Below are 57,453 nucleotides of genomic sequence, written 5' to 3' on the forward strand. Positions count from 1 at the left end.
GCCCGGTGTCCAGGTGCTGGAGTACCGCTATCTCTTCAGCGCCGAGGACGGAGCGTTGCTCTACCAGGACTCCACCCTGATGGACGAGGAGGACCCGGAGACCCCGATCGAGGACTACGGGCTCGAATATCCCGTTCTGTCCCAGCAGGCCAGCTACGTCTGGACCGGGTGGGTCGAAGAGATCGGTCAGCGCCCTTGACCCCGTGGGCCGTACCCGCCCGGGTACGGCCCCACGGACCGCGATACTTTGCGGATCCGGGCAGAGATGGCCACAACCGCTGTGCAGAAAGCAGAATCGTCGTATGCGACGAACACGGGTGTGGACGCACACAGTCTCTCTTCGGCGGGTTTGTCGACGGTGCTGGGTGCGCCCTTGGCGCGGCCTGGCCACGTCGTACCTCCCCGACTCCGGGGTCGGGGATCACGATGGTCGATAATCGCGTGGGCGATAACCACGGGACCTCCATTCAGGCCGGCGTCATCCACGGGTCGGTCAACGTGTACTCCTCGACGGCCGGGCCGGTGCCGGGCTGGGTGGACACGGCCCTGCAGGTCCACCAGTGCGATGAGGGCGAACTGGGTGTTCACAACTCCCCGCCGGGAGCTGGGGGCGAGGGGCTGCCTCCCTACGTGACCAGGGACGTGGACAACGAACTCGACCAGCGTCTGGCCGCGGTCGCGGCGGCACCGCGCGGCGGGATGGTGCTCGTGGCCGGGGCTTCGACCGCGGGCAAGACCCGATCACTGGCCGCCGCGCTGGGCCGGACCCTGCCCGACCGGATGCTGGTGGCCCCTCCCGAGGACGCCGATCTGCGACCCCTACCCGGCTGGCTCAAGGAACGAGCCGGACGGGCACCACAGGGGTGGGTCCTCTGGTTGGACGATCTGGATCGCCACCTGGGCGCCTCGGGGCTGAGCTCCGCCCTGGTCGCCGAACTGGGGCAGGCCGGTGCCGTGGTGGCCGTCACCATCCGCCGGGAACGGCTGGAGGCCCTGAGCCCGAGTACCACCGACCACTCCTCTGCTTCGGAAGGGGCGGGGTACACGGTACTCAAGGCTCCACCGGTCGTCCTCGAACGTCGTTGGAACCCCGAAGAGCGTGAACGGGCACTTGCCAGTGGAGACGAGCGTCTGGTCCAGGCCGCAGGCGATGAGCGGTTCGGGGTGGCCGAACAGTTGGCCGCAGGTCCCCTCCTCGCACGGACCTGGCGCAATGGTCTCGAAGGCGATCACCCACGTGGCTACGCGCTGGTGGCCGCTGCCGTGGGCTTGGCCGCAGCCGGAGTTTCGAGTCCGCTGACCCGAGAACAGATCCATACCGCCCACGGTGCCTACCTGCCGGCCCCGCCGCCCCTGCCGGAGGAAGCCGATCAGGCTTGGGCCTGGGCCACCCGCCCGCGCAGTGGCCTGGCCGGGCTGCTGGTGCCCGCCGACCATGAGGGTCTCCGGTGGCGGGCCTTCGATTACCTCACGATCGAGGGCCCCCTGCCCGAGTCCGTGAGGTACGCAGCCTTGGAAACGGCCACAGTCCAAGATCGTTTCGCTGTCGGTCTAGCGGCCTACAAGGCCGATCTGGCCAAGGTAGCCGAAGCCGCCTATCTTCCATTGACTGATCAGGGCCATACCGGCGCAATGTTCGGTCTCGGGGTCCTGCTGACGAAGGAGGGCCGGGTGGAAGAGGCCGAGACCTGGTACCGGAAGGCCGCTGAACTGGGCCATTACAACGCGGTATTCAACCTCGGGTGTCTGCTGGCGAATGCGGGTCGGGTAGGGGAGGCCGAGAGTTGGTTCCAGCGGTCCGCTGATCTGGGCAACATCGAAGCGGTGTCCAACCTCGGGCTGCTGCGAGCGAGGGCGGGTCAGTTGGGGGAGGCCGAGACCTGGTACCGGCAAGCTGCCGACCAGCGCGACATAGGCGCGATGCGCGGCCTCGCGGTCCTGTTGGCAAAGGCGGGTCAGTTGGGGGAAGCCGAGACCTGGTACCGGGAGGCCGCTGAGCTGGGCCACCACCACACGGTGTTCAAAGTCGGGATGCTGCTGAAGCGGGAGGGCCGGGTGGACCAGACCGAGACCTGGTACCGGAAAGTCGCTGAGCTGGGCCGCCACAACACGGTGTTCAACGTCGGGGCCCTGCTGACGGAGGTGGCTCGGGTGGGGGAGGCCGAGAGCTGGCACCGGCAAGCTGCCGACCAGGACCACATCGGCACGATGTTCAACCTTGGCATCCTACTGGCGCATGTGGGTCGGGTGGGGGAGGCCGAGAGTTGGTTCCAGTGGTCCGCTGATCTGGGCCACATCAGCGCGATGGCCAACCTCGGGGTCCTGCTGACGAAGGAGGGCCGGGTGGAAGAGGCCAGGGACTGGTACCGGAAGGCCGCCGATCAGGGCCACATCGGCGCGATGACCAACCTCGGGCTGCTGCTGGAGGAAGCGGGGCGGGTGGAAGAGGCCAGAGCCTGGTTCCGACAGGCTCGGATGGAGTGACCCGTGCCGGTAAGGCAAACCCTGGCACAGGTAGCTCCCTCGCCGGACGACATCACCTTGGCCAGCGGGTCGCCGGTCGAGGACTGCACCAGGCGACGCGCCTCTCTCGCGTCTACCCCGGCTGCCTGGCTCAGGAGACCAGCGAGAGCTCCGAGATCTAGCGGCCGTAGCGTTTGAGACCGTCGGTGTTCAGGGTGACTCCGACTCCGGGGATCTCGATGGTGTGGCCGTTGCCGAGAGTGACGATGCTGCGGTAGCGGTCACCGGTGGGCTCGCTGTGCACGGTGACGCTGTCATCGTCGCGGTCGATGAGGAGGTAGACGCCGATGCCGCAGGCGGCGTAGGCGTGCGTCTTCTCGACACGGTCACGGGCGTTGGTGTCGAAGTCCCACGAAGTGACCTCGACGACGGCGAGGACACCCTGAGGGTCGGCCCATTCGCCCTGGCCGGCGAAGTGGTCGATGGGGGCGAGGATGCCATCAGGACGTGCCCGGCCCTTGCGGTAGGAGTCCACTTTCAGGCCCTGCCCGGTGACGTTCAGGTCCAGGTCCGCCCGCTGAGTCATGAACTGACGCATCAGCCACATGAGGATCGCGTTGTGGTCGCTGTCGGGCACGGGACGGATCTCCATCTGGCCGTTGAGGTATTCGAGGGTAACGTCCTCACGGGCGGCAGCCTGGGCAATCGACTCGAACTGGTCGATGCTCAGCTTCTCGATGGGAGATCTCGGTGAAGAGTGTTCGACCACGGTCATGGAGTTCGACCCCTTCTGCTGTGGATGAGTGCCCCGTACTCATATAGGACTCTGAGTCCCAGGTTACTCGGGGATCCTTCCCAGGACCTGAGGTTTCTCACGCGTCGGGACCGCGCCCGGGTGGGCGCGGCCCCCTTCAACAGCGGGGTCAGGCCTTGGTGGGGGTCACCACCAGGCGGTCGCGTTCGGGGTCGACGTCCACGGTCACGGTGTCGCCCTCGGTGAGCTCGCCGGACAGCATCACCTTGGCCAGCGGGTCACCGATCGACGACTGCACCAGGCGACGCAGCGGCCGGGCGCCGTAGTTCGGGTCGAACCCGGTCAACGCCAACCACTCACGTGCGCCCTGGGACACGTCCAGCGTGAACCTGCGCTCGGCCAGTCGCCGGGCCAGCTTGTCCACCTGTAGGTCCACGATCCGGGTCAGCTCCTCGGTGGACAACGCGTCGAACATGATCACGTCGTCCAGGCGGTTGAGGAACTCCGGCTTGAAAGTCGCGCGCACGACGTCCATCACACGTTCCCGGCGGGTGGCCTCCTCCAGGGACTGGTCCACCAGGAACTGTGACCCCAGGTTCGAGGTGAGGATCAGGATGGTGTTGCGGAAGTCCACCTGACGGCCCTGGCCGTCGGTCAGTCGACCGTCGTCCAGCACCTGCAACAGGGTGTCGAACACCTCCAGGTGGGCCTTCTCCACCTCGTCCAGCAACACCACGGTGTAGGGGCGGCGGCGCACCGCCTCGGTCAGCTGACCGCCCTCCTCATAACCCACGTATCCGGGGGGCGCACCCACCAGGCGCGACACCGAGTGCTTCTCGGAGTACTCGCTCATGTCCACGCGCACGATCGCGCGCTCGTCGTCGAACAGGAACTCGGCGAGGGCCTTGGCCAGCTCGGTCTTGCCGACACCGGTCGGGCCCAGGAACAGGAACGAACCGGTGGGCCGGTCGGGGTCGGAGATGCCCGCCCGGGCCCTGCGCACCGCGTCCGACACGGCGGCCACGGCGTCCTTCTGCCCGATCAGCCGCCGACCCAGCTCGTCCTCCATACGCAGCAGCTTGGAGGTCTCGCCCTCCATCAGCCGACCCACGGGGATCCCGGTCCAGGCCGACACGACGTCGGCGACCTCGTCGGCGCCCACCTCGTCCTTGACCATCGGGTCATCACCATCGGAACCGGCCGAGTCCGCGGCCTTCTCCTCGGCCTTGGAAGCCTCCTCGACCTGCTTCTCCAGCTGCGGGATCTCCCCGTACATCAGCCGGGACGCCTCCTCGAAGCGGCCCTCGCGTTCGGCCAGTTCGGCCTTGGTGCGCATCTCGTCCAGCCGGCCCTTGAGCTCACCGACCCGGTTCAGTCCGGCCTTCTCCTGCTCCCAACGGGCCACCAGCCCGTTGAGCCGCTCCTGGTTGTCGGCCAGGTCCGCGCGCAACCGCTCCAGCCGTTGCCGACTCGCGGGGTCCGACTCCTTGTCGAGCGCCATCTCCTCCATCTTGAGGCGGTCGACGGTGCGGCGCAGCTCGTCGATCACCACCGGGCTGGAGTCGATCTCCATGCGCAGCCGGGACGAGGCCTCGTCGATGAGGTCGATGGCCTTGTCCGGTAGGAACCGCGCGGTGATGTAGCGGTCCGACAGGGTGGCCGCGGCGACCAGCGCGGAGTCGGAGATCTGCACCTTGTGGTGCGCCTCGTACCGACCCTTGAGACCGCGCAGGATCGCGATGGTGTCGGTGGCCGAGGGCTCACCGACGAACACCTGCTGGAAACGGCGCTCCAGCGCGGGGTCCTTCTCGATCTTCTCCCGGTACTCGTCCAGGGTGGTGGCGCCGACCATGCGCAGCTCACCGCGGGCCAACATCGGCTTGAGCATGTTGCCGGCGTCCATGGCGCCCTCGGCGGCGCCCGCGCCCACCATGGTGTGCAGCTCGTCGATGAACGTGATGACCTGGCCCTCGGACTCCTTGATCTCCGTGAGCACCGCCTTCAGCCGTTCCTCGAACTCGCCCCGGTACTTGGCGCCCGCCACCATCGCGGACAGGTCCAGGCTGATCAGGCGCTTGCCGAGCAGGGACTGCGGAACGTCGCCCGCCACGATGCGCTGGGCCAGTCCCTCGACGACGGCCGTCTTGCCCACGCCCGGCTCGCCGATGAGCACCGGGTTGTTCTTGGTGCGGCGGCTGAGCACCTGGATGACCCGACGGATCTCGCCGTCGCGACCGATGACCGGGTCGACCTTGCCCTCGCGGGCCCGCTCGGTCAGGTCGACACCGAACTTCTCCAGGGACTGGTAGGTGTCCTCGGGGTTCTCCGAGGTGACCCGACCGGTGCCGCGGACCCGCTCGAAGGCCTCCAAGAGGCCCTCCGGGGTCGCCCCTGCGTCCTTGAGCAGCCGGGACGCCTCGCCACCGTCGGCGGCCAACCCCACCAACAGGTGTTCGGTGGAGACGAACTCGTCCTCCATCTGCTGGGCCCGCTGCGCGGCCGTGTTGATGGAGACGATGAGCTGCCGCGAGGAACTGGGGGAACTGACCGTCGAACCCGCCACCTTGGGCAGGGCTCCGATCGCCGACCCGACCTTGTCCTTGAGCCGGTCGGGATCGACCCCGACCTCCTTGAGCAGCGGCCGGGTGATGCCCTCCGCCTGGTCCAGCAGGGCGTTCAACAGGTGCAGGGGCTCGGTCTGAGGGCTGCCGTTGGTGGTGGCCTGACGAATGGCGGCGGCCAGAGCCTCCTGGCTCTTCTGGGTGAGCTTGTAGTTCACGATCCGTGACTCCATTCACATGAAGTTTCACTCAGGGTAATGTCCAATGGCCGACCCCACCGCGCAATAGGGGTGGAGTCCGCGAGGCCCGACCCCGAGGGTCCGGCCCCTACTTCTGGTCGGGATCGCCCGTGTCGCGGGCGTTCCCGTCGTCCCCGAGCCCGCCGCCCCGCTCGGGACGCTCTTCGGGGTCGGCCGTGTTGAAGATCGTCACGCGGGTGCGGCGCACCAGTTCCCCACGTGCGGGTCCGCCCTCGGGACGGGCCGGGCGGCCGCGCCGGGACACCGCCCGGCGCGCCGCCTCAAGTTCGTTGGCCAGGTGGAACACCTGCTCGCGCAGCTGCTCGACCTCGTCCTCCAGTTCCAGGATCCGCTTGATCCCGGCGAGGTTGATGCCCTCCTCCTGCGACAGCCGCTGCACCACGCGCAACGTCTGCACGTCACGCATGGAGTAACGACGGCCCCGCCCGGAAGTACGTCCGGGCGACACGAGCCCCAGCCGGTCGTACTGCCGCAGCGTCTGCGGATGCATACCCGCCAACTCCGCGGCCACGGAGATGACGTAGACCGGGGCGTCGACTCCGAACGAAGGATCGTTCACGACATTCACGCGCCCTTCGCCCGCGCTTCGAGTCCGTCACGCGGGTCGTAGTCCGACGTCGCCGCGCGGAACTTCTCCAACGCCTCGCGAGCGTCGTCGTTGAGTGTCTGTGGCACCTTGACCTCGAAGGTGACCAGCATGTCGCCGATGGTGCCGTCCTTGCGGGTGGCGCCCTTGCCGCGAACCCGCAGCGTGCGCCCGTTCTGGGTGCCCGGCGGCACCTTCACCGTCACCGGGAAACCGCCCAGGGTCGGAACCCGGACGTCGGCGCCCAACGCGGCCTCGGGGAAGGACACCGGGACCGTGATGGTGACGTTGTCGCCGCTCTTACCGAACACCGGGTGATCCTTCACATGGACGACGACGTACAGGTCACCGGCGGGGCCACCGTTCTCGCCGGGTGCACCCTTGCCCTTGAGCCGGATCCGCTGCCCGTCGGACACACCGCCGGGGATGCGGGTCTGGATGCTGCGCGTGCTCTTGCCGCGCCCGCTGCCCGAACAGGTGGGGCAGGGGTCGTCGACCACCAGGCCGCGTCCCTTGCACTCGCTGCACGGCTCCGACAGCGAGAAGCCGCCCAGGTTGGTGTTCTCGTGCCCGGTGCCGGAGCACTTCGGGCACATTCGAGGGGCCGTGCCGGCGCGCGCGCCCGTGCCCCTACAGGTGGGACACGCCGCGTCGCTGGTCAGCTGGAACGAACGGGTCACCCCGTCCGCGGCCTCTCGGAAGTTCAGTGTCGTCTCGGTCTCGATGTCGGAACCACGTCGGCTGCGGGTCGCCTGACCCGACCGTCCGCGGTTGCCGAACAGCCCACCGAACAGGTCGCTCAGCCGTTCGCCACCGGGGGCGCCACCACCGCCACCGCCCTGACCGAAGATGTCGCTCATGTCGAACCCGCCCGGGCCGGTACCGCCACCGGGCCGGTACGAACCACCGAACATCGAACGCGCCTCGTCGTACTCCTTGCGGCGCTTCTCGTCCGACAGGACGTTGTACGCCTCGGAGATCTCCTTGAAGCGGTCCTCCGCCTTCGGGTCGTCACGGTTGGCGTCGGGGTGGTTCTCCCGGGCCAGCTTGCGGTAGGACGAGCGGATCTCGTCCTTGGTGGCTGTCTTTGAGACTCCGAGGACCTTGTAGTAGTCCTTCTCCAGGTAGTCCTTGGTGCTCATCGACTGGTGCCTTCTCCCCGCTGGTGCCGGTTGCGTCCGATGTTTCCACGTGGGTCCCGGCCGTGTGGGGCCGGGGTCGACCTGTGGCCGTGACCGACGATCTCATGCCGGCCACGGCCACAGCTCGTTACTTCTCGTCCTCGTCCTTCTCGGCGGAGGCATCCCCGGTGTCCTCTTCCGAGGCCTGCGGAGTGTCGCCGGTGGGTTCTCCCACGACCACGCGGGCCGGGCGCAGGACCCTCTCCCCGATCCGGTACCCCGGCTGGAACACCTCGATCACCGACTGGACGGAGATGTTCGGAACCGGGACGAGGGTGAGTGCCTCGTGCACGTTCGGGTCGAACTCGTCACCCTGCTCGCCGTACTTCTCCAGGCCCAGCTTGGTCGCCGCCGCCTCCAGGGACTCGGCCACCGCCTTGAACCCGCCGGTGAGCTCATCGTGGTCCCGGGCGCGACCGATGTCGTCCAGGATCGGCAGTAGTTCGCCGATGACCTGGGCGGTGGCGACCTCACGGACGGCCACGCGGTCACGCTCGACACGCTTGCGGTAGTTGGCGTACTCCGCCTGCACCCGCTTGATGTCGTTGGTGAGTTCGACGACCCGCTCATCGGCGTTGATGGCCTCGCTCACCACCGACTCGGGGGTGTCCGGGATCTCGGGGATGTCCTCGACCTCGGCCTCGACGACCTCGGGCTCCTCGGCGTCGTCCGCCTCGGACTCCTTGGTCTCCTCGACCTCGGGTTCGCGGACCTCACCGGTCTCGGGGTCGATCCTGCGGTTGTCGCGGATCACCGGACCCTGGGTCTCGTCACCGTCACCGGAGTCGGGGCTGTTCTTATCCGACAGCGCCATGTCCGACGTTCCCTCCTTCCTCGACTCTTACGGGACCACGTGTCAGGACTGGTCGCCCTTGCCCTTGCCGTTGTCCTCGTCGACGATCTCGGCGTCCACGACGTCGGCGTCGTCGGCGGAGCCGTCCGCGCTCGCGTCGTCGGCCGGGGCGCCCTCACCCTGCTGGCCCTGGCTGTAGATGGCCGAGCCGATCTTCTGGCTGGCCAGGGCGACCTTCTCGCTGGCGGTGCGGATGGCCTCGGTGTCGGTGCCCTCCAGAGCGGTCTTCAGCTCGGAGACGGCGGCCTCGGTCTCGGAACGCACGTCCGCCGGGATCTTGTCCTCGTTGTCCGTGATGACCTTCTCGGTCTGGTAGACGAGGGACTCGGCGTTGTTGCGGACCTCGGCCTCTTCGCGACGCTTGCGGTCGTCCTCGGCGTACTGCTCGGCCTCGCGGACCATCTTGTCGATGTCGTCCTTGGACATGGCCGAACCACCGGAGATGGTGACCGACTGCTCCTTGCCGGTGCCCAGGTCCTTCGCGGTGACGTTCACGATGCCGTTGGCGTCGATGTCGAAGGCGACCTCGATCTGCGGGACGCCGCGCGGCGCCGGGGGCAGACCGGTCAGGTCGAAGACGCCCAGCTTCTTGTTGTACTGGGCGATGTCGCGCTCACCCTGGTACACCTGGATCTGCACGGACGGCTGGTTGTCGTCGGCCGTCGTGAAGATCTCGGAGCGCTTGGTCGGGATGGTGGTGTTGCGCTCGATGAGCTTGGTGAACACCCCGCCCTTGGTCTCGATGCCCAGCGACAGCGGGGTGACGTCCAGCAGCAGGACGTCCTTGACCTCGCCCTTGAGCACACCGGCCTGGAGCGCGGCACCGATGGCCACGACCTCGTCCGGGTTGACGCCCTTGTTCGGGTCCTTGCCGCCGGTCATCTCCTTGACTTGCTCGGCGATGACGGGCATACGGGTGGAGCCACCGACCAGCACGATGTGGTGGATCTGGTCCAGAGCGATCCCGGCGTCCTTGAGGACCTGCTGGAACGGCACCTTGGTGCGCTCGACCAGGTCGGAGGTCAGACGCTGGAACTCGGCGCGGGTGAGCTTCTCGTCCAGGTGCAGCGGGCCCTCGGCCGAGGCCGTGATGTAGGGCAGGTTGATCTGCGTCTCGCTGGAGCTGGAGAGCTCGATCTTGGCCTTCTCGGCGGCCTCGCGCAGACGCTGCAGCGCCATCTTGTCCTTGGCCAGGTCGACGCCGTTGGAGTTCTTGAACTTCTCCACCAGCCAGTCGACGACCTTCTGGTCCCAGTCGTCACCACCGAGGTGGTTGTCGCCGTTGGTCGCCTTGACCTCCACGACGCCGTCACCGACCTCCAGGAGGGAGACGTCGAAGGTACCGCCACCGAGGTCGTAGACGAGGATCGTGGCCTCGTCCTCCTTCTCCAGGTGGTAGGCGAGCGCGGCCGAGGTCGGCTCGTTGATGATGCGCAGGACGTTGAGGCCCGCGATCGTGCCGGCCTCCTTGGTGGCCTGACGCTGGGAGTCGCTGAAGTAGGCCGGGACGGTGATGACCGCGTCGGTCACGTCCTCGCCCAGGTACGCCTCGGCGTCACGCTTGAGCTTTTGCAGGATGAAGGCGCTGATCTGCTGCGGGTTGAAGGTCTTGTCGTCGATCTGCACCGACCAGTCGGTGCCGATGTGACGCTTCACCGAGCGGATCGTCCGGTCGACGTTGGTGACGGCCTGGCGCTTGGCCACCTCACCGACGAGCACCTCACCGTTCTTGGCGAACGCCACGACCGAAGGGGTGGTGCGGGAGCCCTCGGCGTTGGTGATGACCGTCGGCTCGCCACCCTCCAGGACCGCGACACACGAGTTCGTCGTACCGAGGTCGATTCCGACCGCACGTGCCATGGTTGCTTCCTCCGTCAAAGTTGAGTCGTTCAGGCGTAAGTTTGCTTCGTCAGGTCAGGGCTGTCAAGTCAGTTGAGTCAATGAGGCTCAACTTGATTCCTACGACCTGACAACGGGTGGCCCGGCGGAGATGTTCCCGACCTGGGGAATTTTTGGTGGGCCCGTGGCCGAACTCCGGGACGACTCGGGGAGATCCTCGATTCGAGAATCCGGGAGAGTAAGGGGCTACTCAGGGGGACCGGTGGACCCACCGATGCCCGGGTGTGCCCGATCGGTCCGGCCGTCCGCTTACATAGGGGGCGTGGTGTGTACGTGTGCGAAGGGACCGGAAGCGACCGGCGTGATTCCGTTGTGGCCGAGGCCGGCTACGGTGGGCCCGCGCGTGAGGGCGGTTCCGCGATCGAACGGCACGTCGCGAGAGAACGCATCGGCGAGGGCTCGGAAGCGGGTCTCGGGCCAGGATGGCCCGGGGTGGTGGCGACCTTGCTATTACTCGCTAGTAACATAAGTTGGGACCACCGGTGTGTGGCGCACCGGATGACGAACGCAGGATGGGAGGCCACGGACGATGCACCCGCTGTACTTGACACTGGGCATCATCACCTCGGTCTTCGCCGTGGTCGCGATGGCCCTGTTCGGGTTCGGTCTGTACAAGATCGTGCGAACAGTGGGCATCGGCAGAACGGTGGAGCCCGAGCGCAAGGAGTCGCCGGGCAAGCGGCTGACGATGACGCTCATCGAGATCCTCGGACACACCCGGATGCTCAAGCGTCCCTGGGTCGGTGTGGCCCACTGGTTCGTGATGGTGTCCTTCCCCCTGTTGGTCCTCACGGTCATCGAGGCCCAGGGTGAAGTCTTCGACCCGCACTTCAAGCTGCCGATCATCTACGACTGGACCATCTACGGTCTGGCGATCGAGTTCATCGCCGGGACCAGCCTCATCGGCATCCTCGGCCTCACCGCCTACCGCCTGCTGAACGGCCCCCACCGCAAGGGTCGCGACTCCCGGTTCGCCAACTCCAGGACCTGGACCGCGTACTACGTCGAGGCCTACATCATCGGCCTGCTGCTCGCCGTCTTCGTGATCCGCGGCTTCAAGGTCGCCATCGAGGACTTCGCCTTCCCTGTGTGGGCCACCCCGATCTCGCACGCGGTCGGCGCGATCCTGCCCGGTGACGCCGCGATCGCCGAGCCCGGCATCGCACTGGTCGCCGCCTTCAAGCTGATCATCAGCTACGCGTTCTTCGTGGTGCTCTACCTCAACCTCACCATGGGCATCGGCTGGCACCGCTTCATCGCGCCGGTCAACATCTTCTTCAAGCGCAACGCCGACGGCAGCCCGTCCCTGGGCGCCGCCAAGCAGATGATGGACAAGTCCGGCACCAAGCCCCTCGACTTCGAGGAGGCCGACCCGGACGAGGACCCGTTCGGCGCCGGCAAGCTGGAGGACTTCACCTGGAAGGGCCTGCTGGACTTCACCAGCTGCACCGAGTGCGGTCGCTGCCAGTCCCAGTGCCCCGCCTGGAACACCGGCAAGCCGCTGTCGCCCAAGAAGGTCATCCTCGACCTGCAGGCACACGCCTACGAGAAGGCCCCGTACCTGCTCCAGGGCATCACCGAGGAGACCCTCGCCGAGGCCCCGGACAACAGCCACGCGGGCGTCGACGTCCTCGCGCTCCTCAACAAGCCGCTGGTCGGCACCGAGGAGGAGGGTGGCGTCATCCACCCCGACGAGCTGTGGGCCTGCACCAACTGTGGTGCCTGCGTCGAGCAGTGCCCCGTCGACATCGAGCACATCGACCACATCCTGGACATGCGTCGCTACCAGGTCATGGTCGAGTCCAACTTCCCGTCCGAGGCCAACACCCTCCTCAAGAACCTTGAGAACAAGGCCAACCCTTGGGGCATGGCCGAGGACCGGCGCATGGACTGGATCGAGGAGCTGGCCGGCCAGGAGAATCCGGTCGAGGTCCAGGTCGTCGAGGACAAGCTGCCCGAGGGCACCGAGTACCTGTTCTGGGTCGGTTGCGCCGGTGCCCTGGAGGACCGCGCCAAGAAGACCACGAAGGCCATCGCCGAGCTGCTGGACATCGCGGACGTCAAGTTCGCCGTCCTGGGCGGCATGGAGGCCTGCACCGGTGATCCGGCGCGGCGTCTGGGCATGGAGTACGTCTTCCAGATGCTGGCCCAGCAGAACGTCGAGACGCTCAACGACGCCGGTGTCACCAAGATCGTGGCCAGCTGCCCGCACTGCTTCAACACCCTGGCCAAGGAGTACCCGCAGCTCGGTGGCACCTACGAGGTCATCCACCACAGCCAGCTGCTGGCCCAGCTGGTGGACGAGGGTCGCCTGACCCCGGTGAGCTCCATCGACGAGAACATCACCTACCACGACCCGTGTTTCCTGGGCCGCCACAACAAGGTGTACACGCCACCGCGCGACATCATGGCCCAGGTGCCCGGCGTCAAGACGCAGGAGATGCACCGTCACAAGGAGCGGGGCTTCTGCTGTGGCGCCGGTGGCGCCCGCATGTGGATGGAGGAGCGGATCGGCAAGCGCATCAACACCGAGCGGGTGGACGAGGCGCTGACCACCAACCCCGACACCGTCTCCACCGCGTGCCCGTTCTGTCAGGTCATGCTCGGCGACGCCATCAACGAGAAGAAGTCCGCCGGTGAGGCCAAGGAGACGCTGGAGGTCGTCGACGTCTCCCAGCTGCTGCTCCGTTCGGTCAAGGGCGACGATCCCGCGGCCGGCGGGGAGAAGAAGGAGACCGCCGACGCCTAGCGTCCGATCTCGCCGAGAATCCGCGCGCGAATGGGCGGGACACCCACGGGGGTCCCGCCCATTCCGTTTCTTCGAAATGCCAGTAGATCCCATAGGACGTTTTTTCCTGAGAAGAAATTTCTCTTTCGTTGTCTCGTGGGATCGATTCAACGGAGAATGACGAATTCCGACGACAGGCCGAGTGTGGTTCGTGTAGAAAGTTGGTGACCGCAGGTACGGCCCCGCCCGACGTGAGTGTGAGGGGACGGGCGTGGACCGCACAGCGGCCGCGACCGCGCTCGCACGTGAGGTGACGAAGGGGCACGTGCGAGCGCGGCGCACCCCCACGGGCCCGGTGGGAATGACATTTGTCAGTACCGGAGCCGGGTGATCGCCATCGTGCTCCTGTGACAGCCGAGTCTGTCGCCGGCCCGCCCCATGCGAAAAGCTGTGGGACATGACGGCGACAGCGAACACCACCGCGACCACCACCCCCCACGCTTCCAAGGAACCGGCGGTGGTGGTCCGCGATCTACGTCAGAAGTACGGCGATTTCGAAGCGGTCAAGGGTGTCTCCTTCGAGATTCGGCCCGGTGAGCTCTTCGCCCTCCTGGGCACCAACGGCGCCGGTAAGACCACCACCATCGAGACCCTCGAAGGGTTCCGCCGCCCCAGCTCCGGCACCGCCCGCGTCTTCGGGCAGGACCCCTACGGACAGCCCGTCGGGGTGCGCGAGCGCACCAACGCGGTACTCCAGGGCAGCGGTCTGATGGAGGACCTCAGCGTCGACGAGACCCTCGCCCTCGCCAGTGACCTCGCCGCCGACCCGCGCGGAACCGACGAGGTGCTCACGCTGATCGGCCTCACCGACAAGCGCGGGCTGCGGGTCCGACAGCTCTCCGGTGGTCAAAAGCGTCGACTCGACCTCGGCCTGGCCCTGCTCACCCGGCCCGAGGTGCTCTACCTCGACGAACCCAGCACCGGGATGGACCCCGAGGCGCGACACGAGACCTGGCGCATCATCGGCGACCTCAAGCGGGACGGCGTCGCGATCCTGCTCACCACGCACTACCTGGAAGAGGCCGAGAAGCTCGCCGACCGGCTCGCCATCATGCACCGCGGCGAGATCCGGGTGGAGGGCACGCTCGCCGAGGTCCTCGCCGGATGGGGCGACCGGGTGACCTTCCTGCTGCCGAGCGACGTGCGCACCGCCGACCTGCCCCGACTGGAGGGTGCCGAGGTCGAGGTGCAGACCCGCGAACAGCGGCTGTGGGCGACCTACACGATCCGCGGCGGCGACGTCGCCGACCGGGCCCACCACACCGTCGCCGCCCTCATGACCTGGGCGGGCGAGCGCGGCGGAACCCTGCAACACCTGCAGGTGCGAGGCGCCTCCCTGGAGGACGTCTTCCTCCAGGTCGCGGACGGCGCGGCGGACCTGGTCGGCGAGTAGCGACCGGCCACTCGGACCACCCATCCCACAGACTTCTGGAGCACCCGACATGACCACCACAGCCCCCGAGGGCACCGAACGCCGCAAGAAGGGGCCGGGCGTGCCGCGTCAGACCCTGCGCCTGGGCCGCACCGAGTTCACGCTCTTCGTCCGGTACAAGACCGCGTTGATGTACCTGATCATGCCGATGATCCTGCTGCTTCCGGTCCTCAACCAGGAGAGCGTCCCGATCCTGGGGGACTACACCACCACGGAGGCGGCGCTGGTCGGCACCATCGGCGCCATCGCCCTGTTCATCGGCCTGGGTCACCCCTCCAACGTCTTCACCGCCCGACGTGAGGCCCTGGTCCTCAAACGGCTCCGGGTGAGCGGGGTGCCCGCGGTGGCGATCTTCGGGGGCGTGTTCCTCGTGGTCCTGCTGTTCACCCTGCTGATCGCGGCGCTCATCATCGGCGGGTCCGTCGCCCTCGGCGGTCCGCTGCCCTCCGACCCGGTGATGTTGGTGTTCTCCGTGGTGCTGGGATGCCTCGCGATGACCCTGCTGGGTCTGCTGATCACCCGATTCGTGAGCAACGCCGAGTCCGCGCAGATGCTCTCGATGGTGCCGATGATGGCCCTGCTGTTCCTCGGTGGCAGCTTCATCCCGCTGGAGGTCATGCCCGACGGCCTGCGCCAGGTGGCGATGCTGCTGCCGGTCGCCCCGACCGTGGAGATGGCCCAGGCCGCCTACTTCGGCTACGACGTCTTCGGTGGCTTCGAGGGCGCCGAACCGGTGGGTCTCATCGGTCTGTGGGCCGGCGCGCTGCCCAACATCGGCATCATGCTCGCCTGGATCGTGGTCCTGGCGCTGCTGGTCCACCGTTACTTCCTCTGGGACCCCCGCCGTCCCTGAGTGTGACGGACAGACCGAACGTGTCGGGAAGACCCAGGACGGGGGCCTATCCTTTAGGGCCTCCGCTTCGCTTCGGCGTGTTCGGGCGCCCCAAAAAGTCAGGAACCTTCGGCGCCTTTGGTGTGATAGCGAAAAGCGTGCTATCCCACCGCCGGCACCTCCAGAACCCTGACGGCGCCCGAACGGTAACCCCTTGTGGATCAGGAAACAGGGCCCAAGCCTGTGGACAACCGTTCTGAGGGGTCGGCACGTTCTAACGTGAGGTGGACGGATGTCGGTGGGGAAGGCGGGGCGGGTGGCGCTACGGGCCGAAGAGGACACGGAGTCGACCGAGGTCTTGGAATCGTCGGACGGCGGTCTCTACACCCGCAGGCAGCGTCGCCTCCGCTGGGTCGTGCTGATCTTCATGTCCGCACTGGGGCTGCTCTTCCTGGTCTGGCCCTTCTACGAGCTGCTCTTCCAGCTCGATCCCACCGCGTACCGGGCCGTGGCGGGACAGCGGCGGTGGCCCACCCTGGTGGCCCTGGGGCTGGGGGTGGTCGGCTCGGCCTTCGGGTGGCGGATGACGTGGCAACGGGTGAACGGTCGCGCCGTCGCCGACCCCCGTCTGTACTGGGGATCCCTGGCCGTGGTCGCCCTGATGTGCGTCTTCCTCCAGGTCCCCTTCTACATCTTCTCCGCGTGCGCGGGCGCCTGGTGCCTGCTGGTCTTCATGGCCCCGTGGCGACGGTCCCTGTGGATCAGTCCGCTCCTGGTGGTCCTGCCCTGGGTCCGGGTCCTGCTGGACCCGATCGGCCACTCGCCCCTCCTACTGGGGGCGGACTTCGTCCTCGCGGTCCTCTTCATGCTGATCATCTGGTCCGGTTGCGTGGCCACCTTCTGGATGTGGGACGCGACCCGTGAGGCGGTCGAGGGCTCCCAGGCCCGGGCCCGGCTGGCGGTGAGCGAGGAACGTCTCCGTTTCGCCGACGACATCCGGGGCCTTCTCGGCACGGAACTGAGCACACTCGCGGTGAGCGCCGAGCACGCGGGACGGGTCCTGCGCACCGACCCACAGGACGCACGGCTGAGGATCGACCAGGTGCACGAGGCGGCCCGGGGAACGTTGCAGCGAGTGCGATCCGTGGTCCGCGGCTACCGTGACCTCGACCTGGAGACCGAGGTGGGTTCGGTCCGGGCGGTCCTGGAACAGAACCGGACCGTCACTACGGTCACCGGCCTGAGCAGGTTGGACCTGCCACGCGAGACCGCCGGTCTGGCCGCGTGGGTGGTGCGCGAGGGCGGCACGAACGTCCTGCGGCACAGCGAGGCCCGCCGGTGTCGGATCGGGTTCTCCGTGGTGGAGGCGGCCGACGACGTTCCGAGCAGCCTGGTCATCGAGATGGCCAACGACGGCGCCGAGGTCGGTGAGGTCGAGGACACGGGCTCGGCCAGCGGTCTGTCGGGGCTGGCCGAACGCGTCGAGCGTGTCGGTGGCACACTGACGGCGACCGGTACGGCCGACGGCGGTTTCCGGCTGCGCACGGTCGTCCCGCTCTCCAACGCCTCGCTCCAGAGCGCCCCCCGCAACCCGGTGCGACCGGCCACCGTGCGAGCGGACATCGTGCGAGCGGACACCGCTCTGGCCACCGCGCGAGCGGACATCGCGCCGGCCCCACCGCGAGCGGACGCCGTGTCACCCTCTGGAAGCGTCCAGGGCGAGACGAGCAGTGGGAGGGAACGGTGGGCCGACCGTCGTTTCCGGATCACGCGCTTGATCAACTTCGTCATGCTCGGCGGCAGCTGCCTGTCCACGGCCTTCTTCCCCCTCCTCGACCTGGTCTTCAGCGCGTCGGGACAGAGCCCGATGTGGCGGTCCGCGCTCGGGGTGGCGCTCTGCGTCCCCAACATCGTCCTGCTCATCCTGTTGCTGCGCGAGCGCCTGGACGGCGACCGGTCCCCCTCACCGAGGCTCTACTGGACCTCTCTGGCGTTGTTGGCGGCGACGGCCGTCCTGCTCGCCTCACCGGTGGCGAGCCTGTTCACGATCGCCCTCTGGTGGTCGGTCGGCGCCCTCCTGACGCACGGACGCACCACCCTCATCGTTGCTGTGGCCCTGCTGTTCTCCCCGCTGGTGCTGCTGCCGACCTACGCCGTGCCCATCACCGACCTCCCCCTGTACCTCGTGGTCTGGGCCGGGGCGGTCGTGGCCGCCTTGGTGCTGGTCGGCACGACCTTGCTCACCATCTGGCTCTGGGACGCGAGCCGTGAGGCGGTCATCGGCCAGCGGGCCCGAGCCCGGCTCGCGGTGACCGAGGAACGACTCCGCTTCGCCCGGGACATGCACGACCTGCTCGGGCACAGCCTGTCCGCCCTGGCGGTCAAGGCCCAGTTGGCGAGCCGTCTGGTGGACCGCGCTCCGGATCGCGCCGCCGTCGAACTGGCGGAGGTCCAGGACCTGGCCCGCAAGGCGCTGGGCCAGGTGCGATCGGCGGTGAGCGGCCACAGGGAGGCCGACCTGGCCGACGAGGTCGCCTCGGTCTCTTCGATCCTGGAGACCGGAGGGACCCGGACCACGGTCACCGGGTTGGAGGGACTCGAACTCCCGGAGCGGGTCGAGGCGACGGCCGCTTGGGTGGTCCGGGAGGGAGGCACCAACGTGCTGCGACACAGCGACGCCGAGGAATGCCAGATCACCTTCACCCTGGCCCGAGGGGAGGCCGGGGAGAGCGCCACCCTGGTGCTGGAGATGCACAACGACCACGCCCGGGAACGGGTGCGGGACGAGAACGGTGGCAACGGGCTGACCGGGCTCGCCGAACGTGTCTCCGCTAACGGGGGGACGGTCTCCGGCTCCCGCACCAGGGACGGAGGTTTCCTGCTCCGCGCGGTCCTGCCGCTCTGACCCCACGCGTGGGCCTCCCTGCCCCGCGACACCCTGGACCGGGGTGTCGCGGAGCATCCGGGGGGTCGGTTCCGTCAGAGGGTGACCACGGAGTCGAAGGCGGCATCGATACCGTCGGTGACCTCGTCGCCTCCGCCGGTGTTCAAGCCGAGCATGAACGCGCCCTGGTCGCCGCCGAGCTCCATGACCAGGAATCTTCCGTAGGTGTTCGCACCGTCACCCGAGTCGCTGCCCATGGTCACCCCGAACGCGGGAACGCCGTCCACCTCGGTGGCGCCGTCCGGTTCGATCCACAGGTCGCCCTCCTCGGCGACCAGTTGGCCGACCATGTCCGTGGCCATGTCCACGGCGGTGAGCGCGAGGGGTTCGAGGGGGCCGAGTTCCTCGGTGCCGGTCACGATGATCGCCTCCGGATCCTCTGGTGAACCATGGATCGAGTAGGTGTCGTATTCCGATGGCACCTGGTCGTCACCGAGTCGCCGCCAGCCCTCACCGGGGAGTTGGAAGGCCAACCCCGCGTTCGGGTCGGAGACGGTGCCGGTCTCGACCGGAGTCCGGTCCGCTTCGCTCTCCCCGCCCTCGCCTGAGTCCTGCGACGCGGAGGCGTCACCCGAGGCGTCACCGGGGTCGGTCGAGGCGTCGTCGCGCGACAGGAACCATCCGACACCCGCCGCCGTGATCAGGAGGAAGAGGATCGTCACCGCGGCGGCGATGGTGAAGGTGACCTTGCGCGCGTTGTCCGGCTCTTCGGAGTCGTCGGTGTCGTGGAGGTCGAGGCGCCGCCGGGTCTCGGGGGCGGGCCTTTCGGGTTCGCGCATCCATGCTCCTGCGGGGGCGGCCGGTCGTGACCGGGGTGACCGAGGGGTCAGAAGGGTCACTACCCGGTGGCGGGGCCGTTGGAGCGGGCCGGAGGTGGCCGGATCAGGCCGCTTCGATCGGGAACCCGACGATCGAGCGAGGAGGGGCGCCGCCGGCGGTCAGATGTACCAGGGGGCGAGCCTGCGCAGGAGGGGGCCCTGGAGTGCGCGGTGGGTGTGGAAGTCCCCGAGGGCCTGGAGCGGGGCCCAAGGGGTGGATGGTCCCAGCGGGATCGGTCCGTGACCGTTGCCGGTGAGGGTCGCGTTCCGTTTCAGGTCCGTCGGTGGTCGCTCCGAGCGTGGATCGGGAGGGCGGGGCGCCGGAGCGATGCCGGCACCGCGTGGGGACGCTCCTTCGGGAGGCGTCGGCTCCGGGGCACGGGGATCGGGCTCTTCCCGTCCTGGTTCGGGGCACGGTGTCCCACCGGCCGGCGGGGTGTCCCCGTGGTCGCCCTCGGGGTGGTCCACGATCCCCAGGGCACGGTCGATCTCGTCGAGACTCAGGCTCTGATCGGTGTCGGCGACCGCTGTCAGGACCTCGGCGTACAGTTCGATCTCGTCGAGGGCGACATGATCGTGAAGGCGCTCACACAGATAGACGCCGTGGTTCATCGGTGCTCACCTCCGAGGGACGACGGTGTCGCCGGGCAGGACGGAAACGCCCACACCCTTGGCGTTCGGGCGGACGCGACGCGGTCCGCTCCGACAGGGGACGAGCACTCTCCAGACTAGGTCCGAGGGTGCTCCCCGCGCATGACTCGGGTGGGCCACCCACCCGCCCACCCGAGCTAGTCACACGGTGTCCGTTCCCTCCGGGGGAGGCGCGGCGAAGTCCCTGCGCCTCCCACCCCCCTGAGGCATGGGAGAGGTCGTCGACCCCGCCTTTCAGTACCAGGTGACGTCCTGGTGCTGCACGGCGTAGGCCGCGTACGCGGTCGGCGTGTGCTCCAGCACCAGGCGGTCGTCGTCGTTGAGCTCACGGACCACCTTTCCGGGAACGCCCGCCCACAGCGTGTTCGGTGGGACGACCTTGCCGGGGGCCACCAGGGAACCGGCGGCCACGAGAGCGCCCTCGCCGACCCGCGCGCCGCCGAGCACGATCGCGCCGATGCCGATGAGCGCACCCTCTTCGACGATCGCGCCGTGCACCATCGCCTTGTGACCCAGGCTCACGTTGTCGTGGAGGATCGCGGGCTGTCCGGGGTCGGCGTGCAGCCCGCACTGGTCCTGGATGTTGACCTTCTCACCCACCACGATGTCCTCGGTGTCGGCGCGGAGGACGGATCCGTACCAGACACTGCTTTCGGCACCCAGGCGGACGCGGCCGACCACGACCGCTCCCGGGGCGATCCAGGCGGTGGGATCGATCTCCGGTTCGCCGAAGGGGGCGCCCCCGATGAGCGGGCCTCCGCCCCGGCCCACGCCACCGTCGTCCGTCGCGCTGCCCATATGCCACGTCCTTCTTTCCGAGGTCGGTTCCCCTGAGGCCGAATGTGGAGGAAATTGACCGCCCGGCCCCCGTGTGGGGATGATCGCGCATACCTTAGTAAGTAGGTGACCAGGGTCCGCACGGTGAAGTACCCGTCAGGGATCTTGACGCGGCGGCGCGGCCCGTGTCTACCTTGGTCGTTTGGACGGTGTCCACGGCGTTACGCTCCGCTCTCGGCCGATGCCCCTCATCGAGCCGAGCCGGTGCATGAAACAGACACTTGAGGGCAGAACTCGCACAGGGGGACGCCTTGGGTGTTCTTTATACAGATGGCGCAGTTTTACCATCAGCGACGTGCAGTCAACGGTGTTAAGGACATGAAAGGCACATGAGCGATATGTTGCCGGGCGGCGGACTGCAGCAAGACAGGTTCCCGACAGTGCGCAAGGGCGGCTACGACAAGGCGCACGTCGACGACTACTACGTCCGAATGGACAATCAGTTCAAGGACCTCCGCGAACGTCTTCAGCGGATGGACGACGAACTGGAGCAGTACAAGCGTGACCTCGCGATCGCTCGCGAGAAGGCCCAGGTCAAGCCTGAGCACGAGCAGATCAGCGAGCGTATGGCGGAGATCCTGCGGATCGCCGAGGAAGAGGCCAAGGAGCGTCGTTCCCGGGTCGAGTCCGAGGTGAAGGAGGCCCAGAAGAAGGCCGAGGAGGAGGTCTCCAAACACCGTAAGGACGCCGAGGAGCACGCTGAGCGCATCGTCTCCTCCGCTCGCACCGAGGCCACCGAGATGGTCTCCGGCGCCAAGAAAGAGGCCGACCAGCTCCGCGAGCAGGCCAAGCAGGAGGGCGAGCGGCGGCTGAACGAGGCCGAGGCCCGGGCCCAGAAGATCCACGATACGGCCGATCGTCGACTGGCCACGCTCACGGCCACGCACGCCGAGGCGCTGCGTCGTCTGAAGGACATGCACTCGACGCTCGCCGAGCTGGTCACCGCCGAGGACAAGGCCGGCGCGCTCGAAATCGGTCTTTCGCGCGAGGCCGCCGTCGAGGCGGAGAAGCCCAAGGCCGAGGCTCCCAAGACCGGACCCAAGGGACCGCAGGGACGCCCGCCGCAGAACAAGGCGCCCGAGAACAAGGCGCCCGAGAACAAGGCACCCGAGAACAAGGCCCCGCAGGCCAAGGGCCCGGAGGGCGAGGCTCCCAAGGCCAAGACCCCGGAGGCCGAGCCGAAGCAGGACGAGGCCGCCGCCCAGACGCCGCCGCAGGCTCCGGACGAGGCGACGGTGCGCATCCAGCCGCTGCCCGAGAACGAGCAGGGTCGGCCGGACGAGGGCAAGGGTGGAGAGCCCAAGCCTGCGGCGCCCCAGCCGCCGCAGGGGGCCCGCTTCAACGCGCCCGCTCCGGATGGTCCGCCGAACGCGCCGCAGCAGCAGGCACCCGGTGGCCCGCAGCAGCCGCAGAGCGGTCCTCAGCAGCCCCAGAGCGGTCCCCAGCGTCCGCAGGGTGGGCCACAGCAGGCCCCCGGAGGTCCGCAGCAGGCGCCCAGCGGCCCGCAGCAGCCGCAGAGTGGCCAGGAGCAGTCCCCGACCGACACCGGGGACCCGGGTCTCACCGGTGTCTACCGTCGTCCGGAGAGCCGGCAGCAGCCTCCGACCAACGACGAGGGCGTGCGGGTCATCCGCAAACCCTGAGGGTTCGTCGGGAAGCACTCCGCCAGGTGGCGGGACGAGGGCGGGACGGTCGTCCCGCCCTCGGCGTTTTGTGACTGGTTGTAGGGTGTCGTCCGCCTTGTAGCAGGCTGTCGGCTACGATGCCGAAAGCCATGATGATTCGTGCGGCCATTCGGTCCGACCTCGGTGCGATCCTGCGCCTCTTGCGTGAACTCGGGGACACCACCCATACGCGGAGTGCGCACGTTCGTATGTCCTCCGCCGCGGTCCGGGCCTGGACCCGGATGGAGACCGACCCCGATCGCACCGTGCTGGTGGCCGAACGCCGCGGCCAGATCATCGGGACCCTCGACCTGATGGTCGTGGCCAACCTGACCCACGACGCCCAGCCGTGGGCGGTGGTCGACAACCTCGTCGTCGACCCCGAGACCCGCTTCCAGGGCATCGGCAGGGCCCTCATGGAGGACGCCCTGGACCGGGCCACCCGCGCGGGTTGCTACAAGGTCGAACTGCTCTCCCACGAGAGCCGGCAGGGCGCGCACCACTTCTACCGGAACCTGGGCTTCGACGACTCGGCCGAGGGTTTCCGCCGTTACCTCTGAACCCGGGGTGTGTGGACGACCCGGTCATGGGATGACCCGGGTCAGCCTTGGCGCCGCTCGGGACCTCCGCCGCGCAACGGCACCCCCTTCATGAAGGACACCGAGACCAGCCCGATCACGGCGATGGGGATCCCGGCGACGAACACACCCTGCATCGCGTGGTCGAAGGCGCCCACGATCACCTCACGGACGGGTTCGGGCAGCGAGTGCACCAACTCGGGCGACCCTTGGGCGGACTCGGCGGCCTGTTCCAGGCCGATCGACAGCTCCTCCGCGCCCGAGTCGACGTCCTCGACCCGGTCGGCGACCATCGCCTCCCTGGCCGCGGTGGCCGCGGCGGCCAGCTCACCGTTGAGTCGACCGACCATCACCGCCCCGAAGGCGGCCACGCCCATGGCGCCGCCCAGGTTCCGGAAGAAGGTCACCGAGGCGGTCCCGGAGGCCATGTCACGGAGCGGCAGGGCGCTCTGCGTGGCCAACAACAGGATCTGCATGTTGAGTCCGAAGCCCAGGCCCACGCACATCTGCCCGACGACGATCGTGGTCAGCCCGGGGACGATCTGCGCCAGGCTCAGCACGGTGAAACCGATGACGCACAGCACCATGCCCACCACCGGGTAGACCTTCCAGCGGCCGGTACCGCTGATGGCGTACCCGGAGCCGATCGAAGTGGTGAGGAAGGAACCCACGAGTGGCAGCGTCATCAGTCCGGAGACCGTGGGGCTCATGCCGTGCACCATCTGCAGGTACTGCGGCATGTAGATGATGAGCCCGAACATCATCATGCCGACGGTCACCGAGCCCGCGGAGGCCAGTACGAACGTGCGGTCCCGGAACAGGCGGGTCGGGATGATGGGTTCGGCGGCGCGACGTTCGACCAGGACCGCGGTGAGGGTCAGCAGTACCGCGCCCGCTCCCATGACGTAGGCGGTCGGCGAGTTCCACGGGAACTGGGTCCCACCCAGGCTGAGCAGGACGATCACCGTGCTGGCAGCACAGAAGATCAGTGCGGCCCCGAGCCGGTCCACCGGCGCGTCACGGCGCGGGGCGAACGGCATCCGGAACATGAACTGGACGACGGTGAAGGCCACCACGGCGAGTGGAACGGTGATGAGGAAGCACCAACGCCACCCCAGGGGGCTGTCCACGAGGAAGCCGCCGACCAGCGGGCCCAGCACGGTGGACACACCGAAGACCATGCCGATCAGACCGCTGTAGCGGCCACGCTCACGCGGGGAGACGACATCGCCCAGGATGATGTTGGGCAGGGTGGCGAGCCCCCCGACCCCCAGTCCTTGGAGGGCGCGCGCGGCGATGAGCCAGTTGATGTCCTGGGCGAACCCGGCGGCGAGTGAGGCCACGATGAAGACGCCGAGGGCGATCTGGAAGAGGAGTTTGCGTCCCCACAGGTCGGAGAGCTTGCCCCAGACCGGTGTGGAGGCGGTCATGGTGAGCAGCGCCGCCGTGGCCACCCAGGCCAGCCGGTCCTGTCCGCCGAGTTCGCCCATGATGGTGGGCAACGCGGTCCCGATGATCGAGTTGGTGAGCATCGAGGTGAGCATCGCCAGCACGAGACCGACCATGATCCGGCGCACGACGGGCCGTGGCGGGTAGTCGGGGGTCTCGGGAGCGGGGCCGGACGTCGGTGCCGCCGCGGGATCCTCGGGGATTTTCGCCTTCGGGACGGGTTCTCGGGTCTTCGACATTCCGCGCGGCGACTGTTCCATGGGTTCCCCGTTCCGGACGCACGAAAGCCCCACGGCACGACAACCGGGGGGCGGCATCCGGATTCAGGTATAGGTAAACGCTGTTGACCTGTCAAGTCGGCGTCACTCGAACGCCGCCGGTATGCGCTGGGTCCACGGAGGTGGGACCCTGGAATCCTGAAAGTCGGATCGAGGCCCCAAGGGGTGCAGATGGAGCGTCCGGACGCGACCGGAAGCGGTGCCACCGTCCCCACGCGCCGCCGTGAGGTGACCAGGGAACGCATCCTCACCAGCGCCAAGGAGCTCTTCGCACAGGAAGGGTTCGGTTCGGTCTCCTCTCGGATGATCGCCTCGCACGCCGGGGTGAACGTCGCGCTGATCAACCGGTACTTCGGTTCCAAGGCCGGGCTGCTCACCGAGATCCTGCGCGAGGACGGCGTCTTTCCCCGCCTCATCACCGACGGCCCGGTCGAGGAACTACCTCGTCGACTCGCCGAGCACGCGGTGGGGCGGTTGCACGGGGAGGGGAGCACACTACAGCGGGCCTTGGACCACTCGGCCGGGGATCCGGACTTGCAGGCCGTCTACCAGGGGAGACTCAAGAGCGCGTTCATCGAACCACTCGTCGAGTACCTGGGGCGGGAGAACGCCGAGGTGCACGCCTCCCTGATCGCCGCCGTGTGGCTGGGCCTGGGACGGGTCCGACGCATCGAAGGTGGTGAGGCACTGCGTGGGCAGGACCGCACGCGGCTCACCGCGCGGATCCAGGCCATGTTGGAGTTGTGCCTGGAGGACCTCGGAACCCCGGACCCGGACGATCCCTAGAGCTCCCGTGCTCGTGCCGGCCGGGGTGAACGTCCGTTGCCGTACCGGCAAGGGAAGTGGCCACGCGGATCGCGGACGACGAGAGTGTGGTCGGAGGTGGTCGATCAATGACCCAGGAGCACGGAGCCGCGCCCCAAGAGATGGGCGAGGACTTCTGGAACGAGCGTTACCGGTCCAAGGACCGGATCTGGAGCGGTGAGCCCAACCGTCATCTGGTGGCGGAGGTCGCCGGACTCGAACCCGGACGCGCCTTGGACGTGGGCAGTGGGGAGGGGGCCGACGCCCTGTGGCTGGCCGAGCGGGGGTGGCGGGTCACCGCGGTCGACATCTCGTCCGTGGCACTGGACCGCGCTGAGGCCCACGCGCGGGAGCGGGGCGCGGAGATCTCCGAACGAGTCACGTGGCTGAAGGCCGACGTGACCCGCTGGTCTCCGCCGGGACCGCCCTTCGACCTGGTCACGGCCCAGTTCATGCACTTGTTCCCCAACCCCCGGGCGCGCCTGTTCGCCGACCTGACCGCGGTGGTGGCGCCCGGTGGCGAGCTGTTGGTCGTCGCGCATCACCCGAGCGACCTGAAGACCGGGGTGCCTCGGCCGCCCATGCCGGAACTGTTCTACGAGGGCGAGGCGGTGACCACGGCGCTCACCGAGGGGGAGTGGCGGGTGCTCGTCGACGAGTCCCGCCCGGGGCGACAGACGATCGACGACGTCACCTACACCGTCCACGACCTCGTGGTCAGGGCCCGCCGTTCGGGGTAGGTACCGCGAAGGGCGGGTCGGCCGCCCCGGGGCCTTCCGGGGCGGCCCGACCTCAGTCCTTGAGCTTGGCGACGACGTCGATCTCGACGAGGATGTTCGCGAGGTCGGAGCCCACGGTCGTCCGCACGGGGTAGGGGGCGGTGAAGTGTTCCGCGTAGACGGCGTTGAACTCGGGGAAGTCCGCCCTGAGGTTCTCCAGGTGGACGGTGGCCTTGACGACGTCGTCCAAGGTCAGCCCGTGTTCGGCCAGGACGGCGGCGACGTTGGCCAGGACCTGGGCGGTCTGTTCGCCCACGGTCGGCGCGACGCGCCCCGTCCGGGGGTCCTGGGGGCCGAACCCGGCGGTGAACAGGAATCCGCCCGCGACGACGCCCTGGCTGTAGGCACCGGCGGGGACGGGGGCCCGGTCGGTCTGGACCGCCTGCTTGGACATGGGGTCTCCTTCGGTCGGAGGGTCGCGTGCACATGCGCGCGCCGCTGCTCGTGCGGACTCAGGGCGGGCCACGGGCACTTTTATTGGCAACAAAGTTACCAATTATTTGCCCGTAAGCGTATCTTGGGCCACACCGACACCCGCGCTTCGGCGCGCCGGGCGACGGTGACCCGAACGGAGGAACAGTGCAGCCCGAGACCGTACTCAGTGGGGGACGGGTCGTCGACGGCTCGGGCGGCCCCTCCCGCCTGGCCGACCTCGTCCTACGCGACGGCCGCATCAGCCACATAGTCTCGCCCGGATCCGCCCGATCCGCCGGTGAGACCCTCGACGTGAGCGGCCTCGTCGTCGCACCGGGCTTCGTCGACATGCACGCCCACTCCGACCTCGCCCTGCTCGCGGACCCGGCCCACGAGGCCAAGGTCCGCCAAGGCGTCACCCTCGAAGTGCTCGGCCAGGACGGACTCGGCTACGCCCCCGTCACCGACGACACGGTCGAACCGATTCGCGAGCAGATCTCCGCCTGGAACGGAACCCCCGACCTGGACCACACGTGGCGGAGCGTGGGCGAGTACCTGGACCGCGTCGACCGTGGGGCCCCCACCAACGCCGCCTACCTCGTCCCCCACGGCAACGTCCGAATGGCGGTCCTGGGCAACGAGGACCGTCCGCCCACCGACGCCGAACTCGACCGGATGCGCGCCATGGTGGCCCAGGGCATGGCAGACGGAGCGCACGGACTCTCCACCGGACTGACCTACACCCCGGGCATGTACGCGACCGACGACGAGATCGTCGCCCTCCTCGGGCCGGTCCGAGAGGCCGGCGGCTACTACTGCCCCCACCACCGCAACTACGGTTCTCGGGTCGTGGAGTCCTACCAGGAATGCCTGGACGTGGCCCGCCGCGCGCACGTCCCGCTCCACCTGGCCCACTGCCACGTCAACTTCCCCCGCAACCGAGGGCGGGCCCGCGAGGTCCTGGACGCCATCGACGAGGCCACCGTCCGCTTCGGACTCGACGTCACCCTCGACAGCTACCCCTACCGGGCCAGCGCCACCTACCTGGCCGCTCCGTTGCCGAGCTGGGCGCAGGAGGGTGGCACCACCGCCACCCTCGACCGGTTGAGCGATCCGGACACCCGTGGCCGGATCCTGCGGGAGGTGGAGACCAAGGGCACCGACGGCAACCACGGCGTCCCCATGGACTGGGGGACCCTCGTCGTCACCGGCACCGCCGACCCGGGCCTGTCCTGGGCGGTCGGGCACTCCATCGCCGACCTGGCGGCACGTAGGGGCGAGGAACCGGGACGTCTGTACGTCGACCTGTTGGTCGCCGACGAACTCCGCAGCGGCTGTCTGCTCCAGGTCGGCAACGAGGAGAACATCCGCACCATCATGCGGCACAGCGCGCACACCGCCGGCAGTGACGGCATCCTCGTCGGTGACCGGCCGCACCCGCGTGGTTGGGGCACCTTCCCCCACTACCTGGGCCACTACGTTCGCGAACTGGGCCTGCTCAGCCTGGAGGAATGCGTGCGGCACCTGACCTCCCGGCCGGCGCAACGCCTGGGCCTGGCCGACCGCGGCACCATTCAGTTGGGGTCCCACGCCGACCTCGTCGTCTTCGATCCCGACACCGTCGCCGCCCGCGCCACCTACGACGACCCCCGCCGCACCCCGGTGGGTATCGAACACGTGCTGCTCTCCGGCGAGTTCACCGTCCGGGACGGTCGACGCACCGATCGCCTCCCCGGCCGCTCAGTACGTAGGAATCGCCGATGATCGCCATCGCCAACGTCGATGTCAAAGGTCGGTCACCGTCGCGATGTCCACCAGTGACCGGGGGCCGGGGTCAGCCGATGACGATGGCGCCGGCCAGGACCGGGGTGCCGAAGCGGACGCTGCCGTGACCGGAGGCCAGGGTGCGGCTGCCCTGACAGCTGGTTCCGGCGAACAACGCGAAGCGTGAGTCCCCCTCGATCTCCACGACACCGCCCTGGCCGGTCTCCAGCACTCGGCAACCGCCGTTCTCCACGTTCTGTTCGTGTCCCGACTCGAAGGTGACCCGGACCGGGGTGGTCCGATCCTTGTCGGACATGCCCGAGATGGCTCCAGCGATGGTCGCGGACATGGTGGCAAGGTTCGCAGGGCGGATCGGCACGGGGTTCCCCTCTTCGGAAGGCTCGCGCGAGCCCGGAAAGACACGGCGGAGATGGTTACTCTGTGTCATTTAGCTACAGGTTCGCGTGATCGGAGTGGAACGTCGGCGGAGTGTCGGCGGAATTTCTCCCTTGGCCGAGCGGCGACTTTGTCCGTATGATGGTGGCCGGATGTGATCGCGGTCGGTGGCTGCGGTGACCGAGATCGAAGGGGGCCGGGTGCACTACCTGCTTCCCCTGTTCGACTTCCTCCTCCTCGGCGTCCTTCCCACCGAGCTCCTCGGTCTCGGGACCCAGGGACCGGCCCTCGTGCTGGTGGCGGTGGCCGTCGGCACGGCCCTGACCTGGATGGTCCTGCACGGAACGGCCCCGTGGCCGGTCGGCGACAGCGCCACCGGCGCCGGTCGCGCGATGCGGCGGCGTTCCGCCCGACTGCCCGTCCTCACCCTCCGCGATCCCGACGCCGCGGGTCGACCACGCCCCCGAGCGCCAGGACAGGCCCTTCCGGCCGCTCTCTAGATTCGTGCGCCTCGCGGTGACCATGTCCCGCCCCGCGCTCTGACACGCGTCCCCTCCCGTGTCCGGCGCGGCCTCGTGCGCACCCCGATCCACGACGAGCGGCCCACGTCCGAACTCTCCACCTGGACGAAGGGCCTTCCACCTTGTACACCTTCGGGCCGATCGCGGCTCTCATCGACGTGCTCTCGGCGACCCTCGCCGTACTGACCGACCTGCTCGCCCCGTTCTCCGGGGCCTTCGCCGCCGGTCTGGCGGTGATCGCGCTGACCGTGGCCGTGCGCGTGCTGCTCCTGCCCCTGGGGGTGGCGCAGGTGCGCGCGGAGAAGCAGCGTGCCCGCCTCGCCCCGCGTCTGGCGGCGATCACCGAACGCCATGGCAAGAACCCCGAAAGGCTGATCGCCGAACAGCGCAAGGTCTACTCCGAGGCGGGGACCGGGCCGATGGCCGGCTGTCTCCCGGGGCTCGCTCAGGTTCCGATCATGATCGCCCTGTACGGGCTGTTCATCGGGGTCGCACCCGGTACGGAAGAGCTGTTGCGGCGCACCTTCGCGGGGGTCGAACTGGGTGCCACCCTGGCCGGCGGTTCCTTCGCCCCGGTATTCGTCGTGATGCTGGTCGTGCTGGCCGCCGTGGCCTGGGCCAGCCGTCGGTACGTCATGTTGCCGACCATGCAGGCGGGCCCCACTCAGCCGCCGATGCTCGGGGCCCTGTCCTACCTGCAGTTCTTCACCGTGCTCGTCGCGGTGTTCGTGCCGTTGGCCGCGGGACTGTACCTGTGCGCCTCCACCGCGTGGGCGCTGGGCGAGAAGCTCGTCCTGCGTCGGCTCATCCCCGACTAGGGGCTCAGAACTCCACGGTCACGCAGGCCAGGCGGTCGCCCGCCGTGCCTGCGTGGCCCTCGTGGGTCGCGGTGTGCTCGTCGTGCAGGACCAGGGAGTTGGCCTCCCCCTCGCGGAACTCCCAGTCGACCGTGGTGGTGACGTAGGCGTTGCCACTGGAGTCGGTGGTCATGTCCAGCCACACCTCGTTCTCCGGGTTGGCGTAGGCCGGGTCGGCGGAGGGCTCGTCCTCCGTCGCGGCCGGGTCGACCTCGTCCTGGTAGTGCGGTCCGGCGTCGGCGGGGTCCTCGCCACAGGGCTTGGTGTGCACGTGGGCGCCGAAGTCCCGGTCGGCCTCCAGCCCGGTTCCGGTGAACTGTACGTACGTGGCCCCGTCCTGGACACGTACCTGGACGTCGGCGGTGGCGCCTTCGGGCACGGCGGTCTCGTCGTAGGTGACCGCGCCGGTGCTCTCACTCGGGGGAAGGAAGATCGACGCCGTCACGCTGGGCTCGGCGGTGGGTTGGGCCGAGGGGCCCGCGCCGGAAGCGGAACCGTCGTTGGTCGTGGGCGCTCCCTGGGCGCACCCGGCGACGAGGAAGGCGGTCAGTGCCAGGCCCACGGCGGGTGAGGTGGTGCGCATGTCGGGACTCCCGGGTGATAGTCGCTTGATGTCCGCAACGTTACCCAATGTGTGTACCTGATAACAGCGAGTGCGGAAATTCTGATGTGCCCGGAGGAACGAAGCGCTCGCGGAGAATGAACGCGTCGAGTCGGGTCCGTCGCCCTGTGGGGGTTCCAAGCTCGTCCCGGCATACTCCGGCGAAGGGACCGTACCAGTCCGAGGGGCGCGGTCAGGTCCGGGTCGAACGCCGCGAGCGCGGCCATGCGCACGGTGGGGCACCGTTGTCACCGCCCTTCCAACGACGAAGATCTCTGAGCGTCGGGATCGTCCCGAAAGCCGGCAGACTGTGCGTCGAACCCACGACCTCTGCTGAACAGGCGACATGCGAACGATCAGACGCGGCGGCGAACACGAGATCGAGATCAAGAAGTCCCGGTTCATCTGCGCCATGGCCAGGGTGGACGGCGAGGAGGCCGCGCGCGCGTTCATCGCCGAACGTCGCAAGGAGCACTGGAACGCCAACCACAACTGCACCGCCTACGTGCTCGGTGAGGACGGTGGGGTCCAGCGTTCCAGCGACGACGGCGAACCCGCCGGGACCGCCGGGGTGCCCATGCTCGAAGTGCTGCGCCACCGGCGAATCACCGACACCGTCGCGGTCGTCACCCGCTACTTCGGTGGCACCAAGCTCGGTGCCGGCGGCCTGATCAGGGCCTACGGCAACTCCGTGTCGGCGGCGGTGGAGGAGTTCGGTCTGCTGGAGCGCCGGTCGCTGCTGGTGGTGGACGTCCACGCCGACTACGTCCTGGGTGGGCGGTTGGAGAGTGACCTGCGCGACTCTTCGCTCAACGTTCGCGACGTCGCCTACGAGGAGCGGGTCCGTATCGAGGTGGCCCTTCCAGAGGACGAGCTTCCCGCGTTCGAGCTGCGTCTGGCCGAACTGACCGGGGGCCGCGCCGAGTTCGAGGTCCAGGGGACCACCGTGATCGAGGTGGAACCCGACTCGGACGCCTGAACGTTCGGTGCTCACGTACAGGTAACGAGTGGTGGGCTCCGTGTATCCACTTGACCGCTTCGCGGCTTAGGATTTGCCGTAATCATCATCGTTTCATCGGGAGAGACCGTCAATGCGCAGCTCACGCGTGCCCCAGGCCCTGACCTGTGGTCTCGTGGTGCTGATGGTCGCGGGATGTACCGGTGATCCGGAACCCCCGGAGTCACCGGCCGAGCAGGAGACCGCCCCCATCCCCACCGAGTTCGAGGGGGAACCCCCGCCCGGAATCGAGGGTGAGGTCCTGCGCCACCTGCACGGCGAGGACGCGGGTGTCCACGAGATCCTCGACGACCCGATGGGAGTGCGCATCAGCCCCGTGGGCGGAGCCTTCCTCATCAGCTCCGGCGGCGAGGACCGCCACCTGTTGCACGACGCCGCCACCGGTGACCTCCTCTGGGAGGGCGAGGCGCGTTTCCGGGGTTTCGACGTCGACACCGAGGGCGACCCGGTCCTGGCCCTGAGCGACACCGACGATCGACCGTTCGTGCTGGACGCCCGCGGACAGACCCTGTGGGAGCCCGCCGAGGAGGAGGACCGCTACCTGGACGGGCTGGCGGTGCGCCGACCGAGTGAGTGGAGCGCCGAGGAACCCGACGGCGACTACACGGTGCTGGACGTCGACGGCGAAGAGCTGTGGACCTACACCCTCGAACCCGAGCCCGACGAAGAGGACGAGGGGTCCGACGAGGAGTCCGAGGAGCCTGGTGAGTCCGAGGACGAGGAGACCGAAGCGGAACCGGTCGACCCGCTGGGCGTTCCGGTCTCCGCCTGGGATGACACGATCCTGCTAGAGGACGCCGAATCGGGCCTGCACGCCTACTCGGTCGCCCCTGAGGAGGCCGGTGAACACGTCTGGTCGCTGGACACCGAGAACGAGGAACTCGGTCTGTCCAACGCCCCCGTGAGCGTCCCGGAGGTCCTCGGACTGTACGAGGTCCCGGACCCCGAGGCCCGGGAGACCGGGGACGAGGAGACCGACGGGGAGGACGTCGACGAGGAGGCTCCCGAGGAGGAGCCCACCAAGGACGTCATGCTGTTGCGTTGGGCCCAGCCCGAGGCGCCCTCGACGCTGTCCGCGCACGACATCGACGACGGCGATGTCCTGTGGACGCTTCGGGAGCCCGGGGCCAACCCCGTCTCCGCCCTCTTCGAGGAGGCCGGTACCCCCGGAGGGCTCTACGACTCCGACACCGCCACCCTCCTGCTGTCCCAGGCCAGCGGCGGCGCTCCCATGGTCGCCGTCGACCTGGTGGCGGGCGAGATCCGCTGGGGCCTGGAAGACGAGGCGGGCGCGATCTCCCCCGCCTTCGCACACGCCGGGTTCGTCTACGGGGACACCCGCTCCAACGAGGACGGCGACAACCAGTTGGTGCTGGAGGCCGAGACCATGGACGTGGTCGCCGACGACCTGGACGCCTACGTGGAGGCCGTCACGGAGACCGGGCACGCCATCCTCGTCCAGGGCCGACAACGGTTCGTCTACGGCCCGGGCCCCGAGGCCGACTCCGACGTCGACGGTGAGACCGACGCCCCCGCGGAGGACGCGAGTTAGAGGTCCACCCCCTACCCCGCGGACGGCTGTCCGGGTGGACGCGGTACGAGACGGGAGAGTGAGGCCCATGGGAGCTCGCTCCTTGGCCCTGCTCGCCGTCGTGAGCCTCTTCTCCACCGCGTTGCCGTGGGGCTCGAACGCCTGGGCCCGGACGGTGGAAGGGGAGACGACCGAGCTCTCGGAGATCGCCGAGGCCCTGCGCGAGGACCCCGTGTACGTCGACGACCACATGGCCGAGGCCGTGGGCGCCGAAACGATCGATGAGATCCGCTCGTACGTCGAGGGAGGGCCCCAGACCGTCTACGTCGTGCTCGCCGAGGTGGACGAGGAGACCGGAGAGGCGCCGGCGCTCATCGCCGCGCGGGCCGGGGTCGACGGTGTCTACCACATGGGTCATGGATTCGGTGTGGCCGGGACCGAAGACGGTGCCCAGGAGAGCATCCGTCTGGCCGATTGGAAGGCTGAGGAGGGCGGGGTGGAGCCGACGCGCCCCGAGCTGCTGTCGGAGTCGATCCGCCTGTTCCAACGGGACGACTTCGTGAAGGAGTACAACACGATGGTCGCCGAGACGTTCCAGGACCATGAGGAGAAGGAAGAGGAGGGCGACGATTCGTGGACGACCGTCGCGCTCGTGTCCGCGGGCCTCAGAATCGGCCTGATGCTTCTCGTCCTGGTCGGCGTGATCCGGCTGAAATGGGCCAATGACAAGAAGAACGACAAGAAGTAGGTGATGGATCCCGAGGTGCCGCTGTGGCGGCAGGGCCGGCCGATCGCCTCCTCTCGGGCCGGGGCGTCGACCCCGCCACGTTCGTCGGGGGACCGCACCCCGGATCACCGAAACCGAACGGTGTTCTCTACCATCTCGGAGTATGGACGTTCCAGAGAGCGGGTCCGCCGAGGCCCTCGACCTGGCCGAGGGTTTCCCGGCGGCCACACATGAGCGGTGGCGCGAACTCGTCGCCGGGGTGCTGCGCAAGAGCGGTGTCGCCGAGGACCGCCTGGAGCGGACGCCCGAATCGGTGCTCGCCACGCACACCCTCGACGGGTTCGACATCGATCCCCTCTACACCTCCACACCGCCGGCGCCCGATCCCGGTTACCCCGGGCTGGCGCCGTTCACCCGCGGGTACCGCCCCGGTGGTGGCGTGCCCGGCGGATGGGACATCCGCGCGCGCCACGACGACGCGGACCCGGCCGAGCTGCGCAGGCGTATCCACAACGACCTGATGAACGGCGTCGCATCGCTGTGGATCGGCGTGGGCGGTGACGGTCTCCCGGTCTCCCGACTGGGCGAGGCCCTCGCCGACGTCTACCTCGACCTGGCTCCGGTGGTGCTGCGGGCACCCGGCCCCGAGGCCTTCGACGCGGCCCGGGCCCTGCTGGCGGCGCACATCGACGCCGACGTCCCCGACGGTCGGGTCATCTCCCACCTGGGCCTGGACCCGCTCACCACGGCCGCCCTGGCCGGCGAGCGCCCCGAGGTGGCCGACGCCGCACGGTTCGCCGCCGAACGGGCCGCCCACCACCCGCACCTCGGACTGTTCATCGCCGACGGCACCCTGGTGCACAACGCGGGCGGGTCCGACTCCCAGGAGATCGGCGCGGCCATCGCCGCCGGCACCGCCTACCTGCGCGCCCTCGTCGAGGCCGGCCTGGACGTGGCCGACGCCGCCGGGCGGATCGAGTTCCGACTGGCCGCCAACGCCGATCAGTTCTCGGTGATCGCCAAGCTCCGAGCGGTCCGCGCCATGTGGAACCAGGTGCTGGAGGTCTCCGGGCTGCCGGCCGACCGGCGCGCCATGCGTCTGCACGCCACCACCTCGGACGCGATGCTCACCCGTCGCGACCCGCACGTCAACATGCTGCGGACCACGATCGCCTGCTTCGCCGCCGGGGTGGGCGGCGCCGACACCGTCACCGTCGCGCCCTTCGACTCCGCCCTCGGGCTGCCCGACGACTTCGCCCGGCGCATCGCCCGCAACACCCAGTCGCTGCTCATCGAGGAATCGCACCTGGCGCGGGTCATCGACCCCGCCGGCGGCTCCTTCTACGTGGAGTCCCTCACCGGGGACCTGTACCGCGCCGGATGGGGTTTCTTCCAGGAGCTGGAGCGGTCCGGCGGTGTCGCGGAGGCCATCGCCCACGGTGGGCTGCGTGCCGCCGTCGACAAGGTGTGGGAGCGCCGCCGACAGGACCTGGCCACCCGTGCCGCACCGCTGACCGGGCTGAGCGAGTTCCCGAACCTGGACGAGACGCCGCTGGTGCGCGAGGTCGACCCCGGTCGGATCGAACCGTCCGCCGACGGCTTCCCGGTACGCCGCTACGGGCAGGACTACGAGGCACTGCGCGACCGTTGCGACGCCCAGGAGACCGAGACCGGCCACCGCCCCACCGCGTTCCTGGCCACGCTGGGTCCGGTGGCGGTGCACACCGCCCGCGCGTCCTTCGCCACCAACCTGCTCGCCGCCGGTGGGATCACCACCGACTCGCCGGGGCCGCTGGAGGACCCGCGCTCCGCGGCGGAGGCCTTCGCCGCCTCCGGCCACCGGGTCGTGGTCATCTGCTCCTCCGACAAGATGTACGCCGAGCACGCCGAAGCGCTGGCACGTGCCCTGAAGGGAGCCGGTGCCCGTCGGGTCCTGCTCGCCGGGGCACCGCGCGACGCCTACCGTGAGGCGGGGGTGGACGTGTTCGCCCACAAGGGCTGTGACGCGGTCGCCCTGCTCTCCGACCTGGTGGACGTCCTCATCACCGATCCGCCCGTCAGCACCACCGACGCCCAGGGGGCGAGCTCATGATCCCCGACTTCTCCGACATCGCACCGGAGCCACCGGCCTTCACCGGGCAGGGGTCCCAGGGCGGCGCCGACTGGCGACGGACCCTGGAGGAGGCGACCGGTAAGGCCGCCGACGCCCTGGAATGGGAGACCCCCGAGGGAATCGGGGTCAAACCGCTCTACACCCCCGCCGACCGGGCCGGCCTGGACTTCGTCGATGGACTGCCGGGCGTCCCGCCGTACCTGCGCGGTCCCTACCCGACCATGTACGTCAACCAGCCGTGGACCATCCGCCAGTACGCCGGGTTCTCCACCGCCCAGGAGTCCAACGCCTTCTACCGGCGCAACCTCGCCGCCGGACAGAAGGGCCTGTCGGTCGCCTTCGACCTGGCCACCCACCGCGGTTACGACTCCGACCACCCCCGGGTCGCCGGCGACGTCGGCATGGCCGGTGTGGCCATCGACTCCATCTACGACATGCGCCAACTGTTCGACGGCATCCCGTTGGACAAGATGAGCGTCTCCATGACCATGAACGGTGCGGTGCTGCCCATCCTGGCGCTGTACATCGTCGCCGCCGAGGAACAGGGTGTGCCACCCGAGAAGCTGTCGGGGACCATCCAGAACGACATCCTCAAGGAGTTCATGGTCCGCAACACCTACATCTACCCGCCGACGCCGTCGATGCGGATCATCTCCGACATCTTCGCCTACAGCTCCCAGCGCATGCCGCGGTTCAACTCCATCTCGATCTCCGGCTACCACATGCAGGAGGCCGGGGCCACGGCCGACCTGGAGCTGGCCTACACGCTCGCCGACGGGGTGGAGTACATCCGTGCCGGTCAGCGCTCCGGTATGGACGTGGACGCGTTCGCGCCGCGGCTGTCGTTCTTCTGGGCGATCGGCATGAACTTCTTCATGGAGGTGGCCAAGCTGCGCGCCGCCCGCCTGCTGTGGGCGCGTCTGGTCAAGGACCTCGGCGGGACCAAGGACAAGTCGTTGAGCCTGCGCACCCACTCGCAGACCTCGGGCTGGTCGCTCACCGCGCAGGACGTGTTCAACAACGTGGCCCGCACCTGTGTGGAGGCGATGGCCGCGACCCAGGGACACACCCAGTCACTGCACACCAACGCCCTGGACGAGGCGCTGGCCCTGCCCACCGACTTCTCCGCGCGCATCGCCCGCAACACCCAGCTGTTGCTGCAGCAGGAGTCCGGAACCACCCGGGTGGTCGACCCCTGGGGCGGCAGCTACTACGTGGAGAGCCTGACCCACCAGCTCGCGACCAAGGCCTGGGCGCACATCGAAGAGGTCGAGAAGGCCGGTGGAATGGCCGCCGCGATCGACGCCGGCCTGCCCAAGATGCGCATCGAGGAAGCGGCCGCGCGCACCCAGGCGCGTATCGACTCGGGCCGTCAGCCGGTGATCGGCGTCAACAAGTACCGGCCCGACACCGCCGACGAGATCGAGGTGCTCAAGGTCGACAACACCCGCGTGCGCGCCGAACAGCTGGAGAAGCTGCGCCGCCTGCGCGCGGAACGCGACGACGACGAGGTGCGCGCCGCGCTGGACGCGCTGACCGAGGCCGCCGGACGCGAGTCCAAGGCGGACGAGAACCTCACCGACAACCTCTTGGCCGCGGCGGTGAACGCCGCCCGCGCCAAGGCCACCGTGGGGGAGATCTCCGACGCGATGGAGAGGGTCTTCAACCGGCACTCCGGTCAGATCCGTACCATCCAGGGTGTGTACAAGGACGAGGCGGCCGGCAGCACCGACGCGGCCGGGCTGATGGACCGGGTGACGGCGCGCGTCGACGAGTTCGCCGAGGAGGAGGGGCGTCGTCCCCGCATCCTGGTGGCGAAGATGGGCCAGGACGGTCACGACCGTGGTCAGAAGGTCATCGCGACCGCCTTCGCCGACCTCGGCTTCGACGTCGACGTGGGCCCGCTGTTCCAGACCCCGGGTGAGGTCGCCGCCCAGGCCGTGGAGGCCGACGTGCACGTGGTCGGGGTGTCCTCCCTCGCGGCGGGGCACCTGACCCTGGTTCCGGCGCTGCGCGAGGAACTGGCGGCGCTCGACCGCTCGGACATCATGATCGTGGTCGGCGGGGTCATCCCCCCGGGTGACTTCGAGGAGCTGCGCGAGGCGGGAGCGTCGGCGATCTTCCCGCCGGGCACGGTGATCGCCGAAGCCGCCATCGACCTGCTCGACGAACTCGAACAACGTCTGGGAACGGACCTGGAAGGGGAGTGACCGTGACGGCGCGCAGGAGTCGTTCGGTGGACGTGGACGCCCTGGCCGAGGGGGTCCTGGCCGGACACCGGCCGACCCTGGCCCGGGCGATCACCCTGGTGGAATCGCGCCGTCGTGACCACGCGCGCTCCGCCCAGGAGCTGCTGGTGCGGTTGCTGCCGCACACCGGTAAGGCGCATCGGGTGGGAATCACCGGGGTGCCCGGGGTGGGCAAGTCGACCTTCATCGACGCGCTCGGCGGCCGGTTGACCTCGAACGGGCATCGGGTGGCCGTGCTGGCCGTGGACCCCTCGTCCACCCGGACCGGTGGCAGCATCCTCGGCGACAAGACCCGGATGTCCGAGCTGTCGGTCGACCCGAACGCGTTCATCCGTCCCTCGCCCACGGCCGGAACCCTCGGCGGGGTGGCCCGGGCGACCCGGGAGACCATGCTGCTGATGGAGGCGGCCGGGTTCGACGTGGTCCTGGTCGAGACGGTGGGTGTCGGGCAGTCCGAGGTCACCGTCGCGGCGATGGTGGACTGCTTCCTCTTCCTCACCCTGGCGCGCACCGGTGACCAGCTCCAGGGCATCAAGAAGGGCGTCCTGGAACTGGTGGACGTCGTGGCGGTGAACAAGGCCGACGGGCCGCACGCCGACGACGCCCGCAAGGCCGCCCGGGAGCTCTCCAGGGCCCTGCGGCTGCTCCAGCCCGTCCACCCGGAGTGGCGTCCGCCCGTGCTGACCTGTAGCGGCCTGACCGGCGAGGGGCTGGACCGGGTGTGGGAGACCGTGCTCGAACACCGGTCCGTGCTGGAGAGCGACGGTGCCCTGGCCGAGCGTCGCAGCGCCCAGGGCGTCAGTTGGATGTGGGACCAGGTTCGGGATCAGTTGATGGACACCTTCCTGCGCGACCGGGAAGTGTCGGATCTCATCCCGGGCATGGAGGCGGGGGTGCGCTCGGGGGAGACCACGCCCACCCTGGCCGCTCGCACCCTGCTGGATTCCTTCACGCAGCGTGATGGCGTCCGAGAGGCGGGTACGGAACGTGACCGGTCCGAAGAGGACACCGAAGCCCTCCGGGGAGCAGCCGACGGCACCGGTTCCGATGTCGTGAAATAACCCAGTGTCAACGGTCGAAACCCGGACACCGGAACGAGGTTCTCGCCCATGAGGCGAAAATTTCTTGCCCGATGCCATTCCCGTCGCGGCGGTTCGCTTATACCGTGTGTGTCCAACGACCGACCAGATCGCTCGGGCACGAGGGAACCCTCCGCACCGGATCGGCTCTGTGGGAGTGGAGCCGGGCCCGGTGGTCGTACCCGGTCGGGCTGCGTATGGTTAAGCGAGGGACCCCTCACCATCTGAACGTGGGGCCGGGAGGAGTGAACGTGCACAGGCTCGGACTGAGCACGCGGGTCGAAAGCCGCAGCGTGATCGTCGCGATCGAGGGAGAACTCGACATCGCGACCGCCGCAGACCTCCAGGAACACATCGGGGCCACGATCGAGGACCACGGTCCGTGGCTCATCCTGGACCTGTCCGCGCTGGACTTCATGGACTCCAGCGGGCTGAACGTCATCATCAACGCCTACCGGACCGTTCGTGAGCAGAACGGTTCACTGTCGTTGGCCGCTCTGAACGAACGAGTCACCAAGGTCGTCCGCCTGGTCGGCCTGCATCGTCAGGTTCCGGTCCACCAGACCGTCGCCACCGCGATCGCGGCGATGGAGGCCCTGGAGGCCAAACGGCAGGCCGGCTAGCCGCCACTCGAACCCGTCGAGGCCCCGTGGTCGCCACCTCGGGGCCACCACGGCCCTCCAACGGTCGGTCACGCACGCCCGGGGCCGTGACACGGTCATCCGTGTTCGGTCCGGGCGCGCCCATGAGCAGGGACACCCCCCATGTCCACTTCCCGCGCCCTCTCCGACGCCCTGATCCGCTTCCAGATCCGAGCCCAGAACGACCCACGCCGCTACGGCCGCCGGGCCGGCCTCTGGGGAGGCGTCACCTTCCTGCTCGCCATGGTCGCGGGCTTCGTCGTCGGCGGCGGAGGCTTCGGCCTGGTGCCCCTGATCCTGGTGGTCGCCCTGTTCACCGCGCTCGCGGTGGGACTGGTCGTCACCATCGCCGCCACCGCTGCCGCCTCCGTTCGACGTGGCCGGGTCCTGCCGCCCGACACCGAACCCGCGGACGTGCGCGAGGCCCGGTCCCTACAACGTTCGGGCGAGCTCTCGGGGCACCCCGACGTGGACCGGATCGCCAGGATCCAGGCCGATCGGATCCTGGAGAACAGGGTCTCGCCGGGGCTGTTGGTCGGTCTGTTCCTGTTGGTCGGTGGGATCAACGTGGCCAACGGGATCCTGCGGTTCCTCTCGGGTGGTCCGTCTTGGGTGCCGGTCGTCATGCTCGCCGGAGGCCTGTTCGTCATGGTGATCGCCGTGTTCATGGGCCCCGCCCACAAACGCGGCCTGCGTCGGGCACGTGCCTTCGCAAAGGTCTACGACACCACATACGGCGGCACCGACTGACCGGAAGGACCGTGGTCGCGGGAATCCATGGATGAACAGCGGGGCGGTGAGACCAACGGGTGGGCCGAAGAGGAGAGATGGCTCAACCGTCTCGCGGACGACGCGAAACGGGAAGGCTACGAACCCTCCCTTTCCCTGGCCGAGATGGCACGTCGACTTGGTGACGTCGGGGGTGGGTCTTTCGGGCATCGCGAGCCCGCCACCGATCGATCGGTGGCGGGCTCACACGGAGGTACGGAACGGCTCAGCGCACGCCGAGCAGGTGCTCCAGGGCCAGTTGGTCCAGGCGCTCGAAGTGATAGCCGCGCCGGCCCACCTCATCCAGGTCCAGGTCCTCCTTGAGAAGGTCGGCGACGCTCTCACCGGGGGACAGGGTGGACTCGGACAGTTCCGGCACCCGGGCCTCGGCCAGGGCGACGGCCACCGCCGGATCGGCGCGGAACGCCGCGGCCTTGTCCTTGAGGATCAGGTAGTTGCGCATGCACGCGGCGGCGGACTCCCACACCCCGGACATGTCCTCGGTCCTCGGCGGCTTGAAGTCGAAGTGCTTGGGGCCCGCGTAACCGGCCCGCTCCAACAGGTCGACCAGGAAGAACGACTCCTTCAGGTCGCCCGCGCCGAAGCGCAGGTCCTGGTCGTACTTCACGCCCCGCTGACCGTTGAGGTCGATGTGGAACAGCTTGTCCGCCCACAGTGCCTGGGCGACGCCGTGTACGAAGTTGAGTCCGGCCATCTGCTCGTGGCCGACCTCGGGGTTGACCCCCACCATCTCGGAGTGTTCGAGGCTGCTGATGAACGCCAAGGCGTGGCCGACCGTGGGCAGCAGGACGTCGCCACGCGGCTCGTTCGGCTTGGGCTCGATGGCGAAACGCAGGTCGTAGCCCTGATCGCGCACGTACGAGCACAGCAGGTCGAAGGCCTCTCGGAGACGGTCGAGGGCGGCGTGGTCGTCCTTGCCGGCCTCGGACTCGGCGCCGTCCATGCCGCCCCAGCACACGTAGGTCCGCGCACCGAGTGAGGCGGCCAGGTCGATGTTGCGGATGACCTTGCGCAGCGCGTATCGACGTACGTCGCGGCTGTTGGAGGTGAAGCCGCCATCCCGGAACACCGGGTGGGAGAACAGGTTGGTGGTCGCCATCGGCACGGTCATCCCGGTTTCCTCCAGGGCCGCGGTGAACCGGGCGACGATCGCGTCGCGTTCGGCGGTGCTGCTGCCGCGCGGAATGAGGTCGTCGTCGTGGAAGGTGATGCCGTGCGCGCCGAGTTCGGCCAGGCGGCGGACCGCCTCCACGGGGTCGAGCGGGGGGCGGACGGCGTCACCGAAGGTGTTGACGCCCTGCCATCCCACGGTCCACAGACCGAAGGTGAAGTTGTCCTCTGGGGTGGGCTGGTGATCGGACATGGCTGCGCTCCTGGGGGGTGTCGGTCCGAGGCCGGACGCGATCAGTTTGTCTAGAGTCACAACTAATTGTCAACGGGGCAGCGGAAGGTCTCCCGTCTCCAGGGAGTGGATCATCACCGCGGCGCCACCCCGGGCCGCCGCGCTCATCCCCAGATCCGAAGGCTCCACTCGACAACCGCCCGCGTCGGGGGCGAAGGACCGCGCCAACGCGGCCTCTCGACACCGTGGGAGCAACCACGGCGCCAGCGGTACGAAGTAACCGCCCAACACCACCGCGCCCGGGTTGACCACGTTGACCAGCACGGCCACCGCACGGCCCAGCCATTCGCCCGCCCGCTCCAACGCGCCCAGAGTGGTGGGATCACCCGCCTCGGCGCGCTCCACCGTCGACGCGACCAGACCGGCGACGTCGCCCCCCGAAGAGCCGGGCAGCGCTTCGCGCAGGATCGCCCCCACACCGGCGAGAGCCTCCAGACAACCCCGCCGACCACAGGAGCACTCCGGGCCGTTCGGCTCCAGTTCCAGGTGCCCGACCTCCCCGGCCCACCCACCGGAACCGCGCACCAGCTCACCGCCGGTCAGCACACCCGCGCCGATGCCGACCTCACCGGTCAGGTACACCAGGTCCGGGATGCCCGCGCACGGACCGAACCGGAACTCGGCCATCGCGCCGAGGTCGGCGTCGTTGTCCACCAACACCGGAACCCCGTCCAGGGAACCCCGGACCAGGTCCCCCAGTGGTACGTCCCGCCACCCCAGGTTCGGCGCCCGGGTCACCACCCCCGACGGCACGTCGATCAACCCTGGAACGGCGACGCTCACCCCCACCAGGCGGCGTCCCCGTAACGCGGGATCCCCCGCGACCTCCCGCAGCGCCTCGGAGATCCTCCGAGCGCACTCCTCGGCCCCCTCGGCCCGGGCGTCCAAGGGGACGTGGCGTTCCACCAGTCCGCGGTTCAACAGGTCCACCGCCACCACCGAGAGGTAGTCGACGTTGACCTCCAGCCCCACCGCCGCCACCGACCGGTCGTCCAAGGCGAGCAGTACCCCGGGCCGGCCCACCCTGCGCTGAGAGGTCTCCCCGGTCTCCCTGACCAGCCCACGCTCCATCAGGTCGGCGACCAGGCTGGAGACGGTGGTCTTGTTCAGACCGGTGTTCGCCGCGACGGCCGCCCGAGAACACGGAGCCGACTCCCGCACGGTCCCCAACACCGACCGCAGGTTGGTCTCCCGGACGGTCTGGAAGCTGACCCTCTCCAACAGGACCTCCTGGAAAACCCGTTGCCCGTGCCAGGGCCCGCTGCTTGGATTCCCATCATGCTGCCTCCCGACCTCTTCCGCGAACAGCCCACCCTCCACGGACGCGGAGTGCGGCTCGTCCCGCTCGGTGCCGAGAACGCCGACGACTTCGTTCCGGCGATCCTCGACCTCGATCCGCGGGTGCGTCGTCTCACCGGCACCCACCGGATCTTCACCGAGGAAGAACTGCGTGCCTTCGCCGCGAGCCGCCCGGACCACCACGACCGGGCCGACTGGCTCATCTACGCCGACGACACCTGTGTCGGGGACTGCGCCCTGATCGACTTCGACCCGGACAACGCCGGGGTGGGCTACCGGATCGCCCTGCACAGCATGGATTTCACCGGTCGGGGTCATGGCACGGCCGCCACCGACGCCGTCCTGAAGTACGCCTTCGAGACCGTGGGGCTCCACCGGGTGGCGCTGGAGGTGTTCGACTTCAACACCAACGCGCGGCGTTCCTACGAGAAGTCCGGGTTCGTCCGTGAAGGGGTGTGGCGCAAGCAGCTGCGTTGGGACGGCGAATGGCACGACGCGGTATTGATGTCGATCCTCGACGAGGAGTACGCGCTACGGTCGGAGGATGCCGGTCCCTGACTTCCTCAAGCGCCTGCGCGAACACGTCGGCCACGATCTGCTGCCCCTGGTCGGGGTGACCGCGGTGGTGCTCGACCAGGACAAGGTCCTCCTGCACCGACGTTCCGACGACGGTCGCTGGGCCACCCCGGGCGGGATCCTGGAACCGGGCGAACAGCCGGCGCCGGCCGTGGTCCGTGAGGTGTGGGAGGAGACCGGAGTGCGCATCGAGGTGGAGCGCCTGGTCACCGTGATCACCCAGGAACCGCACACCTACCCCAACGGCGACCAGGTGCAGTTCCTCGATCTGGCCTTCCGCTGCCGACCCGTCGGCGGTGAGGCCCGCGCGGACGACGACGAGAGCCTGGAGGTCGGCTGGTTCGCCCAGGAGGAACTACCGCCCATGGCCGACCGCATCCTGGAACGCATCCACAAGGCCCGCCATCCCGAGGGCACGCCCTACTACCTCCGGTGAGCCCCGGCGAGACCGCGAGGCCCGACGCGCGGGGGAGCGGTCGGACCGTCCCGGTCTCACAGGAGAACGCGTCCTCTGCGGCTGCGGTCCCGGAGCGCGGCCATCCGCCGGACGTTGCCCGGCCGCCGCGACAGCAAGTGGTACACGAACAACGAGGGGTCCCGGTCGACCGACGCCCGAGCGGCCATCTCACCCAGGTTCACCCGCGTGTACAGATTCGATCCACCCGCGAACAGCCGTACCGCCGAAGCGCCCTCGGGCACGTGCGCCAGACCGTGGTCGTCCGCCGTGTACTCCCGCGTGCGAGCCAACGACGAGCCCAGTCCCGGGACGAGTTCGGCCCCCAGGATCGCGAGGCGCTGCCAGTAGCCGGTGTGCCCGGAGGTGATGTGCCCGATCTGGTGGGCCACCAGGAACGCCATCGCGTCGGGGTCGCGCGGCCGGCCGGAACCATCGAGCAGGGCACCGGGAAGCACCAGGTACCTGCGCAGCCCGTGCCCGGAGGCGTCGGTGCGCGCTGACGCCTCCCCGCGCCGCACGTACGCCTCTGGAGCCTTGGGCGCCCCCATCTCCCGGGCGAGGGAGACCACCACGCGGTACACCTCGGGGAACTGGGTGGGGGAGACACGCACCGACTCCGCGCGTTCACGGGCGTACCTCAGACCGCTCGCCCACCAGCACACCAACGGCGCCGCCCCCAAGGCCGTAACGGCCCACGGGAGCGACCAGATCGACCACACCAGATGGAACAGGCCGCTCATGATCGCCACCGACACCACCGTGCACAGGGCGAACAGCGGCCGTTCCCAGGGGTGCCGGGGGGACAGCACCACGTGGTCCTCGGAATCCTCGGCGCACAGTTCGGGCGCAGGACCGTTGAGGAAGGTCGGCCGTGGTGTGTGGTGGCTCCTGGACATGGTGGCGCGACCGGGGAACGTGTGGACCGAGCAGGCCGGGGCGGGCGCTCCGGGCGGCGTGGCGTGTTGCATGCTGCTCCCCTCAAGCCGCCGTGGACACGGGTTCACTGTTCCCGGAGCCGCCGGCGGCGTGGGATGACTACTCCCTGTACTCGAATATTACGTTCCGCTTCCCTGGACGTGGTGTGTCGCTGACGGCGTGTTCCCGCGCGGGTGTCGCAGGGCGCTCGTCAGTGGTGCTCGTACAGGCGCAGTTCGTCGGCGAGGACGTCCAGGAAACGGTCGACCTGGGCGGGGTCGTAGCCCGGCCTGGCCCGAGTGGTGGCGAACTGGGCCCGTTCCACCTCGCCCGAGGTGAGAGTGGCTCGGTCCTGACGACCCTGGAGCAGCACACCCAGCGTGTACTCGGCGCGGTCCAGGAAATCGTCGACCTCCTGCTCGTTGTATCCCGTGGTCAGCCTGGTGGTGGCGAAACGCTGGTTGCGAATGTCGTCCGGGGCCATCCGGGGGCCCGACGGCACCGGCCGACCGGTCGGGGGCTGGGGGGCCGGTGGCCCTCCGGCACCAGGGTCACCCGCTCCGGGCCTGCCGACAGCGGGACCGCCCACCCCGGGACGTCCGGGCGCCGCGGTGGGGGATCGTCTCGGATCACCCTGGGTCGGATGCGGTGGCAGCGGCGGGGGCGCCGGCTGGCCCAACCCACGCCCGGCGAGGTCGGCGATCACGGTGTCGAGGAAGTCGTCCACCTCGTCCTCGCGGTACCCGGGACTCATCCGGGTGGTGCGGAAGCGAGAGTTGCGGATCTCCTCGGCGGTGATCAGAGGCCCCTTGCGCGGCCCGCCCTCCAAGGCGACCAGGGTCGCCTCGATCCGATCGAGGAGCGCGTCGACGTCCTCCTCGTTGTAGCCCGGGCGCAGGCGCACCGTGTGGAACTTCTTGTTGCGGATGTCCGCCGGTGTCAGAGGCATGGTCCCCATTGTGCAGTTCATGCGGGTCGAAGGGGCCGAGTCAGGGGCCCGCGGGTGGTCGGTTGCCGTCCTGTCGGCCATCCGGTCGACCTTCGAGTCGGTCGGCGAGCAGGTCAAGGTAGTCCAGCACTTGGCCGCGGTCCAGCCCCCGCAACACCACGTCGAACTCGGGAGCGCGCAAGAGTTCTCGCAGTCGCTCGGCGGAGATCGTGACCGACTCGGGTGAGACGAGGGCGCGTAGACCCAGTTCGATGAGGTCGGCGACCTGGGTGCGGTCGAACCCGCGCAGGACGAGGTCGAACTCGGGTTCGGGGAGGGCCGTGGCCGGGGGATTCATGGACCGCATTATGCCGAGATGGAGTGGCCCGCGCCATGCCGTCCGGTGTTTCTGGCCGAGTGTGGACGTAAGTCCCGTTCCGTGCAGAAGGTCGGGTAACGACGTGGCCGAGCGGCCGGCGGGGTGACGCGAGACACCGGAAAGGCGGTGAACCACCGGCGCCCGCGGCGGGCCCTTCTATGGAAGACGCTCGTGTCGGCGAACGGTTCACACGATTCTCGAAGAATCACGGAATTCGTCGAACTCCGTCACGAATGGTGATTGTCGATCGTCATCGTGTCCTTTCTGAAACCCGGTTCCGTGATCGCCTGTCCGTCGCTTGTGTATTGTTCTTGTCAAGCAGGCGAGCATGAAGAAAACGGCTTTTCCGGCCCTGGCTTTCGCGGGTCGTAGTCGATCCCGTGCTTCGTTGCGCCAGGTCAAGGGCTTCTGTGTGCCCTGTCCGATCCCCCATATCCGACCCTGGTCGAAGCCTCTGCGAGGTTTCCCGCGCGTTGTTTTTCCGCGGTGGAAATCCCGACCAGGCCAGGCCCGATCCCCCTCGGGCCAGGACGATCCGAAAAGGATTGATCTTGAAGAACGCTCGTTTCAGTGCTCGACGTGTGCTTCAGGGCGGCGCGGCCTTCGCCGCTCTCGGCGCTCTCGGTATCGCTACCGCGATGCCGGCCTACGCGGACACCTACGGCTGGGGATACGCCTCCGCCGTCGGCGGTGACGGTGTCTCGGAAACGTACGTCACCCAGGACCAGACGGTCTCCAACTCCTTCTCCAGCGGTATCGGCGGCTGGCTGACCGTCGACGGCACCACCACCGCCACGGTCGACGCCGAGGGCGCCAGTGCCACCACGGTCGTCGACTCGGCCCGCATCCTCATCACCCTCGACGACCTTGAGGACATCCTCGACCCCGAGGCGGACGACGAGGAGGAAGAGGAAGAGGAGACCGACGAGGACGACTCCGAGGACGACGGCGAGGCCGACGAGACGGACGAGGACGGCGAGACCGACGGCTCCGAGGACGCCGAGCCCGTCGAGGGTGGCCAGGACGGCGACGACGGCTCTTCGCAGGACTCCGAGGACCTGCCCTCGGAGGGTGCCGAACCCGGTGGCGACACCGAGGTTCCCGCCCCGGGCGCCGACCCCGAGCCGTCGCCGAGCCCCGAGCCCTCGCCGACCCCCGAGGCCGACGCCGGTAGCGCCGCCGACACGGTGGACACGACCGCCGACGACGCGGCCGACGAGGTCATCGAGCTGAACGAGGAGAACTCCGAGCTCGTCGATGGTGGCGACACCGTCTTCATCGAGGCCACCGTCACCGGTGCCACAGTGAGCACTTCCCAGAGCTGGGACGGCGACGTCTCCCACCACGCGTTCGAGGGGAACCTGTCCGTGCCGGACGAGGTCGCCACCCTCGCCAACGGTGAGGAGGTCGTGATCGACCTCGTCCCGGTCGTCGACCAGGGGGTCGCCCAGACCGAGGACGCCGGTTTCCTCTGGAACGACGCCTACACCAACCTCTACCTGGCCTTCTCCGTCGACGGTGAGATCGTGAACGGCTACCCGCTCGCCGAGAGCGCCGCGGGTATCACCACCGGTGCGACCGACGGTGGTGGTGACACCGGTGGCGGCGATGGTGGCGATGGTGGCGACAAGGACGATGAGGGCGACGACAAGACCCCGCCGAGGGAGCGCGACAAGGACACGCTGCCGGCTTCGGACGTCAAGGACGCCGAGCCGCTGGCCACGACCGGTTCCCCGCTCCTCGGCCTGATCGCCGCGGGTGCCGCGGTCGCCGCCGGTGGTGGCGCCGCCGCCTTCCTCGCCCGCCGTAAGAAGAACAACGCCGAGGTGGACGAGGCCGCGACCGCCGAGAGCTGATCGTTCGCCGCTCGACCATCACGTCGACCGGATCGAGCGGATCGGTTCGCCTGGCGCGTCCCTCGTGGACGTGAGGAGGCTCCGGGGCACACGGTGCCACCGGGGCCTCCTCGGCGTTTCGGCGCCCGAAAGAAGAAGGACCGTCGGCCGCCAGGTCGTCCGTCCTGCCCCCTGGATCTTGCTTCCAGAGGCAAGATCATCCGGGATGAGATCCCATGAGTCACACCGGCAACGTTTCCGGTGGGTCCGCTAGCCGCGCATGAGGTAGGTGGCCAGACCCGTGGCTATGGCGTCGGCGGCGTTCTCCTGCCAGGCGGGGTCGCTCAGGAGTTCCGCGTCCTCGGGGTTGCGCATGTTCCCGGTCTCCAGGAACACCTTCGGCACGGTGGACAGGTTCAGCCCGCCCAGGTCGGTGCGTTCGTCCAGCCCCTCATCGGCGAGGTAGTCCGCGTAGGGGATGTCGCTGCCCTCCAGGTACTCGCGTCGCAGGTCCTCGGCGAGCAGGGCGGAGGGCTCCACGATGTCCTCGGTCAACCCGGGCACCTCCCCGGGGGTGATGACGTGGAATCCACGACCGGACTCCGGGCCGCCGTCCGCGTGGATGGACACCACGGCGTCGGCCTCCCCCTCGTTGCCGATCTCGGCTCGCCTGTCGATGCAGGGGCCGACGCTCTCGTTGTCCTCGCGGGTGAGGATCACCTCGACCCCGTCGGCCTCCAACCGCTCCTGGACCAGAAGCGACAGTTCCCAGTTGAACTCGTGTTCGGCGTAACCGTCCGAGGTCTCCGCCCCCACCGTGTCGCAGGCCTTCTCGCCGTTGCCGACATCGACCTGGCTGTTGATCTCGCTCGGAGCCCGGGCGTTGCCACCATTGTGTCCGGGGTCGATCACCACCACCCGATCACCCAGCGGGCCATCGTTGTCGGCCGCGCTGTCCCGGCCCTCTGCGGACCCGTCGTCGGCGCCACCGTCGCCGTCCTCCCCGTTCGCGTCCTCGGGGCCCGGCAGAGGCGGGGCGGCCGTGGGATCGCCGTCCGGCGCACCGTCGGCGGGTGCTGAACAGGCCGCGGTCAACAGCACCGCGAATGAGAGCAGGGCCAGGGCACGTACACGGCCCGGGCGCTCTGTTGGTGCGGAGTCGAGCATGCCCACAACCTAGCGGGTCGACGAGACCTGGCCGTACCCCCTCAAAGGTGGACGAACGTTCCATGTCGAAGGTCCGAAACCGGACAAAGTTCAGGATATCGCTATACGAAAAGGTGGCGGAGTTCTGTGGCCTCTTCCCTTTTCTCGGGCGCTTCCTTCCTTGTCGAAACGCCAATGACGCGCTCGACTCGGGAAGGTTTACCGGCCTAATAAAACTTCACCCATTCCTTCGGTGATGATCACGCAGTGCAATGGAATGGTCATCGTGATATGTTCGTGATCTTATCATTCGTGATTTGATCTTTGTCGGTGAGTAGTCTCCCGAAAGAGAACCGGGAAGTAACACGAAGGTTCACCGGCCACCTGTCCCTCCTTGGCTCCAGGTCGAATCCTTCCGGTTCTCGCAGGTAGAGAGCTTCTGAACGCCCTCGCCCTCCCCCGACCGATCCTGGCTCGCGACTCCGTGTTCCGAGACCTTCCCACCCGCTTTTCGGTGGTGAAACGCGTGGCCAGGCCGACCCGAAACCGGGTCGGACGAATCCGAATGAGGATTGTCTTGCGTAGAACCCACAGCATCACCGCGCGTCGTGTCCTGCAGGGAAGTGCCGCCTTCATCGGTTTCGGCGCCCTGAGTCTGGCCGCCGCCATGCCCGCCCAGGCCGACACCGTTCTGTACGGTTCCGGCACCGCCTCGGTCTATGGCGAGGAGACCTACCTGGAAGGCACTCAGCAGGGTCAGGAGGGTTCGGCCGCGGACAACCACTCCTTCCAGGCCGAGAGCTTCCTGACCATCGACGCCGACACCGAGGTCCGGGTGGACGCAGCGGGCACGCACACCAGCGTCGCGGTCAACAGCGCCCACGCCCGGCTGACGCTGGAGGACGTCCTGGACATCATGAGCGAGGCGGACACCGAACTGCTGGCCTCCGAAGGCGACGTGACCACCTTCTCCGAAGACGACGCCGTCGAGACCTTCGAGGACCAGGACCTCCTCATCGACGTCGAGTTCAACGACGCCACCATCTCCGTCACCAAGAACTGGGACGGCACCCACACCACCGACTTCTCCCCGGGCACCGTCCAGGAGAACGTCAATGAGCTGGGCATCGACATCACCGTCCTCAACGAGGAGGGCGAGGGCGAGTTCGACGACCGGTACGCGGAGGACGTCGTCTGGGACGGTGCCTTCAACATCCTCTACGCCGAGTTCGACGCCGGTGTCCTGGGCGGGATCGACTTCTACCTGGCGGAGGCCGTCGCGGCCACCACCGACGGAGACCTCGGTGGCGACGACGATGACGACGACAACGGCGGTGGCGACGACGGCGGCGAGGACGGCGGGGATGACGACGGCGACGGTGACGAAGGTGACGGTGACGAAGGTGATGGTGACGAGGGCGGCAGCGGCGGCGAAGGAGACGACGGGAAGGACGACGGCAAGGAGCACCCCGGGGACGGTGACAAGAGCGACGGTGAGCAGGGCAAGGACGAGGACCTGGCCCGCACCGGCGCGCCCATCGCGGCCCTGATCGGCGCCGGTGTCGCGCTCGCCACCGGTGGTGGCGCCGCCGCCTACCTGGCCCGTCGCCGGAAGAGGAACGGTGACACGGCCGAGGAGACCGATGAGGGCTGAGTGAGATCCGTCGCCCCGGACGGTTCCACCGACTGATGGTGGGATGGTCCTGAGGGCCCTGGGAACCCCGTGGTTCCCAGGGTCCTTCCTTGCGCTCGAAGGCCCGCCGAACCCGGCCCGTGATCGCTCCGCGTCCACCGACGGTCACCCCATGGTCATGGCATCGTCGTCGGCGGAACGGTTTCCGTTTCGTGATCCAGGGGCTAGGCTCGCGGTGTGGACCGCCATGCGCACAGGTGTTCCATCCGACCCGCTTCCACCCGATCGCCCACCCAGACCGGTTCGAGACCCTCCTCGGATCTTCACGAAACACCGCGCCCGGCCACCAGGTCGGAACGTGTCCCCGGTTCCGGTGCATCGTCGCCGGGGCGGCGCCGACCCTCGGGTCGGGCATCCCCCAGATACAACAGGAGTGTTGTGGTGACTCCCGCCGTACCGTCCGCCCGCCGACTGATCGCCGGCGGAACGCTGTTCGTGGCGCTGGGCGCGTTCGGTGTGGCCTCCGCGGCCCCGGCCTCCGCGAGTCCGCTGGTCTGGGCCAGTTCACAGGCCTGGGTGGCCGATGGCGATCTGGTCACCGGGTACTCCACCGCGATCAGTTTCGGCGGGGAACGCCAGGACGAGTCCACGGCGGATCCCCTCCTCGGCCCGTTGGCCGGGTACGCGCGGGTCCAGGGCGAGAGCCGGACCATGGTGGCGGACGGGACCGGCGCGAGCTCACAGGCGAGTGTGGATCGGGCCCGGGTCCGACTCGGGGTGGAGGATCTGGTCGACCTCGGCATGATCGACCTGCCCGACGGTGTGGAGGAGCCTTCCCCGAGCCCCTCGGACGGTTCCGAGGGTGGGTCCCCGGCCCCGCGGGACGACCCGGCGGAGAACGAGAACGACGGCTCGCAGGCTCCACCCGATCGGGATCGGCAGCAGGCCGACGAACCCACCCCGGACACACCCTTCGAGGAGCCTTCTCCCTCGCCCGGCGAGTCCCCGACCCCTGAGGACGTGGTGATCCTCGGCGAGGATGGGTCCGAGAACGTCTCCACCGACGGCAACTCGATCGAGTTCACCCTTGAGGACGTGCGGTCCACCGCGGCCGCGGACTACGACGGCCGGACCGAGGCCACCCTGGAGTACGGGGAGTTGACCGCCTTCGGTGCGCCGATCCCCGATTTCGAGGGCGAGTACACCGCCGAGGACACTCTGGAGGTCCTCGACGCCGATGGCGAGACCGCCGAGGAAGTTCCCGTCAGTGTCCGCTTCATCGAGCATGAGAGCGGCTTCGAGGACGACCAGGAGGGGTGGCGGGGCGAAGGTGTCCGCTCCGCCCTGACCGTGTGGGTCCAGGTGGGAGACCCCGCCGACGAGAACGGGTTCGCGGTCGACTTCGCGGACGCGTGGGCGATCGGTTCCACCCACACGACCGAGCTGGAGAGCGATGATGAGGGCGGCGAACGCGCGGAGCGCGGCGAGCGCGGGGAGAAGCCCGAGGAGGAGGCGGCGGCTCCGAGCCGTCGCCTCCTCGCGACGACCGGAAGTTCGATCGCCGCGTTGATCACCGCCGCGGTGGTCGCGGTGGGTGGTGGCGCGGCCGCGACCTTCCTGGCCCGCAAGCGCACCACGGCGATGGACGATCGTATCGAGGACTGATCCGACCGGTGTTCCGGTCGAACTCGGGGGACCCGTTCCGGACAGGGTGGGCGAGGGCGAGGGTCCAGGTCGTCCCTGGTCGGATTCGTCCTGTGCGGCCCGCCGGCGGGCCTTCGAGCGCATGAGAATGAGCGGGTCACCCCGTCTAGGTGACCCGCCCAGGTACTTCTTGTCCTCAGTGGCCGGAGCCCGTCCGGCCGCTCCCCCCGGAATCGGCACAGACCGGGGAGATCACTCCGTACGCTGGCTCGGGATACCGGCCAACAGAGCGCGGACCTCGGTTTCGCGGTAGCGGCGGTGGCCGCCCAGGGTGCGGATCGAGGTCAGCTTGCCCGCCTTGGCCCAGCGTGTCACGGTCTTGGGGTCCACGCGGAACATGGTGGCAACCTCGGCGGGGGTCAACAGGGGTTCCGCCTCGGGCGTGCGAGTTGACATGTGTACGGCCTCTCCTCCTGGATCTGTGTGCCGATCCTTGAGCCTTTTTCCTGGCACTTGGCCCGGATGTCCAGTATGTCGTCTAAGTCCATACTGGCATCACCCGAGGTGATTACGCGACCACTCCAAGCAACTTTGCACGTGGGAGGCCCTCGAAAGCCGCCCGTGATCGCGTCACGCTAAGTGATTCTAGCGACACGTTTAGTGGCATGTGGCGTATTCGGTCAAAACTTCGTTCTCAGGCCTCGTTTTTCTCGATCCGGAGTGCCCGAAGTGCTAGGGCAGACCTGACCGAAACCCGGATGCCGAGCTCGGGGGAGAGGGCGGAGCCCTTGATCGGTCGCCTTCTGGAAGGAGATGGGCGGTTTCGCGCCTCAAGTGCTCGTCCGCTTCGGCCAATGGGTCGGGTTACGCGGATTCGCGGTGTGGCAAGGGTTTCTCGATTACTCAGAGTGCACTCGGTAACCGACTCACTACAGTCTACGTCGATCCCTATCGGGCGTTATGCCCAGTTTCACTACCCTTGATGTCGTGGGCGAATGGAACCGGGTTCCACAACGCCGTCACGTGCGGAAAGAGGTTCGGTGCGGGGCGAGAAACCTGGTGTACCAGGTTGTGCTTCGGCGTGGCGTTCCACCGTTTCCGGCCTGGGATGACGACAACACCGTCATGGCCGTCCACGAAAACCTGATGGGTCCATGACCCTCAGTTGGCGTGCTCCAGGGCGCGCACAGACTTCCAACGTCGGGTGATGCGTTGGCGCAGTTCCACTACGCGGCCCCCGTCGCCCTTGGACAAGGCCTCGATCGCGTCGGAGATCTCCGCCACCGAGTGATCCTCGCTCAGGTGGTCGTCGCTGAGCAGATGCGGCAGCCCCCCGTAGTCCAGTTCCAGTAGGGAGTCGGGATGGGCGACCGCCTCCAACCAGTCCACGAGCCGTTCGGTCGACCCCGAGACCGCGTGTTCGCCGATGTTCTCCCGCAGGATCGTCACCGTGTGCTCCAACCGCCGCCGGGCCTGCGAGGTGTGCGTCAGATACAGCAACGTCCTGGTGGTGTCGGCCGACAGCACCAGGCAACGCTCCTGGTGTTCGAAGGGCACGAACCACGGCACCGGTATCGTCCACGTGCTCGACAGGATGAACGGCCTGGTCTGCGCTCCAGACTCGCGCCACTGCCGGTAGCCGGTCTCCACCCGTGACGCCTCCCGCCTGGGCACGAAGGCCTCGACGAGGGGCTTGGGCATGTCCGTGGCGAACTCGTCGAAGGAGCGCCAGCAACGCAGGCGGGTCTGCCAGGGGCACACGTACAACCGCTCGTCCACCCGACGCAGGTAGGCGTCCCCGCTCTCCTGGGCGGGAGCGACGATCGGAGGAGTGCCGATGGTCCGCCCCAGGTTCTCCGCCTGTTCGGCGGCCAGGGCGTTGATCCGCTTGGGCCTGTCCTCGGACGAGGCGTATTCCTCCCAGTACCTTCGGTCACGCGGGGGGAAGGACGCGATCGGTTGGTAGACACGTAGGTACGCGGTGTAGGGCAGCACGATCGCATCGTGGCACAGATCGTTGCCTCTGACACTCACCGTGAGAAACGCCTGACAGGACGGGCTTTCGTGCATACACCACACCCCTCACCCCCGGGTGGCGTAGGCACGGCGCGGTCCGACCAGGTACGGTTGTGTGTGTACGTAAGCTGGCGCCGGCCGTCAGTCGCGTTTGACGGCCATCAGCCTGGTACTGCGGGTTAGTAAGTGATCTGGGGTTCGTCGGAACCCAATCGTTGAGGGGGTCGAGCCAATGGGGCGCGGCCGAGCCAAGGCCAAGCAGCAGAAGGTCGCCCGGAAGCTCAAGTACAGCACCGGCGGGACCGACCTTGATCGGCTGCGGTCGGAGCTGGGTGTCGCTGAGGATGAGGGGTCTCCCTCCGGACCGTCGGGTCCGGACGATCCCTACGTTGAGCCTCACGATGACCTGGTCGACCGTTACGCGGATCTTGCCGATAAGTACTCGGACTCCGACAAGTAGTCACACGTCGCCGAGACTTTCAGGTCGCTCGGAATCAATCGCTGACCTGTAGCGGCCACGGCTTCCCATCGGAAGCCGTCGCGGACAGGTGGATATAGCCGGTGCGAACCACGCAGGTGGTTCGCACCGGCTATATTCGCGTCCGTTTTCCTCACGCTCGCCGGTACTCGCCCGTCAGGGTCGCGAGGCCGGCACCGTTCTTCGCGGCGTTCTTCACGGTGCCCAGACGCCAGGCCGGGACATCCCGTTCGGCGAGCACCTGGAGCGCGCGCTCGGCGTCCGCCTCCGCCACGACCGCCACCATGCCCACACCCATGTTGAAGGTGGCCTCCATGTCCTGGCGGGAGACACCGCCCTTGTCGGCCAGGTAATCGAAGACCGGGAGCGGCGCCCAGGTGGCACGGTCCAGTTCGGCTTCCACACCCTCGGGCAGGGACCGGGACAGGTTGGCCGCCAGACCACCGCCGGTGATGTGCGAGTAGGCGTGCACCTCCACCGCCTCGGTCAACGCCACGCAGTCCTTGGCGTAGACCCGGGTCGGGGTGAGCAGGACCTCGCCCAGCACACCGCCCAGCTCCGGGACCTCGGCGCGCAGGTCCAACCCGGCGGAGTCCACGATGTGACGCACCAGCGAATAGCCGTTGGAGTGCGGACCGGACGAGCCCATCGCGATCACGACGTCGCCTTCGCGGACCCGGTCCGGGCCCAGGATGGCGTCGCCCTCGACCACACCGGTGCCGGCGCCGGCCAGGTCGTACTCGTCGGCCCCCATCGCCCCCGGGTGTTCGGCGGTCTCCCCACCGACCAGCGCGCAGCCCGCCTGGTGACAACCCTCGGCGATCCCGCCGACGATCTCCGCGATGCGCTCCGGCACCACCGCGCCGGTGGCGATGTAGTCGGTCATGAAGAGCGGCTCGGCCCCGCTGACCACCAGGTCGTCGACGACCATCGCGACCAGGTCGATGCCGATGGTGTCGTGCTTGTCCATCTGCTGGGCGAGCATCAGCTTGGTGCCCACGCCGTCGGTGGACGTGGCCAGGACCGGGTCCTTGTACTTGGCCGTGTCCAGGCGGAACAGGCCCGCGAAACCGCTGGCGTCGGTGACCTGCTCGGGTCGGCGCGTACGCGCGACGTGACGCTTCATCAGGTCGACGGCGCGCTCACCGGCGGCGATGTCGACGCCCGCGGCCGCGTACGCGCCCGTCGTCCCTGTGCTGTCGGCTGCCACGCGAGTTCTCCTCGTGTATTCGGATGATCTGCTCGGTTCGTTCCGCCGCCCCTGTCGAGGGCACGCCGAAGGATCCGGCCGGACAGATGAGCGTGCGGTGGGCGCGAGGGCCCGCCGCACGTGACTACTTCTGGTTCGATGCCAGCGTGGAACCCTCGGGGGTGCCGCAGGCCTTCTCCAGCAGGTACTTGCCCTGGGAGTCGGCGTCGACCTGGAGTGGGTACACCCCGTCGAAGCACGCGCGGCACAGTTGGTCCTTGGGCTGCTCGGACGCGGCGATGAGCTCGTCCAGGTCCACATAGGCCAACGAGTCCGCGTTGACGGACTCGGCGATCTCCTCCACCGACAGGTTCGCGGCGATGAGCTCGGCGCGGGTGGCGAAGTCGATGCCGTAGTAGCACGGCCACAGGACGGGTGGACTGGA

The 57,453-nt window shown here is 68.6% G+C and carries 50 protein-coding genes (2 of these 50 cut by a window edge); 27 read left to right on the plus strand and 23 right to left on the minus strand.

Features of this window, described 5'->3' with window-relative positions:
- Nucleotides 1-199, plus strand: the end of a protein-coding gene (locus ACWGSK_RS06865; protein WP_452455400.1) for a CU044_5270 family protein. Its footprint begins 887 nt before the window's first position; only the last 199 of its 1,086 coding nucleotides appear in the window; the start codon falls outside the window, past its left edge; its stop codon occupies nucleotides 197-199.
- A 242-nt stretch (nucleotides 200-441) separates the two neighbouring features.
- The gene (locus ACWGSK_RS06870; RefSeq protein ID WP_452455401.1) at nucleotides 442-2,484 is read left to right on the plus strand and encodes a tetratricopeptide repeat protein; all 2,043 of its coding nucleotides are present in this window, start codon (nucleotides 442-444) and stop codon (nucleotides 2,482-2,484) included.
- Nucleotides 2,485-2,641: 157 nt separating this feature from the next.
- Here ACWGSK_RS06870 and ACWGSK_RS06875 read toward each other — a convergent pair whose 3' ends face one another.
- From ACWGSK_RS06875 to dnaK, 6 genes are all read right to left on the minus strand, one after another.
- Complete coding sequence (locus ACWGSK_RS06875; RefSeq protein WP_452455402.1) at nucleotides 2,642-3,238, minus strand: Uma2 family endonuclease; 597 nt, start codon at nucleotides 3,236-3,238, stop codon at nucleotides 2,642-2,644.
- A gap of 148 nt (nucleotides 3,239-3,386) precedes the next feature.
- Nucleotides 3,387-5,996, minus strand: coding sequence for an ATP-dependent chaperone ClpB (gene clpB, locus ACWGSK_RS06880; RefSeq protein WP_452455531.1), 2,610 nt, complete (start codon nucleotides 5,994-5,996; stop codon nucleotides 3,387-3,389).
- A 109-nt stretch (nucleotides 5,997-6,105) separates the two neighbouring features.
- Nucleotides 6,106-6,606 carry a heat shock protein transcriptional repressor HspR gene (locus ACWGSK_RS06885; RefSeq protein ID WP_358503842.1) on the minus strand — a complete coding sequence of 167 codons (501 nt, stop codon included), beginning with the start codon at nucleotides 6,604-6,606 and terminating at the stop codon, nucleotides 6,106-6,108.
- Nucleotides 6,603-7,766, minus strand: a complete 1,164-nt coding sequence (dnaJ, locus tag ACWGSK_RS06890; protein WP_358503840.1) for a molecular chaperone DnaJ — start codon at nucleotides 7,764-7,766, stop codon at nucleotides 6,603-6,605. Before dnaJ ends, ACWGSK_RS06885 begins: the two co-directional genes overlap by 4 nt.
- A gap of 127 nt (nucleotides 7,767-7,893) precedes the next feature.
- Nucleotides 7,894-8,619: a nucleotide exchange factor GrpE gene (gene grpE, locus ACWGSK_RS06895; protein ID WP_358503837.1), complete on the minus strand. Its 726-nt coding sequence runs from the start codon at nucleotides 8,617-8,619 to the stop codon at nucleotides 7,894-7,896.
- A gap of 42 nt (nucleotides 8,620-8,661) precedes the next feature.
- A complete protein-coding gene (dnaK, locus tag ACWGSK_RS06900) occupies nucleotides 8,662-10,518 on the minus strand; it encodes a molecular chaperone DnaK (protein WP_452455403.1) in 1,857 nt (618 codons plus the stop codon).
- 568 nt (nucleotides 10,519-11,086) lie between these two features.
- Between dnaK and ACWGSK_RS06905 the strand changes: the two genes are divergently transcribed.
- The 4 genes from ACWGSK_RS06905 to ACWGSK_RS06920 all read left to right on the plus strand — a co-directional run bounded on the left by ACWGSK_RS06905 (nucleotide 11,087) and on the right by ACWGSK_RS06920 (nucleotide 18,514).
- Entirely contained in the window at nucleotides 11,087-13,306 is a 2,220-nt protein-coding gene (locus ACWGSK_RS06905; protein ID WP_358503831.1) for a (Fe-S)-binding protein, read from the plus strand.
- 436 nt (nucleotides 13,307-13,742) lie between these two features.
- Nucleotides 13,743-14,738: an ABC transporter ATP-binding protein gene (locus ACWGSK_RS06910; protein WP_358503828.1), complete on the plus strand. Its 996-nt coding sequence runs from the start codon at nucleotides 13,743-13,745 to the stop codon at nucleotides 14,736-14,738.
- Nucleotides 14,739-14,787: 49 nt separating this feature from the next.
- Nucleotides 14,788-15,630 (plus strand): ABC transporter permease, encoded by an 843-nt coding sequence (locus ACWGSK_RS06915; RefSeq protein WP_358503825.1) that lies wholly within the window; start codon nucleotides 14,788-14,790, stop codon nucleotides 15,628-15,630.
- Between the two features lie 271 nt (nucleotides 15,631-15,901).
- Nucleotides 15,902-18,514, plus strand: coding sequence for a histidine kinase (locus ACWGSK_RS06920; RefSeq protein WP_452455404.1), 2,613 nt, complete (start codon nucleotides 15,902-15,904; stop codon nucleotides 18,512-18,514).
- Between the two features lie 74 nt (nucleotides 18,515-18,588).
- Here ACWGSK_RS06920 and ACWGSK_RS06925 read toward each other — a convergent pair whose 3' ends face one another.
- The 3 genes from ACWGSK_RS06925 to ACWGSK_RS06935 form a co-directional block, all read right to left on the minus strand.
- Complete coding sequence (locus tag ACWGSK_RS06925) at nucleotides 18,589-19,332, minus strand: hypothetical protein (RefSeq protein ID WP_452455405.1); 744 nt, start codon at nucleotides 19,330-19,332, stop codon at nucleotides 18,589-18,591.
- 159 nt (nucleotides 19,333-19,491) lie between these two features.
- A complete protein-coding gene (locus ACWGSK_RS06930; RefSeq protein WP_452455406.1) occupies nucleotides 19,492-19,983 on the minus strand; it encodes a hypothetical protein in 492 nt (163 codons plus the stop codon).
- 273 nt (nucleotides 19,984-20,256) lie between these two features.
- Nucleotides 20,257-20,820: a gamma carbonic anhydrase family protein gene (locus ACWGSK_RS06935; RefSeq protein ID WP_358503814.1), complete on the minus strand. Its 564-nt coding sequence runs from the start codon at nucleotides 20,818-20,820 to the stop codon at nucleotides 20,257-20,259.
- Nucleotides 20,821-21,197: 377 nt separating this feature from the next.
- Between ACWGSK_RS06935 and ACWGSK_RS06940 the strand changes: the two genes are divergently transcribed.
- The gene (locus ACWGSK_RS06940; protein ID WP_452455532.1) at nucleotides 21,198-22,502 is read left to right on the plus strand and encodes a cell division protein DivIVA; all 1,305 of its coding nucleotides are present in this window, start codon (nucleotides 21,198-21,200) and stop codon (nucleotides 22,500-22,502) included.
- Nucleotides 22,503-22,633: 131 nt separating this feature from the next.
- Complete coding sequence (locus ACWGSK_RS06945) at nucleotides 22,634-23,083, plus strand: GNAT family N-acetyltransferase (protein WP_358503812.1); 450 nt, start codon at nucleotides 22,634-22,636, stop codon at nucleotides 23,081-23,083.
- A gap of 41 nt (nucleotides 23,084-23,124) precedes the next feature.
- On the opposite strand, the gene ACWGSK_RS06950 is transcribed toward ACWGSK_RS06945, so the two are convergent.
- On the minus strand, nucleotides 23,125-24,810 hold the full coding sequence (locus ACWGSK_RS06950) for an MDR family MFS transporter (RefSeq protein WP_452455407.1): 1,686 nt from the start codon (nucleotides 24,808-24,810) through the stop codon (nucleotides 23,125-23,127).
- A gap of 189 nt (nucleotides 24,811-24,999) precedes the next feature.
- On the opposite strand from ACWGSK_RS06950, the gene ACWGSK_RS06955 reads away from it, so the two are divergent.
- Nucleotides 25,000-25,614 (plus strand): TetR family transcriptional regulator, encoded by a 615-nt coding sequence (locus ACWGSK_RS06955; RefSeq protein WP_452455408.1) that lies wholly within the window; start codon nucleotides 25,000-25,002, stop codon nucleotides 25,612-25,614.
- Nucleotides 25,615-25,721: 107 nt separating this feature from the next.
- Nucleotides 25,722-26,372 carry a class I SAM-dependent methyltransferase gene (locus ACWGSK_RS06960; RefSeq protein ID WP_452455409.1) on the plus strand — a complete coding sequence of 217 codons (651 nt, stop codon included), beginning with the start codon at nucleotides 25,722-25,724 and terminating at the stop codon, nucleotides 26,370-26,372.
- A 52-nt stretch (nucleotides 26,373-26,424) separates the two neighbouring features.
- Here the strand turns inward: ACWGSK_RS06960 and ACWGSK_RS06965 are convergent, their stop codons facing one another.
- Nucleotides 26,425-26,805, minus strand: coding sequence for a RidA family protein (locus ACWGSK_RS06965; RefSeq protein WP_452455410.1), 381 nt, complete (start codon nucleotides 26,803-26,805; stop codon nucleotides 26,425-26,427).
- Nucleotides 26,806-26,990: 185 nt separating this feature from the next.
- On the opposite strand from ACWGSK_RS06965, the gene ACWGSK_RS06970 reads away from it, so the two are divergent.
- A complete protein-coding gene (locus tag ACWGSK_RS06970; protein WP_452455411.1) occupies nucleotides 26,991-28,589 on the plus strand; it encodes an N-acyl-D-amino-acid deacylase family protein in 1,599 nt (532 codons plus the stop codon).
- A 70-nt stretch (nucleotides 28,590-28,659) separates the two neighbouring features.
- On the opposite strand, the gene ACWGSK_RS06975 is transcribed toward ACWGSK_RS06970, so the two are convergent.
- On the minus strand, nucleotides 28,660-28,968 hold the full coding sequence (locus ACWGSK_RS06975) for a hypothetical protein (protein WP_358503789.1): 309 nt from the start codon (nucleotides 28,966-28,968) through the stop codon (nucleotides 28,660-28,662).
- A gap of 217 nt (nucleotides 28,969-29,185) precedes the next feature.
- On the opposite strand from ACWGSK_RS06975, the gene ACWGSK_RS06980 reads away from it, so the two are divergent.
- Complete coding sequence (locus tag ACWGSK_RS06980) at nucleotides 29,186-29,485, plus strand: DUF6412 domain-containing protein (RefSeq protein WP_358504071.1); 300 nt, start codon at nucleotides 29,186-29,188, stop codon at nucleotides 29,483-29,485.
- Between the two features lie 143 nt (nucleotides 29,486-29,628).
- Nucleotides 29,629-30,324, plus strand: a complete 696-nt coding sequence (locus ACWGSK_RS06985) for a YidC/Oxa1 family membrane protein insertase (RefSeq protein WP_452455412.1) — start codon at nucleotides 29,629-29,631, stop codon at nucleotides 30,322-30,324.
- A 4-nt stretch (nucleotides 30,325-30,328) separates the two neighbouring features.
- Here ACWGSK_RS06985 and ACWGSK_RS06990 read toward each other — a convergent pair whose 3' ends face one another.
- Nucleotides 30,329-30,946 carry a superoxide dismutase family protein gene (locus ACWGSK_RS06990; RefSeq protein ID WP_358503784.1) on the minus strand — a complete coding sequence of 206 codons (618 nt, stop codon included), beginning with the start codon at nucleotides 30,944-30,946 and terminating at the stop codon, nucleotides 30,329-30,331.
- Nucleotides 30,947-31,310: 364 nt separating this feature from the next.
- Between ACWGSK_RS06990 and ACWGSK_RS06995 the strand changes: the two genes are divergently transcribed.
- From ACWGSK_RS06995 to ACWGSK_RS07030, 8 genes are all read left to right on the plus strand, one after another.
- Nucleotides 31,311-31,943 carry a YigZ family protein gene (locus ACWGSK_RS06995; protein WP_452455413.1) on the plus strand — a complete coding sequence of 211 codons (633 nt, stop codon included), beginning with the start codon at nucleotides 31,311-31,313 and terminating at the stop codon, nucleotides 31,941-31,943.
- A gap of 112 nt (nucleotides 31,944-32,055) precedes the next feature.
- Entirely contained in the window at nucleotides 32,056-33,534 is a 1,479-nt protein-coding gene (locus ACWGSK_RS07000; RefSeq protein WP_452455414.1) for an outer membrane protein assembly factor BamB family protein, read from the plus strand.
- Nucleotides 33,535-33,601: 67 nt separating this feature from the next.
- Nucleotides 33,602-34,261, plus strand: coding sequence for a hypothetical protein (locus ACWGSK_RS07005; protein WP_452455415.1), 660 nt, complete (start codon nucleotides 33,602-33,604; stop codon nucleotides 34,259-34,261).
- A 142-nt stretch (nucleotides 34,262-34,403) separates the two neighbouring features.
- Complete coding sequence (locus ACWGSK_RS07010) at nucleotides 34,404-36,332, plus strand: methylmalonyl-CoA mutase family protein (protein WP_452455416.1); 1,929 nt, start codon at nucleotides 34,404-34,406, stop codon at nucleotides 36,330-36,332.
- Nucleotides 36,329-38,563 (plus strand): methylmalonyl-CoA mutase, encoded by a 2,235-nt coding sequence (scpA, locus tag ACWGSK_RS07015; RefSeq protein WP_452455417.1) that lies wholly within the window; start codon nucleotides 36,329-36,331, stop codon nucleotides 38,561-38,563. Before ACWGSK_RS07010 ends, scpA begins: the two co-directional genes overlap by 4 nt.
- Nucleotides 38,560-39,663, plus strand: a complete 1,104-nt coding sequence (gene meaB / locus ACWGSK_RS07020; protein ID WP_452455418.1) for a methylmalonyl Co-A mutase-associated GTPase MeaB — start codon at nucleotides 38,560-38,562, stop codon at nucleotides 39,661-39,663. The genes scpA and meaB overlap by 4 nt, the downstream gene beginning before the upstream one ends.
- Before the next feature lie 269 nt (nucleotides 39,664-39,932).
- On the plus strand, nucleotides 39,933-40,304 hold the full coding sequence (locus tag ACWGSK_RS07025; RefSeq protein ID WP_358503762.1) for an STAS domain-containing protein: 372 nt from the start codon (nucleotides 39,933-39,935) through the stop codon (nucleotides 40,302-40,304).
- A gap of 141 nt (nucleotides 40,305-40,445) precedes the next feature.
- On the plus strand, nucleotides 40,446-41,072 hold the full coding sequence (locus ACWGSK_RS07030; protein ID WP_452455419.1) for a hypothetical protein: 627 nt from the start codon (nucleotides 40,446-40,448) through the stop codon (nucleotides 41,070-41,072).
- Between the two features lie 244 nt (nucleotides 41,073-41,316).
- On the opposite strand, the gene xylA is transcribed toward ACWGSK_RS07030, so the two are convergent.
- The gene (gene xylA / locus ACWGSK_RS07035) at nucleotides 41,317-42,474 is read right to left on the minus strand and encodes a xylose isomerase (RefSeq protein WP_452455420.1); all 1,158 of its coding nucleotides are present in this window, start codon (nucleotides 42,472-42,474) and stop codon (nucleotides 41,317-41,319) included.
- Nucleotides 42,475-42,543: 69 nt separating this feature from the next.
- Nucleotides 42,544-43,734 (minus strand): ROK family protein, encoded by a 1,191-nt coding sequence (locus ACWGSK_RS07040; RefSeq protein ID WP_452455421.1) that lies wholly within the window; start codon nucleotides 43,732-43,734, stop codon nucleotides 42,544-42,546.
- Nucleotides 43,735-43,791: 57 nt separating this feature from the next.
- On the opposite strand from ACWGSK_RS07040, the gene ACWGSK_RS07045 reads away from it, so the two are divergent.
- Entirely contained in the window at nucleotides 43,792-44,370 is a 579-nt protein-coding gene (locus tag ACWGSK_RS07045; RefSeq protein ID WP_452455422.1) for a GNAT family N-acetyltransferase, read from the plus strand.
- Entirely contained in the window at nucleotides 44,357-44,824 is a 468-nt protein-coding gene (locus ACWGSK_RS07050) for an NUDIX hydrolase (protein WP_358503743.1), read from the plus strand. The genes ACWGSK_RS07045 and ACWGSK_RS07050 overlap by 14 nt, the downstream gene beginning before the upstream one ends.
- Nucleotides 44,825-44,880: 56 nt before the next feature.
- Here ACWGSK_RS07050 and ACWGSK_RS07055 read toward each other — a convergent pair whose 3' ends face one another.
- From ACWGSK_RS07055 to ACWGSK_RS07065, 3 genes are all read right to left on the minus strand, one after another.
- Nucleotides 44,881-45,813, minus strand: coding sequence for a M48 family metallopeptidase (locus ACWGSK_RS07055; RefSeq protein ID WP_452455423.1), 933 nt, complete (start codon nucleotides 45,811-45,813; stop codon nucleotides 44,881-44,883).
- Between the two features lie 158 nt (nucleotides 45,814-45,971).
- Nucleotides 45,972-46,718, minus strand: coding sequence for a DivIVA domain-containing protein (locus tag ACWGSK_RS07060; protein WP_452455424.1), 747 nt, complete (start codon nucleotides 46,716-46,718; stop codon nucleotides 45,972-45,974).
- 31 nt (nucleotides 46,719-46,749) lie between these two features.
- Nucleotides 46,750-47,046, minus strand: a complete 297-nt coding sequence (locus ACWGSK_RS07065; protein WP_358503734.1) for a hypothetical protein — start codon at nucleotides 47,044-47,046, stop codon at nucleotides 46,750-46,752.
- Between the two features lie 572 nt (nucleotides 47,047-47,618).
- On the opposite strand from ACWGSK_RS07065, the gene ACWGSK_RS07070 reads away from it, so the two are divergent.
- A complete protein-coding gene (locus tag ACWGSK_RS07070) occupies nucleotides 47,619-48,923 on the plus strand; it encodes a hypothetical protein (RefSeq protein ID WP_452455425.1) in 1,305 nt (434 codons plus the stop codon).
- A gap of 249 nt (nucleotides 48,924-49,172) precedes the next feature.
- On the opposite strand, the gene ACWGSK_RS07075 is transcribed toward ACWGSK_RS07070, so the two are convergent.
- Nucleotides 49,173-50,069, minus strand: coding sequence for an N-acetylmuramoyl-L-alanine amidase (locus ACWGSK_RS07075; RefSeq protein ID WP_452455426.1), 897 nt, complete (start codon nucleotides 50,067-50,069; stop codon nucleotides 49,173-49,175).
- A 556-nt stretch (nucleotides 50,070-50,625) separates the two neighbouring features.
- Between ACWGSK_RS07075 and ACWGSK_RS07080 the strand changes: the two genes are divergently transcribed.
- Both ACWGSK_RS07080 and ACWGSK_RS07085 read left to right on the plus strand, forming a co-directional pair.
- The gene (locus tag ACWGSK_RS07080; protein WP_452455427.1) at nucleotides 50,626-51,702 is read left to right on the plus strand and encodes a DNA primase; all 1,077 of its coding nucleotides are present in this window, start codon (nucleotides 50,626-50,628) and stop codon (nucleotides 51,700-51,702) included.
- Nucleotides 51,703-52,122: 420 nt separating this feature from the next.
- A complete protein-coding gene (locus tag ACWGSK_RS07085; RefSeq protein ID WP_452455428.1) occupies nucleotides 52,123-53,346 on the plus strand; it encodes a hypothetical protein in 1,224 nt (407 codons plus the stop codon).
- Between the two features lie 231 nt (nucleotides 53,347-53,577).
- Here the strand turns inward: ACWGSK_RS07085 and bldC are convergent, their stop codons facing one another.
- On the minus strand, nucleotides 53,578-53,781 hold the full coding sequence (bldC, locus tag ACWGSK_RS07090; RefSeq protein WP_013155387.1) for a developmental transcriptional regulator BldC: 204 nt from the start codon (nucleotides 53,779-53,781) through the stop codon (nucleotides 53,578-53,580).
- A gap of 705 nt (nucleotides 53,782-54,486) precedes the next feature.
- Nucleotides 54,487-55,320: a hypothetical protein gene (locus ACWGSK_RS07095; RefSeq protein ID WP_358503720.1), complete on the minus strand. Its 834-nt coding sequence runs from the start codon at nucleotides 55,318-55,320 to the stop codon at nucleotides 54,487-54,489.
- A 253-nt stretch (nucleotides 55,321-55,573) separates the two neighbouring features.
- Here ACWGSK_RS07095 and ACWGSK_RS07100 point away from each other — a divergent pair, with 253 nt between their 5' ends.
- Nucleotides 55,574-55,801, plus strand: coding sequence for a DUF3073 domain-containing protein (locus tag ACWGSK_RS07100; protein ID WP_358503717.1), 228 nt, complete (start codon nucleotides 55,574-55,576; stop codon nucleotides 55,799-55,801).
- Between the two features lie 151 nt (nucleotides 55,802-55,952).
- Here ACWGSK_RS07100 and purM read toward each other — a convergent pair whose 3' ends face one another.
- Nucleotides 55,953-57,029, minus strand: a complete 1,077-nt coding sequence (gene purM, locus ACWGSK_RS07105; RefSeq protein ID WP_358503714.1) for a phosphoribosylformylglycinamidine cyclo-ligase — start codon at nucleotides 57,027-57,029, stop codon at nucleotides 55,953-55,955.
- Between the two features lie 124 nt (nucleotides 57,030-57,153).
- Nucleotides 57,154-57,453 carry the final stretch of an amidophosphoribosyltransferase gene (purF, locus tag ACWGSK_RS07110; RefSeq protein ID WP_452455429.1) on the minus strand. Its footprint extends 1,197 nt past the window's final position, so 300 of the gene's 1,497 nt are visible here — the last part of the coding sequence; the start codon falls outside the window, past its right edge; it ends in the stop codon at nucleotides 57,154-57,156.

The organism is Nocardiopsis sp. NPDC055551 (genome assembly GCF_053619415.1).

What these genes read in the sequence shown, in the direction of transcription:
- ACWGSK_RS06935 (WP_358503814.1), bottom strand. Translation starts at nt 20,820, where the DNA reads ATGGGCAGCGCGACGGACGACGGTGGCGTGGGCCGGGGCGGAGGCCCG.
- scpA (WP_452455417.1), top strand. Translation starts at nt 36,329, where the DNA reads ATGATCCCCGACTTCTCCGACATCGCACCGGAGCCACCGGCCTTCACC.
- ACWGSK_RS06945 (WP_358503812.1), top strand. Translation starts at nt 22,634, where the DNA reads ATGATGATTCGTGCGGCCATTCGGTCCGACCTCGGTGCGATCCTGCGC.
- ACWGSK_RS07045 (WP_452455422.1), top strand. Translation starts at nt 43,792, where the DNA reads ATGCTGCCTCCCGACCTCTTCCGCGAACAGCCCACCCTCCACGGACGC.
- bldC (WP_013155387.1), bottom strand. Translation starts at nt 53,781, where the DNA reads ATGTCAACTCGCACGCCCGAGGCGGAACCCCTGTTGACCCCCGCCGAG.
- ACWGSK_RS06990 (WP_358503784.1), bottom strand. Translation starts at nt 30,946, where the DNA reads ATGCGCACCACCTCACCCGCCGTGGGCCTGGCACTGACCGCCTTCCTC.
- dnaJ (WP_358503840.1), bottom strand. Translation starts at nt 7,766, where the DNA reads ATGAGCACCAAGGACTACCTGGAGAAGGACTACTACAAGGTCCTCGGA.
- ACWGSK_RS06875 (WP_452455402.1), bottom strand. Translation starts at nt 3,238, where the DNA reads ATGACCGTGGTCGAACACTCTTCACCGAGATCTCCCATCGAGAAGCTG.
- ACWGSK_RS06915 (WP_358503825.1), top strand. Translation starts at nt 14,788, where the DNA reads ATGACCACCACAGCCCCCGAGGGCACCGAACGCCGCAAGAAGGGGCCG.
- dnaK (WP_452455403.1), bottom strand. Translation starts at nt 10,518, where the DNA reads ATGGCACGTGCGGTCGGAATCGACCTCGGTACGACGAACTCGTGTGTC.
- xylA (WP_452455420.1), bottom strand. Translation starts at nt 42,474, where the DNA reads ATGTCCGATCACCAGCCCACCCCAGAGGACAACTTCACCTTCGGTCTG.
- ACWGSK_RS06930 (WP_452455406.1), bottom strand. Translation starts at nt 19,983, where the DNA reads ATGAACCACGGCGTCTATCTGTGTGAGCGCCTTCACGATCATGTCGCC.
- ACWGSK_RS07005 (WP_452455415.1), top strand. Translation starts at nt 33,602, where the DNA reads ATGGGAGCTCGCTCCTTGGCCCTGCTCGCCGTCGTGAGCCTCTTCTCC.
- ACWGSK_RS07000 (WP_452455414.1), top strand. Translation starts at nt 32,056, where the DNA reads ATGCGCAGCTCACGCGTGCCCCAGGCCCTGACCTGTGGTCTCGTGGTG.
- ACWGSK_RS06955 (WP_452455408.1), top strand. Translation starts at nt 25,000, where the DNA reads ATGGAGCGTCCGGACGCGACCGGAAGCGGTGCCACCGTCCCCACGCGC.
- ACWGSK_RS07060 (WP_452455424.1), bottom strand. Translation starts at nt 46,718, where the DNA reads ATGGGGACCATGCCTCTGACACCGGCGGACATCCGCAACAAGAAGTTC.
- ACWGSK_RS06925 (WP_452455405.1), bottom strand. Translation starts at nt 19,332, where the DNA reads ATGCGCGAACCCGAAAGGCCCGCCCCCGAGACCCGGCGGCGCCTCGAC.
- ACWGSK_RS07010 (WP_452455416.1), top strand. Translation starts at nt 34,404, where the DNA reads ATGGACGTTCCAGAGAGCGGGTCCGCCGAGGCCCTCGACCTGGCCGAG.
- ACWGSK_RS06950 (WP_452455407.1), bottom strand. Translation starts at nt 24,810, where the DNA reads ATGGAACAGTCGCCGCGCGGAATGTCGAAGACCCGAGAACCCGTCCCG.
- ACWGSK_RS06965 (WP_452455410.1), bottom strand. Translation starts at nt 26,805, where the DNA reads ATGTCCAAGCAGGCGGTCCAGACCGACCGGGCCCCCGTCCCCGCCGGT.
- ACWGSK_RS07050 (WP_358503743.1), top strand. Translation starts at nt 44,357, where the DNA reads ATGCCGGTCCCTGACTTCCTCAAGCGCCTGCGCGAACACGTCGGCCAC.
- ACWGSK_RS06910 (WP_358503828.1), top strand. Translation starts at nt 13,743, where the DNA reads ATGACGGCGACAGCGAACACCACCGCGACCACCACCCCCCACGCTTCC.
- ACWGSK_RS06920 (WP_452455404.1), top strand. Translation starts at nt 15,902, where the DNA reads ATGTCGGTGGGGAAGGCGGGGCGGGTGGCGCTACGGGCCGAAGAGGAC.
- ACWGSK_RS07100 (WP_358503717.1), top strand. Translation starts at nt 55,574, where the DNA reads ATGGGGCGCGGCCGAGCCAAGGCCAAGCAGCAGAAGGTCGCCCGGAAG.
- ACWGSK_RS07075 (WP_452455426.1), bottom strand. Translation starts at nt 50,069, where the DNA reads ATGCTCGACTCCGCACCAACAGAGCGCCCGGGCCGTGTACGTGCCCTG.
- ACWGSK_RS07065 (WP_358503734.1), bottom strand. Translation starts at nt 47,046, where the DNA reads ATGAATCCCCCGGCCACGGCCCTCCCCGAACCCGAGTTCGACCTCGTC.
- ACWGSK_RS06940 (WP_452455532.1), top strand. Translation starts at nt 21,198, where the DNA reads ATGTTGCCGGGCGGCGGACTGCAGCAAGACAGGTTCCCGACAGTGCGC.
- ACWGSK_RS06995 (WP_452455413.1), top strand. Translation starts at nt 31,311, where the DNA reads ATGCGAACGATCAGACGCGGCGGCGAACACGAGATCGAGATCAAGAAG.
- grpE (WP_358503837.1), bottom strand. Translation starts at nt 8,619, where the DNA reads ATGGCGCTGTCGGATAAGAACAGCCCCGACTCCGGTGACGGTGACGAG.
- ACWGSK_RS07055 (WP_452455423.1), bottom strand. Translation starts at nt 45,813, where the DNA reads ATGCAACACGCCACGCCGCCCGGAGCGCCCGCCCCGGCCTGCTCGGTC.
- ACWGSK_RS06960 (WP_452455409.1), top strand. Translation starts at nt 25,722, where the DNA reads ATGACCCAGGAGCACGGAGCCGCGCCCCAAGAGATGGGCGAGGACTTC.
- ACWGSK_RS07030 (WP_452455419.1), top strand. Translation starts at nt 40,446, where the DNA reads ATGTCCACTTCCCGCGCCCTCTCCGACGCCCTGATCCGCTTCCAGATC.
- ACWGSK_RS06905 (WP_358503831.1), top strand. Translation starts at nt 11,087, where the DNA reads ATGCACCCGCTGTACTTGACACTGGGCATCATCACCTCGGTCTTCGCC.